The sequence below is a fragment of the Ruegeria sp. AK11 genome (assembly GCF_056541095.1).
Window position 1 is genome coordinate 1 of sequence record NZ_JBQFXU010000007.1, and the last position, 57,324, is coordinate 57,324.

The 57,324-nt window shown below is 57.7% G+C and carries 51 protein-coding genes, 1 tRNA gene and 2 pseudogenes (1 of these 54 only partly in view); 31 read left to right on the plus strand and 23 right to left on the minus strand.

Features of this window, described 5'->3' with window-relative positions; genetic code table 11:
• Positions 1-53 precede the first annotated feature (53 nt).
• The 3 genes from ACR0D9_RS14880 to ACR0D9_RS14890 all read right to left on the minus strand — a co-directional run bounded on the left by ACR0D9_RS14880 (position 54) and on the right by ACR0D9_RS14890 (position 2,861).
• Complete coding sequence (locus ACR0D9_RS14880) at positions 54-908, minus strand: hypothetical protein (protein WP_480539238.1); 855 nt, start codon at positions 906-908, stop codon at positions 54-56.
• On the minus strand, positions 905-2,125 hold the full coding sequence (locus ACR0D9_RS14885; RefSeq protein WP_480539240.1) for a tyrosine-type recombinase/integrase: 1,221 nt from the start codon (positions 2,123-2,125) through the stop codon (positions 905-907). Before ACR0D9_RS14885 ends, ACR0D9_RS14880 begins: the two co-directional genes overlap by 4 nt.
• 178 nt (positions 2,126-2,303) lie before the next feature.
• Positions 2,304-2,861: a ZrgA family zinc uptake protein gene (locus ACR0D9_RS14890; RefSeq protein ID WP_480487689.1), complete on the minus strand. Its 558-nt coding sequence runs from the start codon at positions 2,859-2,861 to the stop codon at positions 2,304-2,306.
• Between the two features lie 248 nt (positions 2,862-3,109).
• Between ACR0D9_RS14890 and ACR0D9_RS14895 the strand changes: the two genes are divergently transcribed.
• The 10 genes from ACR0D9_RS14895 (at position 3,110) to speB (ending at position 14,141) form a co-directional block, all read left to right on the plus strand.
• Positions 3,110-4,381 (plus strand): imelysin family protein, encoded by a 1,272-nt coding sequence (locus ACR0D9_RS14895; protein WP_480539242.1) that lies wholly within the window; start codon positions 3,110-3,112, stop codon positions 4,379-4,381.
• 93 nt (positions 4,382-4,474) lie between these two features.
• Positions 4,475-4,768, plus strand: coding sequence for a (2Fe-2S)-binding protein (locus tag ACR0D9_RS14900; RefSeq protein WP_480539369.1), 294 nt, complete (start codon positions 4,475-4,477; stop codon positions 4,766-4,768).
• Positions 4,716-5,201: a bacterioferritin gene (gene bfr / locus ACR0D9_RS14905; protein ID WP_267365109.1), complete on the plus strand. Its 486-nt coding sequence runs from the start codon at positions 4,716-4,718 to the stop codon at positions 5,199-5,201. Before ACR0D9_RS14900 ends, bfr begins: the two co-directional genes overlap by 53 nt.
• Positions 5,161-6,708 carry a di-heme oxidoreductase family protein gene (locus ACR0D9_RS14910; RefSeq protein WP_480487685.1) on the plus strand — a complete coding sequence of 516 codons (1,548 nt, stop codon included), beginning with the start codon at positions 5,161-5,163 and terminating at the stop codon, positions 6,706-6,708. The genes bfr and ACR0D9_RS14910 overlap by 41 nt, the downstream gene beginning before the upstream one ends.
• Positions 6,709-6,711: 3 nt before the next feature.
• Positions 6,712-7,722 (plus strand): imelysin family protein, encoded by a 1,011-nt coding sequence (locus ACR0D9_RS14915; RefSeq protein WP_480487683.1) that lies wholly within the window; start codon positions 6,712-6,714, stop codon positions 7,720-7,722.
• 3 nt (positions 7,723-7,725) lie between these two features.
• Positions 7,726-8,811 carry a DUF1513 domain-containing protein gene (locus tag ACR0D9_RS14920; protein ID WP_480487681.1) on the plus strand — a complete coding sequence of 362 codons (1,086 nt, stop codon included), beginning with the start codon at positions 7,726-7,728 and terminating at the stop codon, positions 8,809-8,811.
• A gap of 100 nt (positions 8,812-8,911) precedes the next feature.
• Entirely contained in the window at positions 8,912-10,801 is a 1,890-nt protein-coding gene (gene speA, locus ACR0D9_RS14925; RefSeq protein ID WP_480539244.1) for a biosynthetic arginine decarboxylase, read from the plus strand.
• A 22-nt stretch (positions 10,802-10,823) separates the two neighbouring features.
• Positions 10,824-12,047 (plus strand): saccharopine dehydrogenase family protein, encoded by a 1,224-nt coding sequence (locus tag ACR0D9_RS14930; protein WP_480482112.1) that lies wholly within the window; start codon positions 10,824-10,826, stop codon positions 12,045-12,047.
• An 85-nt stretch (positions 12,048-12,132) separates the two neighbouring features.
• On the plus strand, positions 12,133-13,302 hold the full coding sequence (gene nspC, locus ACR0D9_RS14935; RefSeq protein WP_480539246.1) for a carboxynorspermidine decarboxylase: 1,170 nt from the start codon (positions 12,133-12,135) through the stop codon (positions 13,300-13,302).
• The gene (speB, locus tag ACR0D9_RS14940; RefSeq protein ID WP_480482116.1) at positions 13,299-14,141 is read left to right on the plus strand and encodes an agmatinase; all 843 of its coding nucleotides are present in this window, start codon (positions 13,299-13,301) and stop codon (positions 14,139-14,141) included. The genes nspC and speB overlap by 4 nt, the downstream gene beginning before the upstream one ends.
• On the opposite strand, the gene ACR0D9_RS14945 is transcribed toward speB, so the two are convergent.
• The gene (locus ACR0D9_RS14945) at positions 14,138-14,728 is read right to left on the minus strand and encodes an HD domain-containing protein (protein ID WP_267365093.1); all 591 of its coding nucleotides are present in this window, start codon (positions 14,726-14,728) and stop codon (positions 14,138-14,140) included. The genes speB and ACR0D9_RS14945 overlap by 4 nt on opposite strands.
• Before the next feature lie 101 nt (positions 14,729-14,829).
• Here ACR0D9_RS14945 and ACR0D9_RS14950 point away from each other — a divergent pair, with 101 nt between their 5' ends.
• A complete protein-coding gene (locus ACR0D9_RS14950; protein ID WP_480482118.1) occupies positions 14,830-15,663 on the plus strand; it encodes a LysR family transcriptional regulator in 834 nt (277 codons plus the stop codon).
• A 2-nt stretch (positions 15,664-15,665) separates the two neighbouring features.
• Here ACR0D9_RS14950 and lptF read toward each other — a convergent pair whose 3' ends face one another.
• Complete coding sequence (lptF, locus tag ACR0D9_RS14955; RefSeq protein ID WP_480487677.1) at positions 15,666-16,805, minus strand: LPS export ABC transporter permease LptF; 1,140 nt, start codon at positions 16,803-16,805, stop codon at positions 15,666-15,668.
• A 442-nt stretch (positions 16,806-17,247) separates the two neighbouring features.
• Here lptF and ACR0D9_RS14960 point away from each other — a divergent pair, with 442 nt between their 5' ends.
• Positions 17,248-17,460, plus strand: a complete 213-nt coding sequence (locus ACR0D9_RS14960) for a hypothetical protein (RefSeq protein WP_480482122.1) — start codon at positions 17,248-17,250, stop codon at positions 17,458-17,460.
• Positions 17,461-17,624: 164 nt separating this feature from the next.
• Here the strand turns inward: ACR0D9_RS14960 and ACR0D9_RS14965 are convergent.
• Positions 17,625-17,700 (minus strand) — tRNA-Trp (locus ACR0D9_RS14965).
• 141 nt (positions 17,701-17,841) lie between these two features.
• Here ACR0D9_RS14965 and ACR0D9_RS14970 point away from each other — a divergent pair.
• Positions 17,842-18,546, plus strand: a complete 705-nt coding sequence (locus ACR0D9_RS14970; protein WP_480539248.1) for a lysophospholipid acyltransferase family protein — start codon at positions 17,842-17,844, stop codon at positions 18,544-18,546.
• Here the strand turns inward: ACR0D9_RS14970 and ACR0D9_RS14975 are convergent.
• The 5 genes from ACR0D9_RS14975 to ACR0D9_RS14995 all read right to left on the minus strand — a co-directional run bounded on the left by ACR0D9_RS14975 (position 18,543) and on the right by ACR0D9_RS14995 (position 25,716).
• Positions 18,543-18,788: a MoaD/ThiS family protein gene (locus ACR0D9_RS14975; RefSeq protein ID WP_170346142.1), complete on the minus strand. Its 246-nt coding sequence runs from the start codon at positions 18,786-18,788 to the stop codon at positions 18,543-18,545. The two genes, ACR0D9_RS14970 and ACR0D9_RS14975, sit on opposite strands and share 4 nt — an antisense overlap.
• Positions 18,781-21,036 (minus strand): xanthine dehydrogenase family protein molybdopterin-binding subunit, encoded by a 2,256-nt coding sequence (locus ACR0D9_RS14980; protein WP_480539250.1) that lies wholly within the window; start codon positions 21,034-21,036, stop codon positions 18,781-18,783. The genes ACR0D9_RS14975 and ACR0D9_RS14980 overlap by 8 nt, the downstream gene beginning before the upstream one ends.
• On the minus strand, positions 21,036-21,515 hold the full coding sequence (locus ACR0D9_RS14985; RefSeq protein WP_209597982.1) for a (2Fe-2S)-binding protein: 480 nt from the start codon (positions 21,513-21,515) through the stop codon (positions 21,036-21,038). The genes ACR0D9_RS14980 and ACR0D9_RS14985 overlap by 1 nt, the downstream gene beginning before the upstream one ends.
• Entirely contained in the window at positions 21,512-22,378 is an 867-nt protein-coding gene (locus ACR0D9_RS14990; RefSeq protein ID WP_480539252.1) for an FAD binding domain-containing protein, read from the minus strand. Before ACR0D9_RS14990 ends, ACR0D9_RS14985 begins: the two co-directional genes overlap by 4 nt.
• 125 nt (positions 22,379-22,503) lie before the next feature.
• Positions 22,504-25,716, minus strand: a complete 3,213-nt coding sequence (locus ACR0D9_RS14995; protein ID WP_480539254.1) for a reductive dehalogenase — start codon at positions 25,714-25,716, stop codon at positions 22,504-22,506.
• A 75-nt stretch (positions 25,717-25,791) separates the two neighbouring features.
• Between ACR0D9_RS14995 and ACR0D9_RS15000 the strand changes: the two genes are divergently transcribed.
• Positions 25,792-26,694 (plus strand): LysR family transcriptional regulator, encoded by a 903-nt coding sequence (locus ACR0D9_RS15000; RefSeq protein ID WP_480482132.1) that lies wholly within the window; start codon positions 25,792-25,794, stop codon positions 26,692-26,694.
• 131 nt (positions 26,695-26,825) lie between these two features.
• On the plus strand, positions 26,826-27,527 hold the full coding sequence (locus ACR0D9_RS15005; RefSeq protein ID WP_480539256.1) for an SDR family oxidoreductase: 702 nt from the start codon (positions 26,826-26,828) through the stop codon (positions 27,525-27,527).
• Between the two features lie 2 nt (positions 27,528-27,529).
• Here the strand turns inward: ACR0D9_RS15005 and ACR0D9_RS15010 are convergent, their stop codons facing one another.
• The 3 genes from ACR0D9_RS15010 to ACR0D9_RS15020 all read right to left on the minus strand — a co-directional run bounded on the left by ACR0D9_RS15010 (position 27,530) and on the right by ACR0D9_RS15020 (position 30,841).
• Positions 27,530-28,801, minus strand: a complete 1,272-nt coding sequence (locus tag ACR0D9_RS15010) for an NAD(P)/FAD-dependent oxidoreductase (protein ID WP_480539258.1) — start codon at positions 28,799-28,801, stop codon at positions 27,530-27,532.
• A 176-nt stretch (positions 28,802-28,977) separates the two neighbouring features.
• Complete coding sequence (locus ACR0D9_RS15015; protein ID WP_480487661.1) at positions 28,978-30,135, minus strand: acyl-CoA dehydrogenase family protein; 1,158 nt, start codon at positions 30,133-30,135, stop codon at positions 28,978-28,980.
• Positions 30,136-30,277: 142 nt separating this feature from the next.
• Positions 30,278-30,841 carry a TetR/AcrR family transcriptional regulator gene (locus ACR0D9_RS15020; protein WP_267366610.1) on the minus strand — a complete coding sequence of 188 codons (564 nt, stop codon included), beginning with the start codon at positions 30,839-30,841 and terminating at the stop codon, positions 30,278-30,280.
• Between the two features lie 303 nt (positions 30,842-31,144).
• Between ACR0D9_RS15020 and ACR0D9_RS15025 the strand changes: the two genes are divergently transcribed.
• Together ACR0D9_RS15025 and ACR0D9_RS15030 are read left to right on the plus strand one after the other, a co-directional pair.
• A complete protein-coding gene (locus ACR0D9_RS15025; RefSeq protein WP_209504702.1) occupies positions 31,145-31,609 on the plus strand; it encodes a nuclear transport factor 2 family protein in 465 nt (154 codons plus the stop codon).
• 11 nt (positions 31,610-31,620) lie between these two features.
• Positions 31,621-32,241, plus strand: a complete 621-nt coding sequence (locus ACR0D9_RS15030; RefSeq protein ID WP_480487659.1) for a pyridoxamine 5'-phosphate oxidase family protein — start codon at positions 31,621-31,623, stop codon at positions 32,239-32,241.
• Positions 32,242-32,461: 220 nt separating this feature from the next.
• Here ACR0D9_RS15030 and ACR0D9_RS15035 read toward each other — a convergent pair whose 3' ends face one another.
• Positions 32,462-33,124: a TetR/AcrR family transcriptional regulator gene (locus ACR0D9_RS15035; RefSeq protein ID WP_480539260.1), complete on the minus strand. Its 663-nt coding sequence runs from the start codon at positions 33,122-33,124 to the stop codon at positions 32,462-32,464.
• Positions 33,125-33,189: 65 nt separating this feature from the next.
• Here ACR0D9_RS15035 and ACR0D9_RS15040 point away from each other — a divergent pair, with 65 nt between their 5' ends.
• The 8 genes from ACR0D9_RS15040 to ACR0D9_RS15075 all read left to right on the plus strand — a co-directional run bounded on the left by ACR0D9_RS15040 (position 33,190) and on the right by ACR0D9_RS15075 (position 44,176).
• Entirely contained in the window at positions 33,190-34,506 is a 1,317-nt protein-coding gene (locus ACR0D9_RS15040; RefSeq protein ID WP_480539262.1) for a flavin-containing monooxygenase, read from the plus strand.
• On the plus strand, positions 34,503-35,405 hold the full coding sequence (locus ACR0D9_RS15045) for a bile acid:sodium symporter family protein (protein WP_480482148.1): 903 nt from the start codon (positions 34,503-34,505) through the stop codon (positions 35,403-35,405). The genes ACR0D9_RS15040 and ACR0D9_RS15045 overlap by 4 nt, the downstream gene beginning before the upstream one ends.
• On the plus strand, positions 35,402-36,334 hold the full coding sequence (locus ACR0D9_RS15050) for an SDR family oxidoreductase (RefSeq protein WP_480539264.1): 933 nt from the start codon (positions 35,402-35,404) through the stop codon (positions 36,332-36,334). Before ACR0D9_RS15045 ends, ACR0D9_RS15050 begins: the two co-directional genes overlap by 4 nt.
• Complete coding sequence (locus ACR0D9_RS15055; protein ID WP_480482152.1) at positions 36,331-37,095, plus strand: SDR family NAD(P)-dependent oxidoreductase; 765 nt, start codon at positions 36,331-36,333, stop codon at positions 37,093-37,095. The genes ACR0D9_RS15050 and ACR0D9_RS15055 overlap by 4 nt, the downstream gene beginning before the upstream one ends.
• Positions 37,096-37,174: 79 nt before the next feature.
• Positions 37,175-39,643, plus strand: a complete 2,469-nt coding sequence (locus ACR0D9_RS15060; protein ID WP_480487645.1) for a heavy metal translocating P-type ATPase — start codon at positions 37,175-37,177, stop codon at positions 39,641-39,643.
• The gene (gene cueR, locus ACR0D9_RS15065; protein ID WP_209504709.1) at positions 39,640-40,029 is read left to right on the plus strand and encodes a Cu(I)-responsive transcriptional regulator; all 390 of its coding nucleotides are present in this window, start codon (positions 39,640-39,642) and stop codon (positions 40,027-40,029) included. The genes ACR0D9_RS15060 and cueR overlap by 4 nt, the downstream gene beginning before the upstream one ends.
• Before the next feature lie 59 nt (positions 40,030-40,088).
• Positions 40,089-41,003 (plus strand): NAD(P)-dependent oxidoreductase, encoded by a 915-nt coding sequence (locus tag ACR0D9_RS15070; protein ID WP_480482356.1) that lies wholly within the window; start codon positions 40,089-40,091, stop codon positions 41,001-41,003.
• A 107-nt stretch (positions 41,004-41,110) separates the two neighbouring features.
• Entirely contained in the window at positions 41,111-44,176 is a 3,066-nt protein-coding gene (locus ACR0D9_RS15075; protein ID WP_480539266.1) for an aminotransferase class III-fold pyridoxal phosphate-dependent enzyme, read from the plus strand.
• 49 nt (positions 44,177-44,225) lie between these two features.
• On the opposite strand, the gene ACR0D9_RS15080 is transcribed toward ACR0D9_RS15075, so the two are convergent.
• Positions 44,226-44,702 carry a hypothetical protein gene (locus ACR0D9_RS15080; RefSeq protein ID WP_480505988.1) on the minus strand — a complete coding sequence of 159 codons (477 nt, stop codon included), beginning with the start codon at positions 44,700-44,702 and terminating at the stop codon, positions 44,226-44,228.
• Positions 44,699-44,866 (minus strand): hemin uptake protein HemP, encoded by a 168-nt coding sequence (gene hemP / locus ACR0D9_RS15085; protein WP_209504713.1) that lies wholly within the window; start codon positions 44,864-44,866, stop codon positions 44,699-44,701. The genes ACR0D9_RS15080 and hemP overlap by 4 nt, the downstream gene beginning before the upstream one ends.
• A 199-nt stretch (positions 44,867-45,065) precedes the next feature.
• On the opposite strand from hemP, the gene gph reads away from it, so the two are divergent.
• A complete protein-coding gene (gene gph, locus ACR0D9_RS15090) occupies positions 45,066-45,743 on the plus strand; it encodes a phosphoglycolate phosphatase (RefSeq protein WP_480539268.1) in 678 nt (225 codons plus the stop codon).
• Between the two features lie 327 nt (positions 45,744-46,070).
• Entirely contained in the window at positions 46,071-47,774 is a 1,704-nt protein-coding gene (locus ACR0D9_RS15095) for a SulP family inorganic anion transporter (protein ID WP_480539270.1), read from the plus strand.
• A 17-nt stretch (positions 47,775-47,791) separates the two neighbouring features.
• Here ACR0D9_RS15095 and ACR0D9_RS15100 read toward each other — a convergent pair.
• The 4 genes and pseudogenes from ACR0D9_RS15100 to ACR0D9_RS15115 form a co-directional block, all read right to left on the minus strand.
• Positions 47,792-47,965: pseudogene (locus tag ACR0D9_RS15100) on the minus strand (D-lactate dehydrogenase); the annotation flags it as partial.
• Between the two features lie 22 nt (positions 47,966-47,987).
• A pseudogene (locus tag ACR0D9_RS15105) lies at positions 47,988-48,440 on the minus strand (integrase core domain-containing protein); the annotation flags it as partial.
• A gap of 113 nt (positions 48,441-48,553) precedes the next feature.
• The gene (locus ACR0D9_RS15110; RefSeq protein WP_480482164.1) at positions 48,554-49,120 is read right to left on the minus strand and encodes a tetratricopeptide repeat protein; all 567 of its coding nucleotides are present in this window, start codon (positions 49,118-49,120) and stop codon (positions 48,554-48,556) included.
• A 30-nt stretch (positions 49,121-49,150) separates the two neighbouring features.
• Complete coding sequence (locus ACR0D9_RS15115) at positions 49,151-49,633, minus strand: Lrp/AsnC family transcriptional regulator (RefSeq protein ID WP_480482166.1); 483 nt, start codon at positions 49,631-49,633, stop codon at positions 49,151-49,153.
• 108 nt (positions 49,634-49,741) lie between these two features.
• Between ACR0D9_RS15115 and putA the strand changes: the two genes are divergently transcribed.
• Complete coding sequence (gene putA, locus ACR0D9_RS15120) at positions 49,742-53,140, plus strand: bifunctional proline dehydrogenase/L-glutamate gamma-semialdehyde dehydrogenase PutA (protein WP_480487639.1); 3,399 nt, start codon at positions 49,742-49,744, stop codon at positions 53,138-53,140.
• A gap of 42 nt (positions 53,141-53,182) precedes the next feature.
• A complete protein-coding gene (locus tag ACR0D9_RS15125; RefSeq protein ID WP_480482170.1) occupies positions 53,183-53,926 on the plus strand; it encodes a rhomboid family intramembrane serine protease in 744 nt (247 codons plus the stop codon).
• 18 nt (positions 53,927-53,944) lie between these two features.
• On the opposite strand, the gene ACR0D9_RS15130 is transcribed toward ACR0D9_RS15125, so the two are convergent.
• Both ACR0D9_RS15130 and ACR0D9_RS15135 read right to left on the minus strand, forming a co-directional pair.
• Positions 53,945-54,730: an inositol monophosphatase family protein gene (locus tag ACR0D9_RS15130; RefSeq protein ID WP_480539272.1), complete on the minus strand. Its 786-nt coding sequence runs from the start codon at positions 54,728-54,730 to the stop codon at positions 53,945-53,947.
• A gap of 97 nt (positions 54,731-54,827) precedes the next feature.
• Entirely contained in the window at positions 54,828-55,733 is a 906-nt protein-coding gene (locus ACR0D9_RS15135) for a LysR family transcriptional regulator (RefSeq protein ID WP_480482174.1), read from the minus strand.
• A gap of 94 nt (positions 55,734-55,827) precedes the next feature.
• Between ACR0D9_RS15135 and metF the strand changes: the two genes are divergently transcribed.
• Both metF and ACR0D9_RS15145 read left to right on the plus strand, forming a co-directional pair.
• Positions 55,828-56,694 carry a methylenetetrahydrofolate reductase [NAD(P)H] gene (metF, locus tag ACR0D9_RS15140; protein ID WP_480487637.1) on the plus strand — a complete coding sequence of 289 codons (867 nt, stop codon included), beginning with the start codon at positions 55,828-55,830 and terminating at the stop codon, positions 56,692-56,694.
• A 229-nt stretch (positions 56,695-56,923) separates the two neighbouring features.
• Positions 56,924-57,324, plus strand: partial view of a DnaJ domain-containing protein gene (locus ACR0D9_RS15145; protein ID WP_480487636.1) — the 5' portion only. It continues 265 nt past the right edge of the window; 401 of the gene's 666 nt are visible here — the first part of the coding sequence; its start codon is at positions 56,924-56,926; the stop codon falls past the right edge of the window.

Consider the following 57,324-nt stretch of genomic DNA (forward strand, 5'->3'; position numbering starts at 1 on the left):
ATCAGAACGCGGCGTAGATTGAAACTGCGGCGAGCCTGATCCTCCTAAGCCAATCAAACGCTCGTGTTCCAAATCATTCGATGACGGACAATATCTGGTCGACCATTAGGATGCAGCCTTCGAAGCGCCTCAATGGCCGGAGACAACTTATTCCTACGACCACCTTTTGTTTGTTGCGGTTCGCTGTCGCCCGGCAAGTTGTTCACAGCGGCTCCATTGTCGGCATCTGGATCATTGTACGGGGGGAAATGTTCGCTAAGCTCATTGCTATCGAAAATCATCTCAAGCGCACCGAGACTTGTTCGAAACTTTTGTGGGCTGTGGCTTAGTTGTCCAGTTCCCAGTGCCTTTGCAGCAATGCTGTCATCAAGCCATACATTCCGGTCCCCTATCGGCAAAATACCATCACGACTTTTGTAGTGTGCAGTTAGTCGTCCTTTGTATAGATGGTCCCTTACGACTGTCATGTATTGGTACACGCGATCCAGTAAAAACCCTACCGCAATATCAGGGCTGTCAGGCCCAACGAGCAAGGCAAATGACACGGTAACTTTTGGCAACAGAAGTTTTGGCGCATCGAACGAATGGAGTGCTATGGCATTCAAAGTGTTGCGTCCCCAGTTTGCCCTCAGGGTTCCGCGTTGTAACAGCCTGTTTGCACTTACGCTCCGCTGTACGATACTAGGCGGTGGTGTGATGTGATGCCCGTGAATAGAGGGGGCAGAGTCAAAATGCCCAGGATGGAGGTCTTTGGAGGTTTTTATGTCGGCCTCACCTTCTCCAATAGCTACGTCGCACAGATGAAGCAATTCTAGGTCGTCTTTAGGCGCTGGAAACAAATGTTCGTATGCCAATCGACGCATTTCAGAAAAACCGCAATACGGTGCTGGAATGTAGTGTTGAGTCATGTCCGCTCTGCCATTTCGATAACCTCGCCATCCTTCAGTGCTAGATACGAGGCCCAAGCTTCCATTAGCATTCTGCGCTTTTCGAACAGGTCAGAACGCGCATATGCGGCTTCAGTGTCGTCTCCCACTTTGTGCGCAAGAGCCATTTCGCAGACTTCACGTGAAAAGTTGGTTTGCTCCTGCGCCCATGTTCGGAAGCTTGCTCGGAATCCATGAATGTCGCAGTCATAACCCAGCTCGCGAACAAGCTTTAACAGCGTGGCATCACTTAAAGGCTTTTCGTGTTTTCGTCCGGGGAATACTAGGTCGCCCTGATGCAACTTGCGGGCCGATTCCAGCAGTTCAATTCCTCGCTCTGTAAGCGGAACACTGTGTGCAGCCTTCATTTTCATACGGGTTGCCGGAACCACCCAAACACACTTTTGAGTGTCCATCTCAGACCACTTTGCCTCCCGAATCTCTTTCGACCGGCAAGCAGTCAATATCAGGAACTCTACAGCCAGCTTCGTTGATCTATCAGCTTCCGATGCCTGAACAGATTGAATGCAACTAGCCACATTCGAATAAGGCAGCGCTTTTCTATTCGCCCGCTTGGATTTGTCCTGCTTGGGCAATACAGCCTTAACGGCCTCCGCTGGGTTGTCTGTGCGCCAACCTTTCGCGATTGCCCATTTGAGAACTGACCCGATACGCTGACGCACTCTACGCGCAGTGTCGTCTTTGGTTGTCCATATGGGCAGCAGCGCGGCAAGCACTTGGCCACCGTCGACCTCAGCCACACTGACCTTGCCAAAGTGCGGGAATGCGTATGCCTCCAATGAACTGATGTACTTCTGGGCGTGCTGAGGGTTGCTCCAAGACGACAAGTTTGCCTTGTGCACCTCTCTCGCCGCCTCTTCGAATGTCGGGATAGCTTGGGCTTTCTTCTTGTTCGCGAGAGGGTCGCCCCCCGCCCGAGCAACGCGCCTATTCTCGATTGCTGCATCTCTGGCACTCGACAAGGAAACGAGAGCAACAGAGCCAATTGCGAGTTCTCTCCGCTTGCCGCGTATCATCAGGCGTTGAATCCAGCGGCGTGCCCCGCTTTCGTCAACCTTGAGATACAGGCCATTTCCGTCAGCATACAAGGCAGGCCCCTTTGCCGACTTAACGAAAGCCGGTGCAAGTGCATTGTGGGGATGTTTGCCTTTGCGTTTGCCTGCCATTTTACCCAACATTTTTTTGTCAATGTATGGCCACGGACGGCAACGCGCAACAAGAACCTTTCATTTTATTAAAGTGTTACTTCAAGGTGTGGCAACGCATGACAATCAATACATGTAGCCTCCTCCGCTACCAATTCCCCAGAGCATCAAACCGAAACACCACTTGTGGTTTTTCTTTTGATTTCAGCGCTCATCGATCCGGCTGAAGATCGAGATATGGTGCCGCGCGTGTGATTTCGACAGCGTCCTGTACCCCGTTCGTATTCAAGTGGATGTTCAGCTGGCCAGTCCCACTGAACCGCGCGAAATAGGCGAACTCGATCATGTTCAGCGCATTCATATCCTGACACTGAATGACATAGTCCGCCTGAAACTCCGAGTGACTCTCCGCCGTTGTGGAGCCTGAAACTGCGTTCGCCTCGCCACTCTGCCGTGTGATACCATATGTCAGAACCACATGGGCGGTCACCGTAGAGCACCCAGCTTCCGGCGGGGTTACGAACAGGTCCAGCGGGTCGGAAAGCTCTGACATTGCTATGGCCACACGCGTGCGGCTGTCATCGTTTTCAACCGGGGTTTCAAACCCGACGATGTCCATGCTTGGCACCCTCAGCGCCAAGGCGAACCCGGTGTCAGAAAACACGATGTCGATCTGGGCCGAACCATGGTGATGAGGCGTGGAAACCTGCGTTGCTTGCGCCGCAAGTGCCGCAGGAAACAGGAACAAGGCCAGAACCACGCGCTTCATGAACAACAAACCACCTACAAAGAATCACTTGGCTGATTTTAGCCCGAAACATGTATCGCACAATGTGATCCGCCGGACCGAACCCCCGCCAGATATGGGGATAGTGGCAACTGAGTCAGCGGTTTCATTATCCGACAAAAAAACTCAGATTGACAATGTTGACTTTTTAACTCAGTTATTTCAATGAAAGCCGCCGCGGGAACAAACCCGCCTGATCTGACAGTTCTGAAAAGAGAGTATCGACCTCCATGACCAAGTTGTTTGCAACAGCCAGCGCTTTGACATTTGCGACAGCCACTTTTGCTTTTGCCGGTGATGTGCCGACAAAAGCGGATATTCTGGAAACCTATGCCGATATTGCCGAAGCCAAGTATGACGACAGCCTGACTGCGGCAAAGGTTTTGCGGGACGCAGTCGGTGCGCTGATTGCCGAACCCTCGGACGCGACCCTGACTGCGGCACGGGCAGCATGGGTTGCAGCGCGTGTGCCTTATCAACAGACCGAAGTTTATCGTTTTGGCAACGCAATCGTTGATGACTGGGAAGGCAAAGTAAACGGTTGGCCACTGGATGAAGGTCTGATTGATTATGTCGACGCGGCCTATGGTGGCGCGACGGATGAGAACGAATTTGCGGTTCTGAATGTCATCGCCAACCCCAGCTTCGAACTGTCGGGCGAAACCATTGACGCCAGCGAGATTACTCCGGAACTACTGAGCGAATCCCTGCACGAAGCTGATGGTATCGAAGCCAATGTCGCGACCGGCTACCACGCTATCGAGTTCCTGCTGTGGGGTCAGGACATGAACGGCCACGGGGCCGGTGCAGGCAACCGTCCAGCCACTGATTATGCGAACGGCGATACCTGCACTGGTGGCAATTGCGACCGTCGTGCACAGTATCTGAGCGCCGCAACCGACCTGCTGGTCAGCGATCTGACCTGGATGGCCGATCAGTGGAAACAAGGCGGCGCGGCGCGCACGGCGCTGATGGAAAATGAAACGGCGGGTGTCAGTGCGATCCTGACCGGTATGGGTTCACTGTCTTACGGTGAACAAGCGGGTGAGCGGATGCGTCTGGGCCTGATGCTGAACGACCCGGAAGAAGAACATGATTGCTTTTCGGACAACACCCACAACAGCCATTACTACGATGGACTAGGCGTTCTGAACGTCTATCTGGGCAGCTATACCCGCATCGATGGCACACCTGTATCAGGCGCATCGCTGGCCGATCTGGTAATCGCAACTGATCCGGCACTGGACGCCGAGATGATGGCGAAACTGGCCGTCACGATGCAAGCCCTTGGCAGGATCAAATCGACCGCGGAAGCAGGGTTTGCCTATGACCAAATGCTGGAACGCGGCAACGAAGGCGGTGAAACCCTGATCATGGCCGGCGTCAACGGCCTGATCGACCAGACCAAAACAATAGAGCGCATCGTGACCGCACTGGAACTGGACCAGATTGAATTTGAAGGATCAGACAGTCTGGATAACCCCGACGCGGTATTCCACTAAACAAGAACGCGTGCCGGGGGCTTGCCTGCCCCCGGTACACTCAGCACGCTAACCCTCCAGCCCTTTGAACCACACAAACCCAAGCCAACATTCATGATTGTCTGCCACTGCACCAACATCTCGGACCACGACATCCGCGCCGCCATCGACTGGATGCGGACAGCCGACCCCCAAACCATCATCACCCCCGGCAAGGTTTACCGTGCTCTTGGAAAATCGGCGGATTGCGGCGGATGCATGCGTCTGTTTCTGGACACGATGCAGTCAAGCGATAATCTCGAAGTACCCATGCAACTCCGCGCCCTGCGCGCGGTGGTATCACAGGAGAGTGCAGATGAAGGGCGATCCAAAAGTCATCGAATATCTCAACAAATCTCTGCGGCATGAACTGACTGCAGTCAGCCAATACTGGCTGCACTACCGGTTGCAGGAAGACTGGGGGCTTGGCCACATGGCCAAGAAAAGCCGCGAGGAAAGCATCGAAGAGATGGGCCACGCGGACAAGCTGATCGAACGGATCATCTTTCTGGAAGGCCACCCCAACCTTCAGAAGCTGGACCCGCTTCGGATCGGTCAAACACCAAAGGAAACGCTGGAATGTGACCTTGCGGCCGAGATCGATGCAAGGGCCTTATACAAGGAAGCGCGCGAATATTGTCGGGACGCCGGCGACTATGTCTCGATGTCGCTGTTCGAGCAGTTGATGTCCGATGAAGAGGGCCATATCGACTTTCTCGAAACGCAGCTCGACCTCTATGAAAGGATCGGCGAAGCCAATTATGCGCAACTCAACGCATCGAAAATGGACGAAGGCGAATAGCCTTGTTGCCCTGTCGGTGGTCGCCTTTGCGGCCACCCCTTCCCTGTCAGCCGAGCTACAGGACCTGCATCTGAACTTCACCCCCCGCACTGACGATGAACGCGCCCGAATTGCCGTTGTCACAGCACCGCCCCAGGATTTCAGCGCACCGCAGCAGTTTGAAGAACTGCCCGCCGGGGCTGCGACTGTTCGGGTCCGTACTGACGCGGATGCGTTCTCGCAACCGTCAGACAACCTGAGCTTTGAACAGGAGCTGAATTTCAAAGTCGGAAACGGGCTGTTCAAGAAGGTCTGGGTTTCGTCGCCCTCATCGACGCTCGCCTCTGACGGGTTGGGGCCGCTCTATAACGCGCGGTCGTGCCAGCGCTGCCACATCAAGGATGGGCGCGGACACACGCCAAACGGGCCCGATGACAACGCGGTTTCGATGTTTCTGCGGGTCTCGATCCCCGGCACGTCGGAAGATGGCTATGCAGCGATAGAAGATTACATCGCCACTCTGCCCGAGCCTACCTATGGTGGGCAGATGCAGGATTTCGCACTGGCAGGTCATCCAGCGGAATACCGGCTGGACATCTCGTACGAAGAAATCCCGGTGGAGCTTTCTGACGGTGAAACCGCCTCATTACGCCGCCCGACTTATCAGGCAGCCGATCTGGGTTATGGCCCGCTGCACCCCGACGCGATGCTAAGCCCCCGGGTCGCGCCGCAGATGATCGGGCTTGGCCTGTTGGAAGCGATCCCGGTCGAAGACCTGCTTGCCAAGGCCGACCCTAACGATTTGGATGGGGACGGCATATCAGGTCGCCCGAATATCGTCTGGTCGGTCGAGTTTGACACGCCGATGATGGGCCGGTTCGGTCACAAGGCGGGGACGCCGTCAGTTATGGAACAATCGGCAGCTGCTTTTGCCGGGGATATCGGCATTTCGAACCCACTCTACCCTGCTCCGCACGGGGATTGCACCAATGTGCAGGTGAACTGCATCAAAGCCCCGCACGGCGACAATGATGAGCGCGGCTTTGAGATCGATCATCAGGGTATGGACCTGGTCGCTTTCTACAGCCGCAATCTGGGCGTGCCGGGTCGCCGCGACATGGACAACCCCAGGGTCCTTCGCGGGAAAGAGGTGTTCCATGCAACCGGCTGCGCGTCATGCCACACACCGTCACATGTCACTCATCGGATGGAAGACCGGCCCGAGCACAGTTTTCAGCTGATATGGCCCTACACCGACCTGTTGCTTCATGACTTGGGCGAAGGTCTGGCCGACAATCGCCCCGAGGCCCGCGCAACGGGCCGGGAATGGCGCACGCCGCCTTTGTGGGGCGTTGGCCTGACCGAACGCGTCTCTGGCCACACAGAATTTCTGCATGACGGGCGGGCGCGCACATTGCTAGAGGCGATCCTGTGGCATGGCGGTGAAGCGCAAGCTGCCCGCGACGCTGTTGTCTCGATACCCAAAGTCGACCGTGATGCCCTGATCCAATTTCTGGAGAGCCTCTGACCCATGCGAGTTCTTACCCTTGTTGCAGCGTTGATCATGCCACTTGCCGCGCAGGCACAGGATCGCGCGCCGATCCTGATGGATGTGACTGAAACCCATATCCTGCCCCGGTTCGACACGCTGCCGGAAACGACGGGCGCGCTAGTCAGCGCGTCACTGGTTGAGTGCGATCCGACCTCACCGGCGCTGCGCGCGGCCTACGATGCGGCTTTCGATAGCTGGATATCCGCCAGCCACCTGCGGTTTGGTCCGACCGAGGTCGATGACCGCGCTTTCGCCATGGCGTTCTGGCCGGACACGAAAGGGTTCACCACCAAAGCCCTGTCCCAGCATATCGCAACCGAGGATGACACCGTGCAAAGCCCGGAGGCCTATGCCGAAACGTCCATAGCAGGGCGCGGGTTCTTCGCGCTCGAACGGATGTTGTTCGATCCCAATTACGCGGAACAGGGCAATGCCGAATATCGCTGCGCGCTGATCAGGGCGATCACGGCGGATATCGATGCCAATGCCCGCGCGATGGCGCAGGACTGGCACAGCTATGCCTCTAGCCTTACCCAACCCCAAGAGAACAGACGCTACCGGACGCAGGACGAAGCGATGCAGGAGCTGTTCAAGGCCCTATCTACCGGTCTTGAGTTCACGGCGGACACTCGGCTGGGTCGCCCCATGGGGACATTCGACCGCCCCCGTCCGAACCGGGCCGAGGCGCGGCGGTCCGGGCGGTCTTTGCGCCATGTAGAACTGTCGCTGATATCCTTGCGGGATTTAGCCGCACGGCTGTCTTTTGATCACCCCGAAATCGCGTCGGAACTGGACGCTGCGTTTGCACGTGCCATCCAGAACGCTCAATCCATTGACGATCCCTCGCTGGCCGGGGTTTCAGATCCCCAAGCCCGGTTCCGGATCGAGGCGCTTCAACAGTCGATCCACGATATCCGCACCATCGCCGTGACCGAGCTGGGTCCGACATTGGGGATCAGCGCAGGATTCAACTCGCTGGACGGAGACTAACCCGTGACGTCACGCCGCCATTTTCTTGCCGGTCTTGCCGCAGCCGCGATTTCCCCGGTCCGCGGGTGGGCCTCGGCCGGTTCGCCTGATTTTCTGGCCGCAGGGCTGTTTCCCGACGGGTCCTTTCGACTTGCCGGGTTGAGCACATTGGGGAAAATCGTGTTCTCCGTGCCTCTACCCGGACGCGGACATGCGGCCGCAGCCCATCCGCACAAGGCCTTTGCGGTCGCGTTTGCCAGACGTCCGGGCACCTTTGCCATCGTCATCGATTGCGCAACCGGCGCGCAGATTGCACAGCTCAATGCCCCTGAAAGCCGCCACTTCTACGGCCACGGCACATTCTCGGCGGATGGCGCGTATTTTTTTGCCACCGAGAACGACTACGAAGCCGGGACAGGTATTATCGGTGTCTGGGACGCTGAAAGCTTTTCGCGTCTGGATGAGTTTTCATCTGGTGGAATAGGCCCGCATGACATGCGCCTGATGCCCGATGGGGAAACGCTGGTGATTGCCAATGGCGGGATCGAAACCCACCCCGAAACCGGGCGCACAAAGCTGAACCTGCCGACGATGGCACCCAACCTGAGCTATCTCACCCTGTCGGGCAGGATCCACGAGCAGGTGTCGTTACCTCACCAGCTTCACAAAAACTCGATCCGCCATCTGGCGGTGCGGAGCGACGGTCTGGTTGGCTTTGCCATGCAATGGCAGGGCAGCAAGTCCGAACACCTGCCCCTGTTGGGCTTGCATCGTCAGGGTGAAGCCCCACGCCTGCTGGCGGCACCGGATCACGAACAAAGCATGTTGCAGGGATACGCTGGCAGCGTCGCGTTTTCAGCCGACGCCGATATGATCGCAATAACCTGTCCGCGCGGCAATGCGCTGCACCAGTTCGACATAACCAGCGGCACACTCACCGGCGCCTTCGCGCTTGAGGATGTCTGCGGGCTTGGGGCCGGGGCGGGCGGGTTGGTCTTTACCACGGGAACAGGCGCTTTCGGGACATTGATGGGCGCGCGCCCAGCTGTTCGAACCCGCGCCGAATGCCAATGGGACAATCATCTGATCCCGATCCACCCGTCCGCGTAAAATTCGGAATCCCCAATCAGATAGTTTACACTTGGAAGAATCAAACTGCTGCCGTATTGGCGGGCGCGAAACTGGCACCCTACGTTAAGGACCGACTTGATTGAAACAGACGCCCGACGCACCGCATTCCATCTACGGAGTTGAGAAATGGGGCAAAGGCCTCATCGAGGTGACCGAACAGGGTGAGATCGGTCTGCGCAATCCCATGGCCCCCGAGACAGCGGCGATTAGCCTGCCCGGTATCCTCAGCGATCTGGACGACCGCGGCATCAAGGCACCGATGGTCCTGCGAGTCGCGTCTTATCTGGAACACGAAATCGCCCATCTGAACGAAAGTTTCCAAGATGCGATTGCGCGCGTGGGCTACTCAGGCAGCTATCGCGGCGTATTCCCGATCAAGGTGAACCAGCAGGCGCAGGTTGTTGACCGGATCGTCGAGTTTGGAAAGAAATACAATTATGGGCTCGAGGCCGGCTCCAAACCCGAACTGGTGATTGCGCTGGCGCATCGCCTGGCCCCCGAAGCGCTGATCGTGTGTAACGGTGTCAAAGATGCCGAATTCATCCAACTGGCTATTCTAAGCCGCAAGATTGGGTTCAACACGGTCATCGTTCTGGAAAGCCCGAAAGAGGCCGACACGGTAATCGAAGTTTACAACGAACTGGGCATCGAGCCCCTGATCGGTGTTCGGGTGAAGCTGACCAACCAGATCAGCGGCAAATGGGAAGAAAGTTCGGGCGACCGCTCGGCCTTTGGGATGAACACCGATCAGCTTATCGCCACGGTAGACAAGCTGAAAGACGCAGGCTTGCTGCATTGCCTCAAGCTGCAGCATTCACATCTGGGCAGCCAGGTTCAGGATGTCAACGATGTGCGCCGCGCTGTGGGCGAAGCCTGTCGCTATTACACCGAGCTCACTCGCGAAGGCGTTCCATTGACTCACCTGGATCTGGGTGGCGGCATGGGGGTCGATTACACCGGCGAAAAGAAAGCCGCCGAAAACTCGATCAACTACACGGTCGAAGAATATTGTGCCAATGTCGTCGAAACCGTGGCTTACGCCATGGACGAGGCAGAGGTGGGCCATCCGACACTGGTCACGGAAAGTGGGCGCGCGGTGGTGGCGACGTCCTCGATGCTGGTCTTCAACGTGCTCGAAAGCACGCTTTACGATGCGCCCAATGGCCCCGAGGTTGATCCGGATGACCACCACTTGGTCTCGGACCTCGCCGCGGTGCACGGATACCTCTCCCGCGGCCGTCTGCAGGAATGCTGGAACGACGCCACCTTCTATCGTAACGAGCTGCGCGCCCTGTTTCGTCGCGGCTATGTCGACCTGCGTCAGATGGCGCGGGCCGAACGGATATACCTGTCGCTGATGGCCCGGCTCAAGGCATTGGCCGCGTCAGAGGATCTGGAAACGGACCTGAATGACCAGCTTGAAAAGGTTGCTGATATCTATCACTGCAACTTCTCGCTGTTCCAGTCGTTGCCAGATGTCTGGGCCATCGACCAGCTGCACCCGATCGTGCCGCTGCAATATCTGAACCAGATCCCCGACCGTCGCGCCGTGCTGTCCGATATCACCTGCGACAGTGACGGCAAGATCGACCGGTTCATTCTGGCCGACGGTGTTTCCCCCAGCCTGCCGGTGCATTTCCTGCCAGAAGAGGACGAATACTTCATGGGTGTCTTCTTCGTCGGTGCCTATCAAGAGACCTTGGGCGATCTGCACAATCTCTTTGGTGACACCAACGTCGTCACCATCGACCTGCGTCGGGACGGTGGCTTTGACCTGCTGCACGAACAAGAGGGCGACACGATCAGCCAGGTTCTGTCATATGTCGAATTCGACCCGCAGGATTGCGTCGCCGCCTTCCGCAAAATGGTGGATGAGGCGATTTCGACCGGCACCCTGAAAGCCAAGGACCGCAAAACCCTGATGAGCGCTTACCGCGACTCGATCAACGGTTACACCTATTACGAATAACCCCTGAGAGGAGATCACCCCCATGGGCACTTTGAGTGGCAAAACACTGGTTGTCGGCGCGGGCGGCGTATCCCACGCTGCCGTGCACAAGATGGCAATGAATTCGGATATCTTCACCGAAATCACACTGGCCAGCCGCACGAAATCGAAATGCGACGCGATCGCCACGTCGGTGAAAGACCGTGTGGGAGTTGATATCGCGACCGCCGAACTGGACGCCTACAAGGTCGAAGACACCGTAAAGCTGATCAAGGAAACTGGTGCTGAAATCCTCGTGAACCTCGCCCTGCCCTATCAGGATCTGGTGCTGATGGACGCATGCCTTGAGGCGGGCATTCATTATGTGGATACGGCAAACTATGAGCCCGAGGATGAGGCCAAGTTCGAATACCACTGGCAATGGGCCTATCAGGAACGGTTCAAAGCGGCCGGTTTGACCGCCATCCTTGGTTCGGGCTTCGATCCCGGCGTTACATCGGTCTTTGCCAAATGGTTGAAAAAGCACAAGCTGGACACCATCCGCCAGATCGACGTGCTGGACGCCAATGGCGGTTCGAACGATCAGGAATTTGCCACCAACTTCAACCCCGAAATCAACCTGCGCGAAGTGCTGGCCGAAGTGCGCCACTGGGAAGGTGGCGAATGGAAACACTCTCCCGCCATGACCCACAAGGTCGAGTTCGATTTCCCCGCCATCGGCCCTAAGAACATGTACCTGATGTATCACGAGGAACTGGAATCGCTCTCGACCCACTTCCCCGAGATCGAGCGCGCCCGCTTCTGGATGACCTTCGGCGACGCCTATATCATGCATGCCAAGGTCTTGGAAAATGTCGGCATGACCCGCATCGACCCAGTGATGCATGACGGCAAGGAAATCATCCCGATCCAGTTCCTGAAAACCCTTTTGCCCGATCCCGGTGATCTGGGCGCGGAAACCAAGGGCAAGGCCTGCATCGGCGACATCGCCACAGGTCAGGCCAAGGATGGCTCGGGCGAGAAGACTTATTACATCTACAACATCTGCGATCATCAGGAATGCTACGCGGAAGTCGGCAGCCAGGCTGTCAGCTACACCACCGGTGTCCCCGCCATGATCGGCGCGGCGCAGGTGCTGAAAGGCAACTGGACCGAGCCCGGCGTTTGGAACATGGAACAACTCGACCCGGACGACTTCATGGCCATGCTGAACGAACATGGCCTGCCGTGGCAGGTCCATGAACTCGACGGCCCGGTCACCTTCTGATCCGCTTCAGCTTCATCTGGCCCTAAATATCCCGGGGGTCCGGGGGCAGCGCCCCCGGCCTCTCCACCAAACGGAGACGCCGGTTATGTCCGACATGATGACCACACAGGCCGGAGACGCCGGCGCCTTCCGCAATTTCAACCTCTCCCGTGTACCCAGCCCTTGCTTTGTCGTCGACGAAAAGGCGGTTGAACGGAACCTGAAAATCCTCGCTGATGTCGGAACCCGCTCCGGCGCGCATGTTCTCAGCGCGCTCAAGGCGTTTTCAATGTTCTCACTGGCCCCACTGGTGCGCCAACACCTCGGCGGCACCTGCGCCTCAGGTATCTATGAAGCGCGGCTGGGACGCGAGGAATATGGAGGTGAAGTCGCAACCTTCTGCGCCGGGTACAAAGACGCCGACATCGACGAAATCCTGTCGCAGTCCGATCACGTCATCTTCAACTCCGCTGCCCAAAAGGACCGGTTTCTCGCCAAAGCCCAAACCGCCAAAGTGCAGGTTGGCCTGCGCATCAATCCGGAACATTCCGAAGGCGAGGTTCCGAAATACGATCCCTGCGCCCCGTGCTCGCGCCTTGGCACACCAGTCAGCCAACTGACCGCCGACACGTTGCGCGGCGTTGACGGCTTGCACATGCATACGCTTTGCGAACAGGGGTTTGCGCCTTTGCAGCGCACCTGGGACGCTGTCGAACCGAAGCTCAAACCCTACCATGATCAACTCAAGTGGGTGAACTTTGGCGGTGGCCACCACATCACCCGCGACGATTATGACCGCGACGGGCTGGTGGCCTTCCTCAAGGACATTCGCGAAACCTATGGCATTGATGTTTACCTTGAACCCGGTGAGGCTGTGGCGCTGGACGCAGGTATTCTGATCGGTGAAATCCTCGACCTGCCGACCAACGGCATGAACCTCGCGATCACTGATATCTCGGCCACATGTCACATGCCCGACGTGATCGAGGCCCCCTATCGCCCTGCCCTTATGGATGAAGCCAAAACAGGCCATACCTATCGCCTTGGCGGCCCGTCCTGTCTGGCGGGTGACGTGATTGGCGACTACACCTGGGGCAAGCCGCTGGAGATCGGACAGCGTTTTGCCTTCCTCGATCAGGCACATTACTCGATGGTCAAGACAAACACTTTCAATGGCGTCCCCCTGCCCACAATCGCCCTGTGGAACAGCGAAACGGACGAGCTGAAGATCATCCGGCAGTTCGGATATGACGACTTCAAGGACAGACTCTCATGAGCATTTTTCTCGACAGCGAATTGACCGCATCCGAACGCACCGAAGATGCCCGCTTTCGCGTGATCCCGGTGCCTTTGGAGCGCACGGTCTCTTACGGGGCCGGCACGGCCAAAGGCCCCGAGGCAATTATCGAGGCCAGTAATGAACTGGAACGCATCACCGGTCACGCGGAGCCCTGTGTCGAAGGGATTTTCACCGAAGAACCGCTAAATTGTGACGGCCCGTTGCCCGAGGTAATGGAACGCCTTGCGCACCGCACCGAAGCTGCAATTCGGGCTGGAAAGGTACCGGTCACTTTGGGCGGCGAGCATTCCCTCAGCTATGGCGCAGTGATAGGTGTGGCCCGTGCGCTAAACCAACCCATCGGCATCGTCCAGATCGACGCCCATGCCGACCTGCGCAACGCATATCAGGGCGAAAAACACTCTCACGCCTCAGTGATGCACCTGCTTGCCGAAGAGGGCGTTCGGCTCGCCCAGTTCGGTGTCCGCGCTTTTTCAACTGAAGAGGCCCAAAGCCGACTGAGAAACCACGTCTTTCACGTGGATGCCGAGGAACTGGTGACAGGTAACATCCATTCGGTCGACCTGCCTGCAGACTTCCCCGAGCTGGTCTATGTCAGTTTCGACGTCGACGGGCTGGATCCATCGCTGATGCCCGCCACTGGAACACCGGTGCCTGGCGGGTTGGGCTATTACCAGGCACTGCGGCTAGTCGAGCACGCGCTCAAGGGGCGCAGATGCGTGGGCTTCGATGTGGTTGAGCTGGCCCCGGACGGCAATGCCGCCTGGGACTTCACCACAGCTCAGATTGTCTATCGCCTGATGGCTGCCTGTTAATCTTCGGCAGTTTCGTTCAGTTCCATATGGCCTTCGCCCTTGCTCAGGATGCGGCGCAGCATGGGTTCAAAAAACTCCAGCGGTTTCGTCGGATAGTCTGGGTCAAACGCCTTCTGATCGTATTCATGGCAGAAATAGCGGCAGTCCTCCCAATGGGGGCTGTCGCGATACTTGTCGCGCGCGTTTCGGTCTCCTCCAAGGTGGTGGTTGTAGTAGTAACCCTGAAACACGCAATGGTGCTTGAGTATCCAATAGGTTTTCTCGCTGACATAGGGCTTCATCATCGCCGCTGACAGCTCTCCATGGTTGTAGGGTGACAGAATATCACCGGTATCGTGGATTAGGGCAGCGACCACCAACTCCTCTTCCGCGCCATCCTCATAAGCCCGGGTCGCGGCCTGAAGGCTGTGCTGATACCGGTTGATGGGATAGGGTGTCCATTCCTCGTCCAGTGACCGAATGGCGTCCAGAATGCGATCCGGCAAGGCGGCATTATACGCCTCTTCATAATCCATAACGGCGTCCCAGTCGGCCTTGGTGGCATTCTCAAAACTAGTCCAGGTCGGTTTGTGGCTTTTGTCCAGCATGGCTGATCCTTTGGCGTGTTTCCCGAAGCCGACAATATTACGAGTCGCAACTTCAAAAAAATGAATTGATTTTATCACAACGATCAAAAAATACTCTCGGTATGCGAACCAAAGCTTTGGAAACCTTTCTATGTGTGGCGGAGACAGGTGGTTTTCATGCCGCTGCCCGTAAGCTGAATGTAACTCAAACGGCCGTCAGCGCGCGCATTCATCTGATCGAAGAAGAAACCGGCAGACCACTATTCACCCGCGGAGCCGGTGGCACTTCGCTGACCGAGTTTGGCCAACAATTCAAACCGTATGCAGAACAAATACTATCCCTTTGGGCCTTCGCGTCGCGGGATTTACCGTTGCAGACACAGAACCGTCCAGCGCTTCGGTTGGGTAGTCAGCTTAGCATCTGGGACCCTTTGCTTGTGGATCTGGCTGTTCGGTTTGAACAGCGCTTTGACAAACTGCTGCTGACACTGAATTACGACCACGATCTGAACATGGTTGAAGCTGTTGCGACCCATGTGCTGGACGTGGCGATCACGCATGAAACGCCATCAGACCGACGCGTCACCTATCACGAGCTGGAACCGGAGCTTCTAACCCTGGTCAGAACCCCGCAAGCAGCAACAGCAGAAAACGATTTGGTCTTCGTCAACCTTGAACTTGGAGAGATTTACCAAGATCACATCAGATCGGCTGTGCGACGCGCCTCGGGGCAGACCTTGTTTCTGGGTAATTGCATGATGGCACTACGTTATGTCCTGCAAAGAGGCGGATGCGGCTACTTCCCCGATTACGTTACTTCGCAACATCTGGCTTCGGGTGCACTCGAACCGGTCGAGGACAGTGTGAGCCTGCGGCTGCCAATGTATCTGGTCGCCCGTGGTGATCGCGAAGAATTCGACGACATTCGTTGTTGTCTGGAAGAACTTCGAACCTGAAATCAAGCGGGTGTTGGGATGACCTCGGACCCGCGCGCACGTTTCCGCAAAAGCGGACGACCTGCGACAAGCAGAAAACAGCACGAAATCAGCACACCCATTATGGCGGGAAGGTAAAGCAGCGCCCAAAGCCTCGGGTCATCAATCACAACCGGGGACACAAACCCGCGAACGCCTTCAAGCAGTACAAGTATGGTAAATGCACCCAAAATCTGAGGCCACAATCCAAACCGTGAAAAGCTGCCCAGCATCAGGGTCGAATACCCCGCCAGCGACACCGCAATGCAAATAACTATCCAGGAAAAACGCTGGTGCAATTCTTCGATCAACTTACCCTGGCTGAACCCTTCGGTTTTTGAGATCGCATCACGGTCGAAGATCAGATCAGATGTCGGAATGGCTTCGAGGCTGCGATGCGCCATTGGGCTTGTGTTCGTCAGCTCAGAGATGTCGTATGATGCGTCCTGAAACAGGGTCGAGGACAGAACCCTGCCCACCTTGTTCAGGCGCAGCGCTACCCCGTCGACCATCACCAGATGAATTCCTGCGTCGTTGTTGACCAGATAGGCGGTCACGCTGGAATAGCTGACCGCGTTTTCCGGGTCGCGGCGATCCGATACGAACACCTCGTGCAACGTACCGTCCAAATCGATGCCACCGATGTAAACCGTAACATCTTCGGCGGGGTGCAGAAATTCGCCTTCATTCAACAACTGCGCTGTCACATCTCCTGCTACTTCGGCTTGCCGGTATTCCAATTGTTGGACCGATGCAGGGCGCAGGAACACACTGATGGCAGCCATCATCAGACCAGTGATCACACCGAACAAAACAACGGCCCGCGCTAGTCGCCACGGGCTTGACCCGGTTGCCAGCATCACTGTCATCTCGCTTTCGCGACTCAATCTGTTGGTCGCATAGACGGCAGCCGCAAATACCGCCATCGGCATAACCGTACGAACAAGCGTTGGCAGGGTAAGCGCGGTGAATTCAAGAAACACCATAGCGGACTGGCCACCGCTGATGACTTTGTCAAACAGGCTGACAGAACGGGTGATCCAGAAGACACCCACCAGGACGAGGGTGAAGAAGCCGAATAAAACCAGCAATTGCCGCAGAAAATATCCATCAAAACGCGACATATATCCTCATCCGGCTGATTGCGTCGTGGCCGGACAATAAGTCAATCGCCCACCCAAGGAAACCTCGATTACCGCCTCAGAACCGGCATCGACGGCAACCTAGTTATTCGGACATAGGAAGGGCGCGCTCAACCACAAGCGCGCCCCGGCCACAGGAGGGAAAAACAAAACAGCGTCATGTACCGAACGTGAGCGCCAACTCGTAACAGTTGTAAGTAAAGCGGGATTCTAGTGATTGGTCTGTGATTTAGTTCACCTTTGAACCGGTCACATGAACACTCTTATGGACAAGAACCCCAGCAAAAAGTTAACGATACGTTAACGCCTTGTTTCCAGCCCATTCACTGTACTACCCACATAGTGATACCTGTCGGTTTTGGGAATGTCCGTGACAGGACGATTGCAAATAACAGTACCAGTTGGCACAAGGGGTCCGATGGCAATGCATAAACCTTCGACATCAGAAGCCGCTGCACTGAATGCGCAATTACTGAAAAAGACCGACTCGGATTACGATGTCGCAATGTGGGCCGCGTGTGCATTGATGGCGCTCCACTCAAACAAGCCGGCGGTGTTTCAAGAATATCAGCATATGTGGGCTGAAAAGCTGGATGCCGTAGGTCCGCACGAAAACACAGGTGCCAACAAAAGATAACAACATGGCACGATGGCCTCGCGCCATTGTAGCAGTGTTGCCGAAGCCAATACTGCGACCAGTAATGAGCCAAGCGCGTAATGGCTGAAGACAGGCAAAGCGAACTCAAAGGCTGAAACCCGTTCACCCTTGGATATCACAACTTAGTATTCGGACGATTTCAATGGCAGGGGCAGCAGGGTTCGAACCCGCGACCTACGGTTTTGGAGACCGTCGCTCTACCAACTGAGCTATACCCCTGTAGTGAGCCCCAGATATGCCAGCCGCGCGGCGGACTCAAGAGGCTTTTTCAGATTCCGAGCCACGAAATGCCCGGACAAACAAGTTGCGCAAACCGCGTGGTGCGCTAAGACAAGGACCGGTTAGCAGAAGGAACCCGGTGTGAACCTCCGTAAGAAGATTGCAAACAGCGAAGCTGTGCTAAACTGGGTGGCGCGTCGGATTGCAAACTATATTCGGCTGGTACACCGCAACACACGCTGGCAGCGCATCGGCTATGAAAAGCTGGACCAGTTGGCCGAACAGGGTGAGCCGGTCATCATTGTTCTCTGGCATCAACGGCTGGCGCAGTCGCCCTATTTCTTCCCACTCGACAAGGGGCGCATCTGTTCGATTACATCGTCTGCGCGGGCTGGCAGCATGGTGGGTCGCGTGCAAAAGCTGTTCGGAATGGACACGATTGCCATGTCCAGTCATCAGCGCCACGTGGCGTTATCACGCGAAGTGCTTGGAAAGATGAAACAGGGAATATCCATTGGCATAGCGGCGGACGGACCCCGTGGGCCAGAGCGGGTATTGTCAACGGTTCCGCTGGTTTGGGCGCGCACATCAGGCAAACGCGTGTTTGGAATTACCTTTTCAGCGAAACATGGGCGCGAAGCGGGAACATGGGATCATCTATTGATGCCTCGCCCATGGGGTAACGAGGGGGTGTTTCTGTGCCGGGAATGGACAGAAACAGTTCCGCGCAAAGCAAGTGAAGACGAAATCGAAACCCTGCGCCAGAGCCTTGAGCAGCATATGAACGATATCACGGCCGAGGCAGACCGAATGGTCGGGCGCGAGCCTTGGTCGCCTGACGCTTAACCGCCCCTCAGCCTTTGCATCAGATAGACTTCACTGCCTTCGGGAATCGGTTCGGTCAGTCCGGTCGCGATCACGCGCCCGTCGACAGCGATAGACACGCCAGCGTCGATGGGCGCCTGAAGCTGCGGATGCGCACGCACGAGCGCGCGCAGCAACTCGCCAGTGGTTTTAGCCTCGACCTCAACCACCTGCTGGCCCCCGGTCAGTGACCGGAGGCCGGACCAGAGGTGAACCTCAACCATTGTCCTTGAGAGCGGCCAGAATGCGTGGCGGCGACATCGGCAACCGCTTCATCCGCACGCCAGCCGCGTTAGACACAGCGTTGGCAATGGCGGCCAGTGGCGGCACGATACCCGTTTCGCCCACACCGCGAACGCCAAACGGGTGGCCCGGATTCGGAACCTCGACGATCACGGTGTCGATCATCGGCAGGTCACTGGCAACCGGGATGCGGTAGTCGAGAAAGATCGAATTCTGCAAGCGACCGTCTTCGCCGTAGATATATTCCTCGTTCAGGGCCCAGCCGATACCTTGCGCGGCACCGCCCTGATACTGGCCTTCGACATAGGTCGGATGGATCGCCTTGCCTGCGTCCTGAATGACCGTGTAGCGGGTCACACTGGTCTTACCGGTTTCCGGGTCAACCTCGGCATCGACGATATGGGTGCCAAAAGACACGCCGGCACCTTCGGGGGTTGCCTCGAAATGGCCCGAGATCGGACCACCGGTGCGGCCCATATCAGCGGTGATATCGGCCAGCGGCATCGGATCGAAATCACCTGCATTCGGGCCTGAGGGCACCGCACAGCCGTTTTCCCATTTCACCGCATCAACCGGGATGCCCCATTTGGCCGCGGCCCGTTCGCACAGTTTCTCAACCGCATGTCTCGCAGCTTTGATCGTCGCCAGCCCTGACGCGTAGGTCACGCGAGAGCCATGGCTTACGTCATTGTAGCCCAGCGTGGCCGTATCGGCGATGGTCACCCGGATGTTTTCATACGGGATGCCCAGAACCTCGGCCGCCATCAGGGCCATCGACGCGCGCGAGCCACCGATATCAGGCGTTCCGACCATCACCTGAGCCGAGCCATCCTCGGACAAGGCAAGCGAAACGCTGGTCTCGCCACCATGGTTAAACCAGAAGCCACAGGAAATACCGCGCCCCTGCCCCGGCTTCAGCGGAGCCGAATAATGAGGATGCGCCTTGGCTGCTTCCAACGTTTCGACAAGACCGATGCGCTCGTAGGTAGGTCCATAGCTGGCTTTCGTGCCCTCATGCGCGGCGTTCTTCAGACGTACCTCAACGGGGTCGAGTCCCAGCTTGTTGCACAACTCATCGATCACCGACTCGACCGCAAAGGCACCCATTGGTGCACCCGGCGCGCGATACGCTGCCTGCTTTGGGCGGTTGGACATAACGTCATAGCCGATCTGCTTGACGTTGGTCAGGTTGTACGGCGCAAAGGCACACATGGCTGTCATGTCGCCCGGCGCACCGGGAAAGGCCCCGCCCTGCAAGCGGAAAACACCCTGGGCCGCCGAGATCGTGCCGTCTTTCTTCATGCCGATCTTGACGTCCATCGAGGCAGACGAAGTCGGACCAGTGGCCCGGAACACTTCGGACCGGGTCATCACAAGCTTGACCGGGCGATTGGCCTTACGGCTGAGCGCTAGTGCGACGGGTTCGATGAAAACGGTTGTCTTACCGCCAAACCCTCCGCCGATCTCAGACGCAGTGACGCGCAGCTGCGAGGTTTCGATGCCCAGAAGAGCGGCACAGGTTTTCTGCGCAATCCAATGCCCTTGTGTCGTGCACCACAACTCACCCTTGCCGTCATTACCCAATATGGCCAGACAGGCGTGCGGTTCAATATAACCCTGATGCGTCGCTTCAGTGACGAAACTGTCTTCAATGACCAGATCCGCTTCGGCAAATCCGGCCTCGACATCGCCGTGACCACTTTCATGATAGCGGACAACGTTCGGGTGCATTCCTTCCGGCACGGAATAATCCGCTGCCCCTTCGCGGATCACAGGCGCGTCCGGTGCCATCGCCTTATCCACATCGGTGACGTGGGGCAGAACTTCGTATTCGACCTCGATCAGCTTGAGCGCGTCACGCGCCGCCAATGCCGAAGTCGCAGCGACCGCTGCAACCGCGTGCCCGTCATATAGCGCTTTCTCACCGGCCATAACGTTTTCCAGAACGTTGTAGAATTCACCTTCCAGACCGGGCTTGAACGGCACTTCAGCAAAGTCGGCACGCGTCACAACAGCTTTGACATCCTTGTGCGCCTCGGCTTTCGACGTGTCGATTTTCACGATCCGCGCATGAGCATGAGGTGAGCGCAGGATCGCGCCATGCAGCATTCCCGGGGCGTAGGCATCCGCTCCGAATTTGGCGCGGCCGGTCACCTTGTCCAGACCGTCGGGACGGTTGGGGCGGGTGCCGACAAAAGTGAAGTCTGATTTACGATCGTCCAGAGCCATTACGACGCCTCCCGCATCTCAGCCGCCGTATCCATCACGGCGCGAATGATCTTGTCATACCCAGTACAGCGGCAGAGGTTGCCTGCCAGCCAATACCGCGTCTCTTCCTCGGTCGGGTTCGGGTTTTTCTCCAGCAACGACTTGGCCGCCACCAGAATGCCCGGCGTGCAGATGCCGCATTGCAGGGCGGCGTATTCGATCATCTTCTTTTGCAGCGGGTGCAGAATATCACCGTCGGCAATGCCTTCGACCGTTTCGATCTGCTTACCTTCGGCCTCGACACCCAGCATCAGACATGAACAGACCAGACGGCCATCAACGGTGACCGAGCACGCGCCGCAATCGCCGGTGCCACAGCCCTCTTTCGCGCCTGTCAGGTTCAGCTTGTCGCGCAGACAATCCAGCAGGGTTTCACGCGGATCACACAGGTATTCGACCGCATCGCCATTCACGGTGGTGGTTACGTGGAGCTTTTTCATGCGTTTTCTCCCTTCGCGCGGGCATAGGCAATTTTCGCGGCGCGCTTGGCCAGAACGCCTGCGACCTCGGTACGGAACGCGATCGTGCCGCGCTTGTCGTCAATCGGGTTACAGGCGACAGAGGCGGCGGCGGCCAGCGCATCCAGGGCCGCATCATCCAGCGCGCTGCCGATAATGGCCTTGGCACAGTCTTCGACCAGCAGAACGGTCGGGGCCACAGCGCCCAGTGATACGCGGGCCTCGGTGATGGTGTCGCCGTCAAGACGCAGGTTCACACCAACGCCAACCACCGCGATGTCCATTTCGGTGCGGGGGATAAACCGCAGATAGGCATCGCCGCCGTTTTCACCACGCGCAGGGATATTGACCGCCGAGATCAGTTCGCCTTTGGCCAGTGAGGTTTTGCCGGGGCCGGTCGGAATATCCTCGACCGCGACTTCGCGAGTGCCGTCCCGGCCGGTCACGGTGACGGTCACACCAGCTGCGACCATGGCGGGCACGGAATCAGCCGCAGGTGAGCCGTTACACAGGTTACCAGTCGGTGTTGCACGCCCCTGCACCTGTGTTGATCCGATCAGGTCCATCGCCTCGACCACACCGGGCCAGTCACGACCCAACTCGGGATGCTCGCTCATTTCGGCACCGGTTGCGGCAATTCCCAACGTCCAGCTGCGATCCGCATTGCGGGTGATGTCGTGTACACCGTTGATTTTCTTGATGTCGATCAGCGTATCAGGCGTCACCAACTCCGAGCGCAGCTGCACCAATACGTCGGTGCCGCCCGCCAGAAAGCGCGTGATGCCCGTCGCATTTGCGGCCAGAGCCGAAGCCTCGGCAAAGCTGGCGGGGCTGTGATAATCCATAATGCTACCTCGCACCTGTTGGTCAGGGATATCTGGGTTCGGGGCGACGTTAATTCACCACCCACCTGACGTCCATGGGCCGAGCGACCAAATTTAACCGTCCAAAGGTCGCTTTCTGACCATGCTTACAGATCGAGCTCGATCACACCATCCGGCTCCGCAGCGCGGCTTTGGCACAGAATCATCGCCCCTTGGCGCTGCTTTTTGGACAGCACGAAATCCCGATGCTCGACCTCGCCCGAAAGGACACCGCATTTGCACACACCACAGATACCATCGGCGCATTTCACATCCACGCGAAAACCCGCCTCGTTCAGAACCTGAGCGGCATCCTTGTCTGCGGGCACAGGCAACGTTTTACCTGAACGCGCGAGTTTCAGGATAAATGGGTGGTTTTCGTAGTCCGGGGTTTCCGGGACCGAGAAATACTCAAGATGTCGGGCCTCTTCGGGGAAACCCTGATGTTCCGCGGCCTGCATGACCCCTTCCATGTACCGATCAGGCCCGCATGTATAGAGGTGCCATCCCTGCTGATACCCCGACAGGATCGCATCCAGATCAGCGCGCGAGCCTTCATCCGAGAAATGGTAGTGGACGCGGTTCGCCCAGGGCATCCCCGCCAGATCATCCAGATACCCCGCCCCACCCCGCGTGCTGGCCGAGTAGTGCAACTCGAAATCCATGCCCAATGAATGCAGGCGATGAGCAAATGCGATCATCGGGGTTATACCGATACCACCCCCCATCAAAAAGGTTTTGGACGCCCCTTCGTTCAGTTCGAAATGGTTGATCGGTTTCGAGATGAAAACCTTGCGCCCTTCGTTGAAAATTCGGTGCAGCAAGGCCGAGCCACCCCGCCCTTCATCCTCGCGCAGAACACCGATCTGATAAGACCCCCGTTCCGACGGGTCGCCAGACATGGAGTATTGGCGCAGGAACTCTGGCGCGACAAGCACATCCAGATGCGCACCTGCGGACCATTCAGGAAGCGGCGCACCGTCAAGGGAGGAAAACTCATACTTGGTGACATCCGAGGTCATCTTGTCGACCTTGGTCACAGCGACCCGCATCACCGGCGCGTCACCTGCGACCTGATAACGATGAATGATCGACATATCCCCCGCAGCTTTACGCGCCTTGTACTCTTCGGCTGTCACCAAGGCCTCATAGGCGGCAATTCCTGCCTCGCGATCCATTGCAAACGGATAGGGCCAGGGGTGCGGGGCCAGATAGGCCGGGTAGACCGCCAATGTCTGATCTTCGTATCTAAGGTACAGATCCTTTTGCAGATCGCGCCGGTTCAAAGGGTGTGTTGTTGGCCGATACGCCCCGTCGGGCTGCAACTCGATATCCCACCACCATTTCTTGGTGTCGTTCAAACCGCCATTGCCAACCGCATCATCCAGCTTGGCCAATGCAGGCGCCGCCGAGGGGATGTTCATCGCGGCCCAACGGAACGGGCGCTCCTTGAAGATACCCTCAAGGTTCCAAGGGCAGGTCTTCATGCACCGCCCGCACATTGCGCCTCCCGGAGTGGTCACGCGGTAGGTCGCGCATTTCTGGCTGTCGGATTTCCAGATTTCATAGCCGTTGAACATCAGCTTTGGCCCAGCCGTGATCGCGCCCGATGGGCATTCGCGCGCGCATTTGTTGCAAGACTCGCAAAAGCTTTGCAGACCGAAATCGATGGGCCTGTCATGCACGATCGGCATATCCGTGGTCACCACGCCTGATTTCAGTCGCGGCCCAAGATAGGGGTTCAGGATCACTTCGCCGATCCGGCTGACTTCGCCCAGACCGGACAGCAACAAAAGCGGAGGTTGCAGAACTTCGCCATCCATCACCGTATGCGCCTTGGCCTTGTAGCCAAGATTGCGGATCTGCTGTGCAATCACGCCACCCAGCAGCGAAAATCGCAGATAGGCGCGCATCGATTGGGCGACGCTGATCCAGTCGTCGCCGCTGGCACCCTCCATCGTTTCATAACCCTGATCGATGATCATGCTGACGGCCTGATCATGGGGCGGCACGATTTCTTCGCCCGTCGCGTCATGGGAATACCAGGCCCATTCCGGGCAGCGGCTGAGACCCACCGCATCGACCCCCAGAAAATAGGTCGCAGCCTTGATGTTTGCTGCGTTGCGTTGTGCGTCAGATGGCTTGGGCGCGTCAGCGCTTTCACCGTCCTGCAACAGTACAAACGCACCCAAAGCACGGCGTTGGGCAAAACTCGGCGCTGCCTTGCGGACGTAATACCCGCCTTTGGCCGCATCCTGTAGCGACTTGCCCATATCTCCGAACTGCGCCCGAGCAAACATATCTGCACGCTTGGGCACACGAGCGACATTCTCTTCGTCAATAAAGGTCGTTGGTGTCTCGACCCGTTTGAGTTTCTCAAACGGATGCGCCCCGTCCACATAGCGCCGTTTGGCATATGGGTCACGGTTGAGGGCGTTCTTGGCAAAGCCCGTGCCCAACCACCATGCCGGCCCCTGCGTCCGGAACCAGGGCTGATCGGCCATAGGCTTCAGCGGTTTGTCATGGGCGATCGGCATGTCAGTCGTCACGGCGGCCAAACCAAAGCGCTTGCCCAGCCAGGGCACGACAACCTCTCCATCCTCGACCGAAGCCAACCCGGCGGTGACCGCCAGCTTGCCCAAATCAACGTCGGTTGACATCATGCTGTGCGCCCGTGCGTCAAAGCCCAAAAGGCGGATGTAATTGGCGATGACCACCGCATTCTCGGTCGCCAGCAGACAGGCGCGATGGTCCTGCGCGTCGACTATCCAATCAGCGCCGGGTTCGGACGGGTCGGGATCGCGGTTGTGTTCATAAAGAAAGACAATGCTGTGCCGATGGCTGTCGATCGGCTTGGGCGCAGCCTCCATACTGTCTTTCAGATCAGCCATGATGACGTCGATCCCGGATGCCAGCGTTTTGGTCTGACGGGTGCGCAACGCGTGGGCAAGCCGGTCAATATCGGGATTGCGGCGGGCCTCAAGCAACAGGGCGTCAGATGGCAATGGACCGCACCCCATCATCGACGCATCGTTGAAGTAGCCGAACGCTTTTATGTGGTTGGCCCGTTCCTGCGGGTCCGATGGAATCTCGGACGCAACCGGGTTCACCATTCCGTCGCGGATGGCGTCCATCATCGCCTGAAACTCACCCATCGCATTGACGATGCTGTCAGGGTGTTCCGGTCGGTGGAAACTCAGCTCGGCCAAAGCGGGCACAAGCGACAGATCCGGCATGTCATCTTGCCGGGCCAAACGCTCCAGCGGGTAGCCGCCCATATGAACGGGCCGGTTTCTGTCCGAGAATAAACGGATCCCCATCGAATATCTCCTGTTGATGCCCGTCCCGTACCCCGCCATGGACAGCAAAACCATTCATGATTAATCATAAATGGTATGAGCAAATTCGATTTCATTGACCTCGACGGCAAGGTTCTACGCACTTTTTTGACGATACTCGAGGAAAACTCGGTCTCGAAAGCCGCAGATCGGCTGGGGGTTACGCAATCTGCGATCAGTCATACTCTGGCCAAACTGCGGCAGGTCCTGGGCGACCCGCTGTTTGTTCGCTCAGGTCAGGGTCTGACGCCAACCGAACGCGCCCTGTCCCTGAAAGAGCCTGCGCAAAAGGTACTGGACGGGATGCGCGCGCTGACCGACGGCCGGCCGTTCGATCCTTTGTCGGAACAGATCAACATCCGCATCGCCACCAATGACATGCCACGAGAGCTGATCTTTCCATGGTTGCTGCGTGACACACGCGCCGAAGGCGCGCGCCTGCGGTTGGAATTCATCCCATCGGGTGTGCCCGACCCCGAATTGTTGCGCAGCGACCGGTGCCAGTTGATGCTAACCCCGCTGCCGCCCGACGGACCGGATATTTTCCAGAAAAGACTGATCGAAAGCCCGCTGATGGTGTTCTACGACGCCACGCAACGCACGCCCCCGGACAGCTGGCAGGACTATTGCCACAGCGACCATGTCGAAGTGCGCTTTGCCGATGGCCGAAACGCCCGTGCCGTTATGCGCGGCGTTGATCAAAGCCAGATCAATCCTGCGGTTGTAACCCTGCCGCATTTCAACGCGATCCCGGCCTTTGTGCAGGGCAGCGACCTGATCTCGACAGATACGGCACTGATGAAACAGGGCCCACTTGCCGCGCTGGATTGCGCACCTTTACCCTTCGCCTGTCCCCCTGTGTCCATCTACATGGTCTGGCATCAAAGATCGGCCAATGACCCCGCCCACCGCTGGTTACGCGACCGGATAGAAGCCATCGCAGCGTCCCTTCAGACCTGAGACAGCCGTCAGCTGCGCATAACAAAGGCCAGGTTCGGCTGCGGGACACGGTTACGAGTACTCAACAAAACGGATTGGTCAAACCGCAATTCATTCGCCATCCTGAAACCAAATCAAAACGGAGACGTCAGATGGAGAAAGTAGCACTGATCACAGCAGGCGGCAGCGGCATGGGCGCGGATTCCGCGAGGCGGCTGGCCGCGGACGGTTTCAAGGTCGGGATTCTGTCATCCTCGGGCAAGGGCGAAGCGCTGGCGCATGAGTTGGGAGGCGTCGGTGTAACCGGCTCGAACCAGTCCACGGAGGATCTGCAAAAGCTTGTTGATGCGGCCATGGCCCATTGGGGGCGTATTGACGTTCTGGTCAATTCCGCTGGTCACGGCCCCCGTGCCCCGATCCTTGAGTTGACGGACGAAGATTGGCACACCGGTATGGATGTCTATTTCATGAATGCCGTCCGCCCCTCGCGGCTTGTGACGCCGATCATGCAAGCGCAGGGCGGTGGATCGATCATCAATATCTCAACCTTCGCTGCATTCGAACCTGACCCGGTTTTCCCGACCTCAGGCGTGTTTCGCGCCGGGCTGGCCGCGTTCACCAAACTGTTCTCGGACAAATACGCTGCCGAAAACATCCGCATGAACAACATCCTGCCCGGTTTCATTGACAGCCTGTCCGAAAAAGAAGAATTCCGCGCGCGCATTCCCATGGGGCGCTATGGGCGCAGTTATGACGAGGTCGCCTCGGTCGTTGCCCTGCTGGCATCCGAAGGCGGTGGCTACATCACCGGGCAGAATATCCGGGTTGATGGTGGCATCACCCGCTCGGTCTGAATTCAGATCCGCGCCTTTATCAGATGCGTCAGCGCCGCGCCGGATTCAAAAAAGGCGCGGCGCACGCGCGTCCAGCTTTCGCGATGCTCATGCACCGCAGGAACGGGCAAAAGCGAAAGCTCACCTGCAAGAAGACTTTTGGCCATCATTCGACCGAACACCGTGCCGGGGCCAATACCACGGCCGGAATATCCGTGCGCGGCCAGAGCGTTGGGGCCAATCTGCGTGATTTTCGGGATATGGTCCGAGGTCATGGCAATCCGCCCGTGCCAACCCTGTTCAAACGGCTGATCGGCAAGCTGAGGATAAAGCTCAGCCAGTTTGCGTCGGACCCATCCGGTATGCACACTGCGTCCTGCATTCCCCAGATCGCCCATGCCGCCAATGATCATCCGCCCCGCCTGATCCAGCCGGAAGGACGTCATGATCAGCCCGGTATCCCAGCACCCTTCTGCCTGCGGCAGGATGCTGGCGCGCAGATTATGCGACAACGGGGTCGTTGCGTATTGAAAGTAATAAACGGGAACATAGGCAGGCGCAGTATCTGGCAAGCCAAGGTGATAGGCGTTGGTTGCCTGAATGACGGACCTCGCCCGTACGTTCCCGCCCGGTGTCGTCAATACCCATTGCCCACCTTCGTGCCGAAGGGTCTGTACCGGGCTTTGTTCATGGATCTGCGCCCCGGCCTGAGACGCGGCACGCGCCAATCCCATGACATAAGCCAAGGGTTGTATGGTTCCTGCGCGAGGATCGAACAACGCCCCATGGAAGGCATCGCTACCGGTCCGGTCACGGGCCTGATCCACCGATAGCAGTGCTACCGGCGCGCCGGACCCGCTTAGCTGCGCGTGGCGCGTTTGCAGGTTCTTCAGCCCCGAGGCGGAATGCGCGCAATGCAGGGTTCCGTTGCGAATGGGTTCGCATGTGATGCCGTGTTCTTCGATCAGGGAAAAAACGTCCGACGGTGCCTTGCCCAGCAGATCGATCAGGCGATCGCCAGCCTCTGCACCGATATGCGCGCGAATGTCATCCGGTGGCAGCCACAGCCCGGCATTGACCAGACCGACATTGCGCCCCGACCCGCCAAACCCGATCTTCTGCGCTTCAAGCAAACAGACCGAAGCGCCGGTACGGGCCGCCGTCAAAGCGGCTGAACAGCCGGTAAATCCGCCACCTATGATGGCCAGATCAACGGTTGTGTCACTGCTCAGCGGCAGAGCTGTGACTGCTTCGGTACATGTAGTCCGCCACAGGGCTTGTTCGGGATCGTTCACGTCAGACCTCTGAGTCTTGTCGGCGGATCATCATACCGCTGCACGTCCTTTGCAAGTGGGCAACTGCGGTCGGGTCAGCAACAAAAAAACCCCGCAAGCACGGGCCTGCGAGGTCCAACAGAAGCGAATAGTCCGTTAGGAATGGTGACATCAGGCAAGAGGCCGCCCAGATACCTTCAAACGTCGAGCGACCGTGCAATCACCTCTTTCATGACCTCGTTCGTGCCGCCGTAAATCATCTGCACGCGCGCGTCTGCATAGAGGCGGGCAATTGGATATTCCATCATAAAACCGTAGCCACCGAACAGTTGCAGACATTCGTGCATGATTTCGTTCTGCACCTCTGACCCCCAGTACTTGGCCATCGAGGCGGTTGCCGCGTCCAGTTCGCCTGCCTCCAGCTTGCCGATACAGTCATTGACGAAACTGCGCAGCACCTCGGCCTTGGTCTTGCATTCCGCAAGCTTGAAACGTGTGTTCTGAAAATCCATCACCCGCTGACCGAACGCTTTGCGCTCCTGCACGTACTTTACCGTTTCGGCAATGGCAAAATCGATCGAACCCAGCGCCATGATCGCGATATTCAGCCGTTCCCACGGCAGTTGCTTCATCAGCTGGTAAAACCCCTGCCCTTCCTCGGGGCCCAACAGGTTTGTCATCGGCACTTTGACATCTTCGAAAAACAGCTCGGCCGTGTCGTTGCCCTTCATCCCCAGTTTCTTGAGGTTGCGCCCCCTGCGAAACCCCTCGGCCCCTTCGGTTTCGACCACGATCAATGACACACCCCGCGCGCCCTCGGACTTGTCAGTCTTGGCGGCCACGATGATCAGATCCGCCGTCTGGCCATTCGTGATGAAGATTTTCGAGCCATTCAGCCGGTAGGAGTTTCCGTCCTTCTCGGCCGTTGTGCGCACAGCCTGAACATCCGAGCCGGTGCTAGGTTCCGTCATGGCAAGTGCGCCGACCATCTCACCCGAAGCCAGTTTGGGCAGCCATTTCCGTTTCTGATCTTCGCTGCCATAGGCGGTAAGATAGTGGGTCACGATCGACTGAATACCATAGCCCCAGCCAGCGTCGCCCCGTGCACCCTGTTCGTACGCGGTGATGGCGTCAAAGCCCATACCGCCGCCGACGCCGCCATATTCTTCGGGGATTGCACCAGCCATCAGGCCGGTTTCACCAGCCTTGCGCCAGAAGTCGCGATCAACGGCCCCGTTTTCAACCCAGGCTTCGATATTCGGTGACAGTTCATCATCCATGAATCGGCCAGCCATATCCGCAAACATGCGGTGTTCGTCAGTGATCCATGCCGCGGTCGAAGTGAAAAGTGACATCAAAGGCTCTCCAATCTGTCTTTCGCGAAAGCCTAGCGTTCAGCCCGATTCCCGCCAATCCACGTGACGTGGCGTTCCGACTTCGAACAACGCAACGTTTCTTTGCTAGGTAACTTTAAGAACCTGCTTGTTTTAAAGGAAATTAACTCAGCGCCAATGCCAGCAAATGCTGTGCCGCATCTCTGGCGTCTTCCGCAGGATCACAATTCTTGAGCAAAACCGCAGACACAATTGCCCCTTCCTGCAACAATACGATCTGGCTCGCGAGTTTCTGAGGATCACGCGCACCAGCCTGTTCGGCGACGGACGTGAAATGCTCCAGCAACAGCTGTTTATGTTCGGCTGCCTGCACATGGATCGGATGGTCTGTTTCCTGATATTCTGCCCCGGCCTTGATGAACATGCAGCCCCGGAATCCATCTTCCTCGAACCATTCTTTCAAGGCATCAAAACTGACGATGAGTTGCTCGGCCGGTGTTTCTGCCATCTCTTCGATGCGCCGATAGAACCACTCGCGAAAATTCTCATCCCGCAGACGCAGAGCGGCTACAATCAGGTCTTCTTTAGTGCGGAAATGTTTGTACATCGACGTTTTCGAAACGCCCGTTTCCGCCACCAGCTTATCCATGCCGGTCGCGTGAAACCCGTCGCGATAAAAAACCTTCAGGGCTTTGCTGACAAGTTCATCCCGTTTGTTTGGACGCATGATTCGGCTCCATGGTGTACCGTTCTGTACATATTACCCCGAAACATGAAGTACAACCGGCCTAACTCAAATCATTGTTTTCATTAGAATTCATGGCTCGCCCTGAACCGCGCGAAATATTTTCTGCTTTTCCTCTTGCAAAAGTTAACAGATCGGTACACCTTATTGGAAAGTTAACCGATCAGTACACCAGAGGATTTGACCGATGAAACGTCGCGCCAGCATATTCCCCCCTCAGTACGTTCCATTTCTTCTGACACTGGCCATTCTTGCCGCTTCTCTAACCTGAAAGCCCCCTGCACCATGTCTCGACCCCCTCTTCCCCCGTTCACGTTGGAAACTGCCACGCAAAAAGTGCGCATGGCAGAGAATGCCTGGAACAGCCGCGATCCCGACCGCGTCACCCCCGCATACACAGATGACAGTCAGTGGCGAAACCGGGCGGAATTTCTGTCAGGGCATGACGAAATTCACGCCTTCCTAAGCCGTAAGTGGCACAAGGAACTGGACTATCGGCTGATCAAGGAACTCTGGGCCTTTACCGGTAATCGCATCGCAGTGCGTTACGCTTACGAGTGGCACGACGATAGCGGTCAGTGGTTCCGGTCATATGGCAACGAGAATTGGGAATTTGCCGAAGACGGACGCATGTCGCATCGGCATGCCTCGCTGAATGATCACCCCATAGCCGAAAGCGACCGCTTGTTTCATTGGCCATTGGGTGAACGCCCCGATGACCATCCCGAGTTGTCTGATCTGGGTCTTTGAAAGGACATACTGTGCCGCGTGCGTTTTCAGAACTGACCTTCACCCCAACCGTCCGCGCCCATCAGGAGCGGATGGGATCGGCAAAAACCTATGCCAAATTCATTGAAGGTGGCCCGCAACAGGGCCATCTGATCGGGGAACCCGAAAAACAGTTCATTCAGGCGCGCGACGGGTTTTATCAATCCTCGGTGTCTGAAACAGGCTGGCCTTATGTGCAGTATCGGGGCGGGCCGGTCGGGTTTCTTAAGGTGCTGGGGCCGCAAACCATCGGATATGCCGATTTTTCAGGCAACAGACAGTATATCTCGCGCGGAAATCTGGATGGCAACGATCGGGTCGCGATGATCCTGATGGATTATGCCAATCAACACCGTTTGAAGATCCTGGGGCGTGTCGAATTCACGGAAGGTCAAGCAGCGGCAGCCAGCTTGTATCCGGAGGGTGCCGAAGCCCCCGCAGAGCGGGCCGCGATCATTCGAGTTGAGGCGCTTGACTGGAACTGCCCACGCCACATCACGCCGCGTTTCACCGAAGCCGAACTGCGCCCGCATCTAAACAGTTTAGGCCAGCAACTGGCCCAGTTGCAGGCCGAAAATGAAAGGCTGAGACAAGAACTGTCAAAGCTCTCGTGATGCGCAAGACACCGCAAACTTTGTTGAGTATTTACAGGGAATAATCCAATGGTTCGTTCGGTCTTTCAGCTTTCTGCGGCGTGCCTTGCCGGAGCAGCCCTGATCCTTATGATCATGATGTTTGGTTTTTTTGTCTCACCCAGCGCCGTCCGGACGTCACCACCTTCTGTGTTCAGCACCATCCTGTTCAACCATTTGCAGCAATAGCAATGCTGCGCGTTCAACCGCGACTGGTCTGAACCATCGCTTCGATACCGGCTGCACAAAAATCGATCAGGCGTTCCACCTCTGACACTCCGCCGCCTTGCGACAAAGCCCCGACCCGCCAGCCACTGTTGAGATGCGCCAGCATTGCCGACACGGAATAAACCTGGCCGCTGGCCAGCAGCGCAGGGTCAACATCCGGATAAAGCGCAGCGATTTCGTCGATAAAAAGCCGGGCGGTCGGGTCGAAACACTCAGCCGCGATATCGCGCCAGCGGGGATCGACCGAGACATGCGCCACAAGGCGCCCATACGCCATCCATCCCGAACCACCTGTTTCTGCCAGTTCCACATAGGGCCGGATAAAACTGTCCAGAATGCTGCGCAATGTTAGTGGACCTGCTTTTCTTGCCTTGGCCAGCGCATCGGTTCTGATTTGTGCCAGCTTGCCCGCACGGCGTTCGATCGCTCGAAAAAACAGCTCCTCCTTGCCGCCGCCATGGTGATGAACAAGGCCAACCTGAACCCCTGCAAGCGCAGCGATATCGCGGATCGACGCGCCTTCGAATCCGCGTTCGGCAAAGACTGTTTCGGCCGCGTCCATGATCCGCGCTTTGGTTTCCAAAGATCGCTTGGACGGTGCCCTTTGTCTTGGCTTTTCTACGTTTTTCAGCGTCATAAAATTCACCTTGCCTTATTTTGGTCGTTCGTTCAATTTAAACCTCGCGAACTTTGGGAGGGTTCATGACAGAAACGCGCGACACATTCGCCCTGATTGGGGCGGGGCCAATGGGTTTGGCCGCGGCCAAGGTGCTGAAAGAACAGGGGATCGCATTTCAGGGGTTTGAGTTGCATTCGGATGTGGGCGGTCTGTGGGATATCGATGCCCCACGATCAACCATGTACGAGTCGGCGCACCTGATCTCATCCAAGCGTATGACCGAATTTGCGGATTTCCCCATGGATGACGCGGTTGCCGAGTACCCCTCGCACCGGGCGATGTGCGACTATTTCCGCGCATTTGCGGACCGTTTCAGGTTGCGAGAGGGTTACAGATTCAATGCAGAAGTCACTCAGGTCGCTCCGCTGGGCAATCCGGGTGACGGTTGGCGCGTGTGCTGGCGGGATCAGGATGGCACCCATCAGGCCGAATTCGCCGGCGTACTCATTGCGAACGGTACCCTGTCGGAACCTAATATACCCAGCTTTCCGGGTACATTTGACGGCGAGTTGATCCATGCCTCGCAATATCGGTACCCAAGCCAATTCGACGGCAAGCGTGTGCTGGTCGTGGGCGCAGGCAACTCCGGCTGTGACATCGCCGTCGACGCCATCCACCACGCGAAACGCTGCGATCTGTCGATGCGGCGCGGGTATTATTTCGTCCCGAAATACGTCTTTGGCAAACCCGCTGACACAATAGGTGGAAAGATCCGTCTGCCGATGTGGCTGAAGCGTAAGGTCGACAGCCTGATCCTTGGCTGGTTTGTCGGCGATCCACAGAAATACGGCTTTCCCAAACCGGATTACAAGCTGTACGAAAGCCACCCCGTGGTGAATTCGCTGGTCCTGTATCACGCAGGCCATGGCGATCTGAGCATCCGCCCGGATATCGACCGGCTGGAGGGCCACACCGTGCATTTCAAGGACGGCTCCTGCGACGACTATGACATGATCCTCGCCGCGACCGGATACAAACTGCATTACCCGTTTATCGACAAGGGCCTGCTGAACTGGCAGGGCGACGCCCCGCATCTGTATCTGAACACGATACATCCCGAACGGGACGATCTGTTCGTGCTGGGCATGGTCGAGGCCACGGGCCTGGGCTGGCAGGGCAGGCACGAGCAGGCCGAGATGGTGGCGCGCTACATCAAGGGGCTTCGACACGGCTGCCCCGTGGCAGCCGATCTGCACGCAGAAAAGCAAAAAGGTTATACGCGCGCCACCGGAGGCATGAACTATATCGACCTGCCCCGCATGGCCTATTACGTGGACAAGAATACCTACAGAAAGGCTGTCACCGGCTGGATCGACCGGCTGGGGAAGGCCGCCGCATGAGTGGTATTGACCAGATCACACTGAATTTCAGTCCGGCGTCTCTGACGCTGTTGAATGCTATTCTGGCAATCGTGATGTTCTCGATTGCCATCGACCTTACGCCTCGGGATTTTGACCGTTTAAGGCGCGCACCCAAACCAGTGGTTGTCGGATTGTTTTCACAACTCGTCGTCCTGCCTGCGCTGACCTTTGTGATGGTGTGGATTGCAGCACCGCAACCGTCAATTGCGCTTGGCCTGATCCTTGTCGCGGCCTGCCCAGGGGGCAATATCTCGAACTTCATCACCCACCGCGCGGGCGGGAATGCAGCGCTTTCGGTGTCGATGACAGCCTTCGCCACCATCTGTGCGATCTTCATGACACCTTTCAATATTGCGCTTTGGGGTGGGCTTTACCCACCGACCCGCGCAATCCTGCAACAGACCCAGATCGACCCAATGCAGATCGCAATCCTGGTCGGTCTGATGCTGATCCTGCCGCTGGTTCTGGGAATTACGCTGAATCAACGCCTCCCCGCCTTGACGGCACGGTTGCGCGCACCGCTGCAACTTCTGTCGATGGGTATCTTTGCTGGGTTTATCGTACTTGCTCTGGCTGCCAACTGGGGGTTTTTCCTTGGGTTTGCCGGGGCTGTTGCCGGGCTTGTAATCCTTCACAATGCCCTGGCGCTGGGGGGCGGTTGGGTTGTGGCCACTCTGACCGGGCTGTCCCCCTTCGATCGCCGCGCCATCACCATTGAGACCGGCATTCAGAACTCCGGGCTTGGGCTCGTCCTGATCTTTGCATTCTTCAACGGTCTTGGCGGCATGGCCGTGGTCGCTGCATTCTGGGGAGTATGGCACGCTATCTCGGGCCTGGCTTTGGCTTCGGTCATGGCACGAACCGAGGCCGCGCGATGACCCGCATCCTGATTACCGGCGCTGCCGGGATGGTCGGGCAAGCGCTGTTGCCCGAACTTGTTGGGCACGAGGTCTTTGCAACCGATCTGAAACGCCCGGTTAACCTGCCGGAAGACGCCTCATATTTGTCCATGGATGTTACAACCGACGCTCCTGCACGTGTGATTGCCAAGGTGAATCCGGATGTGATTGTGCATTTGGCTTCAGTCGTGACGCCGCCGCCGAAGATGGGGCGCGCGACAGCCTATGCTGTCGATGTCGAAGGCACGCGAAATGTGGTGAATGCCGCCATCGCAAACGGGGTGCGCAGACTGGTTGTTACGTCTTCCGGTGCCGCTTATGGCTATCATGCAGACAATCCTGTGCCGTTGCGCGAAGGCGATCCATTGCGCGGCAACCCCGAGTTTCCTTATTCAGATCACAAGCGTCAGGTCGAAGAGATTTTGGCCGAAGCCCGCAGAACCGCCCCCGATCTTGAGCAGGTTGTTCTGCGTGTGGGTACGGTTCTGGGAGCCGGAACCGAGAACCAGATCACCGCCCTGTTTCGAAAGCCCCGGTTGCTGGCGGTGTCCGGCAGCGAAAGCCCGTTTGTCTTTATCTGGACCCGGGACCTGGCACGCATCCTTCAGCGCGCAGCAACCGACGGGCCAGCCGGGATTTACAACGTCGCCGGTGACGGCACGATGGGCGTGAACGACTTGGCGCGCGCCATGGGAAAGCCGGTTCTGCGCCTACCCCCCTGGGTGCTGAAAGCGGCCCTAGCCTTGGCGCGCCCACTGGGTTTATCTCGCTATGGGCCGGAACAGGTAAGGTTCCTTCAATATCGGCCAGTTCTGGATAATTCTGCCCTGAAATCTGAATTCGGCTATACGCCTGAAAAATCCAGCGCCGAGGTTTTTGCGCTCTGGCAACGGCAGGCCGGGTTATGAAAACCGCGGTCATCTCTGGCGGTGCGGGCGGTTTGGGACAGGCTTTAAGCCGTGCATTGCAAGCCCGTAGGTGGCGGGTGGTGCTGTTAGACCTTGATGTGTCCGGTCTGCAAACAGAACCGAACCAACTGCCAATTGCCTGTGATCTGACTGACCCCGAACAGCTTGCCAACGCAGCTCAAAGGGCGATCACGTCAAGCGACAGCATTGATCTGGTCATCTACAACGCCGGGGTTACGCAAATTCGGGGGTTTGACCAGTCCGACACGGCCAGTCACCGTGCACTGTTTGATATCAACTATTTTGCAGCCGTTGAGATGGCTCGCGTATTTTTGCAGCCTCTCCGCGCGTCAAAGGGAACACATCTGGCGATCTCGTCGGTGGCTGGTTTCGCTCCGCTCTGCCATCGCACGGCTTATGCAGCCTCAAAACACGCGCTTGAGGGTTTTTTCAAATCGCTTCGATCCGAAGAAAAGCCACATGGCGTTCAGGTTCAGATTGCAGCGCCGTCTTTTGTGGCCACCAACCCCGGCAACGCAATGGAGCAACCCGATGGAACCGCGCGCCCCGGATCGGCCAAGGACGGAATGGACGAAATGAGCCCCGAGAGCGCCGCCGTGGCGATCCTGCGCGGACTGGACAAATCGCAGCCCATGATCCCGGTCGGACGCGTTGCACACATATCGTGGTGGCTCAACCGTCTGTCACCACGCCTGTATCAGCGCTTAATGGAGCGTAACATGCGCGGGCCGGGATCGTAGAATTTTGCCGCGACCCCCTTGACCTTCCCGTCACTGGAACCCCCATCTGGAGGGCAGAAAACCACGTGGGATGAGTCGCATGGCGCAAAAAGCACTGACAGAACTGAAAGTCACCGGCATGGGATGCGCGTCCTGTGTGGGCCGTGTCGAGGCTGCGCTGCGTAATGTATCTGGTGTTGATGCGGCCTCGGTCAATTTCGCGACCAAGACGGCGCAGGTGGAATTTGACGGGCCGGTTTCGGCCCTGACATCGGCGCTGGATGCAGCCGGCTATCCGGCTGAAACAAGTCAAGCGGATCTGAGCATCGAGGGCATGAGCTGCGCATCCTGCGTTGGTAAGATCGAGCGTGCGTTGGCATCCACCGCTGGCGTAATTGAAGCACAGGTCAATCTGGCAACTCGGACGGCCACGGTGACTTACGCGACAGCGGCAACTACACCCGAGGCGCTGGCACAGGTTATTACCGGAATTGGATACCCCGCGCGTATCCAAAGTGTTGCCGAACCAGAAAGCCGGGAAGACGACGAAATTCAGCGGCTAGCCCGTTCCACAATACTGGCAGCGGCACTGGCCCTCCCCGTATTCACTCTTGAGATGGGCGGGCACGTGATCCCCGCCTTCCACCATTGGATACAGGCGACCATAGGAACGCAGACGAGCCATTTGATTCAATTTGCCCTGACCTCGGCTCTGCTGATCGGACCGGGCCGTGTGTTTTACCGCAAAGGTATCCCGTCGCTGATGCAGGGCACGCCGGACATGAACGCGTTGGTAGCACTTGGGACCGGCGCGGCTTATCTGTATTCGGTCACGGCCACTTTCGCGCCCGACCTGCTGCCGCAGGGTACGGCCAATGTCTATTTCGAAGCGGCCGCGGTGATCGTGGTTCTGATCCTTCTCGGCCGGTTGATGGAGGCACGCGCCAAAGGCAAAACAGGGGCTGCGATCCGAAAACTGGTGGGTTTGCAACCAAAAACCGCACGGGTCGAACTGGACGGACAGATACAGGACCGGCCAATCGCCGAAATCGTTGTCGGAGATATCCTGCACATCCGCCCCGGCGAGCGTGTACCGGTGGATGCCGAAGTGCTTGAAGGCACCTCTTACGTTGATGAGAGCATGATCACGGGCGAGCCTGTGCCTGTTGGCAAGTCGGTGGGAGCGCCTGTTGTCGGCGGCACCGTGAATGGCACCGGCGCTCTACGGGTAAGCGCCACCCGGGTCGGTGGCGACACGGCTCTGGCACAGATCATTCGTATGGTGCAGCAGGCGCAGGGCGCGAAACTGCCTATTCAGGGGTTGGTGGATCGGATTACCTATCGCTTTGTTCCTGCGGTCATCGCTGTTGCGGTGATCACCGTCGCGCTCTGGCTGATCTTCGGCCCCAGCCCGGCCCTTCCCCTTGCGCTTGTCGCAGGTGTTTCAGTTCTGATCATCGCCTGCCCCTGCGCAATGGGGTTGGCGACCCCAACCTCGATCATGGTGGGCACCGGGCGTGCGGCAGAAATGGGCGTTTTGTTCCGCAAGGGGGATGCGTTGCAACAGCTTCAGCAGGCGCGCGTCGTCGCGTTGGACAAGACCGGAACCCTGACGCTGGGGCGCCCCGAACTGGACAGCGTGACAACGGCTAAGGGGTTTGACCGGGAGGAGGTTCTACGGCTGACCGCAGCCCTTGAGGCAAGGTCGGAACACCCGATCGCTTCCGCCATCACCCGAGCGGGGCCCGCGACACTGCCAGAGGCATCGGATGTCCGTTCGCTTACCGGGCTTGGCCTGCAAGGGTTGGTCGAAGGCCGCGACGTGTTAATCGGGTCGCACCGGTTGATGCAGCAGAGTGGGATCACCCTTGGAGCTCTGACGGATGAGGCCGAAACCCGTGCCGCTCAAGGGGCAACTCCTCTGTTCGTGGCTCTGGATGGGCAGGCGGCGGCCACTTTGTCCGTTTCTGACCCGATCAAGCCCGGCACAGTGGAGGCGCTGGACCGGTTGCACCAAATGGGGCTAACCGTGGCCATGATCACCGGTGACAACGCGCGCACGGCGCAGGCTCTGGCCGACCGGCTGGGGATTGATCATGTCACTGCCGAGGTACTGCCTGATGGCAAGGTAGATGCAATAACGGCTTTGCGGGACCGGTTCGGAGTGCTGGCCTTTGTCGGTGACGGGATCAACGATGCCCCCGCTCTTGCGGCGGCTGATATCGGCATCGCCATCGGTACCGGCACGGATGTGGCCATCGAAACAGCCGACGTTGTCCTCATGTCCGGTGATTTGCGGGGCGTCGCGAATGCGACCGAGATCAGCCGCCGGACAATGAAGAATATTCGCCAGAATTTAGGCTGGGCCTTCGGATACAATGTCCTACTGATACCGGTGGCTGCCGGTGCGCTGTACCCGTTTGGCGGCTATCTGCTGTCCCCTGCACTGGCAGCTGGCGCAATGGCACTGTCGAGCGTTTTTGTGGTCTCAAACGCGCTGCGCCTGCGCCGTATTCGCGCCAGCGTGCCGGAAACATCAGGTACGGCCACCAAAGAGGTGCACGCATGAACATCGGAGATGTTTCCGCCCGCACCGGCCTGCCCGCCAAGACGATCCGGTACTATGAGGACATCAACCTGATCAAACCGATGCGCGACGACAATGGCTATCGCCGGTTTCGCGACCAGGACGTGCATAAGCTGAATTTTCTGGGCCGCGCCCGGGCTCTTGGGTTCACCATCGAGGATTGCCGGACCTTGCTGGCGCTCTACGAAGATGAAACCCGTGCCAGTGCCGACGTGAAACAAGTTGCACGCGACCATCTTGTTCAGATCGAAACCAAGATCGCAGACCTGAACGCCATGCGCGATACGCTAAGCCACCTGATCGACGCCTGCGCCGGGGACGACCGGCCCGATTGCCCAATCCTGCGGGATCTGGGTGGGAAAGGCTGACTTGGGGTTGCCCTTTGGGCGCAGCTTTGCTTTGTCTTCGCCAGAGATTTTGGTCAGGCCTGTTTCGCGGAAGCCGACCGAACAGCGGAGAGGATCACAAAATGGCAAAAGTCGCGTTCCTTGGCCTTGGTGTCATGGGCTATCCCATGGCCGGACATCTGCAAACCGCAGGCCATGACGTCACCGTTTACAACCGTACGACCACCAAGGCCGAGGCCTGGGTCGCGCAGCATGGCGGCGCGATGGCAGCCACTCCGAAAGACGCCGTCAAGGATGCTGAGTTTGTCATGGCCTGCGTCGGCAATGACGACGACTTGCGCATGGTTTGCACCGGTGAGGATGGCGCGTTTCAGGGAATGTCCAACGGGGCCATTTTTGTTGACCACACGACGGTTTCAGCAAAGGTCACGCGCGAGCTTTACGCTGCTGGCCTATCTCAGGGTATCGCTTTTGTGGACGCCCCGGTTTCGGGCGGTCAGGCCGGCGCTGAAAACGGCGTTCTCTCAATTATGTGTGGCGGCGATCAGACAGCTTATGATGCGGCTGAGCCGGTAATGAACGTCTATTCCAAAATCTGCCGTCGACTCGGAGCCAGCGGCGCGGGCCAGATGACCAAGATGTGCAACCAGATCGCGATTGCCGGTCTGGTTCAGGGTCTCAGCGAAGCCTTGCACTTTGCCGAAAAAGCGGGCCTGGACGGGAAGGCCGTTGTTGAGGTGATCAGCCAGGGTGCGGCTGGCAGCTGGCAGATGTCAAACCGGTATGAAACCATGCTGAATGATCAGTTCGAACATGGCTTTGCTGTGGACTGGATGCGCAAGGATCTGGGGATTTGTCTGAATACGGCCAATGAAACCGGCGCGTCTCTGCCGGTGACCGCTCTGGTCGATCAGTTCTACAAGGACGTGCAGAAACTGGGCGGCGGACGATGGGACACGTCATCGCTGTTCAAACGTTTGCGTGCCTTGGATTAAGGGGTCGGGGGGCTGTCTGCCCCCTCTTGTCCCTTTGGGCCAATTCACCCCCGAGGATATTTTCGGCCAGATGAAGAGGATCCCGGATGAGCGGGACGGAGAAAGACATGAACGATTTGGTGAACTTCTGGGCGGACGCGCTGCGCCAAAACTGGGGACTGGACGCACGGTTGACCCGGCTGGATGGCGAATATGATCTGAACTTTCTGGCGCAAGCCACAAATGGCCAAGACTATGTGCTGAAAGTCATGCGCGCAGGGTGCGATGCGGGTCTGGTAGATCTTCAGATCGAAGCACTTGCGCATATCGCCTCGGAAGCTCCCGGGTTGCCGTTTCCAAAGGTGTTCCCGGCGTTGAACGGCGCAATGTTGCCGGAAATTTCCGATTCCGAAGGGAAATCGCGGCTGGTGTGGTTGCAGGAACGCCTGCCCGGGCGCTGCTATGCACAAGCGAACCCGAAATCCGAAGAGCTGATCCTGAAATTGGGTCGTGTTGTGGGCGCAACAGATCGCGCGCTGGAGGGGTTTCAGCATGAAGCTTTGCACCGCCCAGATTTCAAATGGGACCTGACGCAAGCGAGTTGGATCAATGACAAGCTGGGCGCCATCAGCGATCCCGCGCGTCGGGCGTTGCTTCGGGATATCTGCAACGAATTCACGGCGATCACGGATAGGCTTGAGGGCCTGCCGAAACAGGCCATTCACAACGACGCCAATGATTATAACGTTCTGGTTGAAGGCGAATTGGGCGAGCGGAGGCGGGTTTCCGGCCTGATTGATCTGGGTGACATGTGTGCAGCACCGCGCGTCTGTGACCTTGCAATCGCCGGGGCCTATGTGGTGCTAGATCATGTCAGACCCGAGCGGGCATTAACTGCTCTCATACGGGGGTACCATGCCGCAAACCGACTGCAAGCCGAGGAGATCGACCTGATCTGGCCTCTGCTGCGGATGCGACTGGCAGTATCTGTCCTCAACTCGACCCTGATGGCGGTCGAAAACCCGGACGATCCATATGTGACAATCTCGCAGGCACCTGCGTGGCGGTTTCTTGAGAATGCATCCGTCAACGGCGGACTGATGTCTGCGCGTCTTCGGGCAGCGTGCGGGCTGCCGGTCGTGGACGGCGCAGAACGCATCCATGCGTATCTGCAAGAACATCGCGGCCGGTTTTCCCAACTGTTCGGTCAGGACCTAAGCGATGTTCCTATGGGGTCGTTGTCGGTTGAAAATTGTGTGTGGCCCCAGAACCCTTTCCACATGCCATTGGCCGAGGCCGCACATGTTGGTGAAGAATACGGCGAAGGGCTGTGGCTGGGCTATTACAACGAACCCCGCCTGATTTATGCCGAGCCAGGATTTCGCAAAGGGCCATGGAAAGCCTCGGACCGGCGAACAGTGCATCTGGCGGTGGATGTGTTTGCACCCGCAGGGACGGTGCTGCACGCACCAATGAGCGGGCGGGTCGAAGTGGTCGAGAACCGAGATCATCACCTCGATTACGGTGCGGTGATAATCCTGCACCATGGAACGCCGGATGGCGATCCGTTCTACACGCTCTATGGTCATCTGGACCCGGAATGCTGTGACCGGTTGAAACCCGGCGATCCGGTGGCACAGGGGGCGGCGTTCGCCCGGTTGGGCGACGCCAGCCAGAATGGCGGATGGGCACCGCATGTGCATTTCCAGCTGGCGCTGACAACCAATGGCATGGAGGCGGATTGGCCCGGTGTCGGCGATCCGGATGAGATGGAGTTGTGGCACGCAGTCTGCCCGAACCCGGCGGCCTTACTGAACCTGCCGGATGACAAGGTTTTCTACCAACCCACAGACAAACAGGCGATCCTGCAGGGTCGCCGCGATCACTTTGGCGGCAACCTGTCGCTGACTTATGATGACCCTGTCATGCTCGTACGCGGGTGGAAACATCACCTGTTTGACGAATGGGGCCGCCCCTATCTGGACGCCTATAACAACGTCCCTCATGTGGGTCATGCGCATCCCCGCATTCAAGCTGTAGCGGCGGATCAGTTGAAGCGGATGAACTCGAATACCCGCTACCTGCATCCGGCACAGACAACTTTTGCTGACAAGATCCTGTCCAAACTGCCCGATCACTTCGAGGTCTGCTTCTTCGTCAATTCCGGAACTGAAGCGAACGAACTGGCCCTGCGGCTTGCCCGTGCCCATACCGGCGCCAAGGGGATCGTGACGCCAGACCATGGCTATCACGGCAATACGAATGCGGCTGTGGCGATATCGGCCTACAAGTTCAACAAACCGGGTGGCATCGGGAAAGCCGATTGGGTCGAACTGGTCGAGGTTGCGGACGACTATCGCGGCTCGTTCAAGCGTGACGATGCGGATCGGGCGCAGAAATTTGCTGATCTTGTGGACCCGGCCATTGCTGCCTTGCAGGACCGGGGTCAAGGTCTAGCCGGGTTCATCGCCGAAACTTTCCCATCTGTCGGTGGACAGATTATTCCGCCCAAGGGCTACCTGCCTGCGGTTTATGAAAAAATCCGCGCCGCCGGGGGTGTCTGCATTGCAGATGAGGTACAGACCGGTCTGGGTCGCCTGGGTGAGTATTACTTTGGATTTGAACATCAGGGCGCGCTTCCTGATATCGTGGTGATGGGTAAACCCATTGGTAACGGGCACCCTCTTGGCGTATTGGTAACGACGCGGGCGATTGCCAACAGCTTTAACAACGGGATCGAATTCTTCTCGACCTTTGGCGGATCAACGCTGTCTTGCCGGATCGGCAAGGAAGTATTGGACATCGTCGATGACGAAGGCCTGCAGGACAATGCGCGTCAGATGGGTGAGCGCCTGATGGCGGGGCTGCGCCAGATCGAAGCCGACTTTGGTTGCGTTGGCGATGTACGGGGCATGGGACTGTTTCTGGGTGTTGAGCTGATCAATCCCGACGGAACCGAAGGAACCGAGATTTGCAGCTATGTCAAAAATCGGATGCGTGATCACCGAATTCTGATCGGCAGTGAGGGACCAAAGGACGACATCCTGAAAATCCGCCCACCGCTGACGATTGAGGCCGAGGATGTGGACATGATCCTGTGGGCGCTAAGGGACGTGCTGTCCGAGGTCGGTGACTTCTCTCCTGCTCCGGTTTGCGGTCACGACCATCACCACGCGGGATGCGGGTGCTGCTGAAGGATTGACCCCGGCGCTTTGCCGGGGTTTGACCGTCCTGCAAGCACAGTCAATGCAAAACGGCAGTGCGGGTATCGTGGCCTGTCGTCGGAATCGCATTTCCCGTCGTCATACGCCGGAGCGTCAGGCCCAGTTCCTCCGACAGGGATGCCAGAGCAGGCGCAAAATCCGGGCGCACGATCAGTGACGCCATCATCATCGCGTCTTCGCGTGCCCCTTCGGATGCGGCGGCAACCATTTGGGCAAAACAATTCTCATCCGCGCCCAGACATGCACACCCCAGACCGTGCCTGACTAACGGACGTCGACAATGCGTTGCGCAAAGCGAACACAGACGATCCAGCGTCAGCATGGCGGCACGCCCATAATCTGATCCGAGCGCTATGCAAAAATCGCTCGCGACATCGGCGCGACCACTTTCACCCTGGCTCCACATCCGCAGATACATCACCGCACCTGCTTCGACAGGATCAAGGTCCGCCAGACGGCCGACCGCGGCACCGCCGCGCAATGAATGCGCGCTCATTTCGTCAGGATCAGTTTACCTGCACGGGTGATGCGCAGGGTATACAATTGGTCGCCCAACTCGATATGGGCCAGGTGGCCACCTTTGGTCAAATCCTCGGCCTTGTGCGCAGGCAGCATCGAGACAGCATAACCTTGGGTTGGGGTCGGGTTCTGTACGTTCATCGGGGCATCTCCAGAGCGAGTCGGCATGGTGCCATACCTGTTGCGTTTCGTTTTATCTGGCTGACCCGAGAGGGTTGGCTTTCCGTTCCTGTTATTAAATCTGATTATTTTAGTAAGGAATGTCAAGCACTGTTTCAAATCAAGCATCATTGAGCCGATTGCGCCCCTGAAAACGACGGGTTAAGACTTGGGGCGGGTATTGAAAGGCAAGAAAAACGTGACCGCAGCAGTTGTTTTTGATCTGGATGGAACGTTGGTCGACAGCGTCGGGGACCTGGCAGCAGCGGCCAATAAAACGCTGAATGGCGTCGGTCACGATCCTGTGCCCGTTGATGTGATCAGAGGGTTTGTTGGCAATGGCCTTCCCAAACTGGTCGAGCGTTTGATGCGACACTGTGATTTGCCCATGGACCGCCACACGGAACTGACGCAACAGACACTGAAACACTACAATGCGGCGGTCAGTGCAACGACAGTGCCTTATCCCGGGGTTCCCGAAGCCCTGGAAACACTGAAACAGATGGGTTGCGTTCTTGGTATCTGCACCAACAAACCCGAAGCACCCGCACGTCACGTGCTGGAGGCGCTCAACCTATCCCGGTTCTTCGACGTTGTTTTCGGCGGTGATACATTGCCAATTCGCAAACCGGATCCGGGCCACCTGCTGGAAAGCTTCAAAGCACTTGGGACCTCGGACACACGCTTGTATGTCGGCGACAGCGAGGTCGACGCAGAAACAGCTGTAAACGCCAGGATACCGTTTCTGCTGTTCACGGAAGGGTACCGCAAAACCCCGGTGGCCAATATACCGCACACCGTTGCTTACAGTGCGTCTGAAACACTGCCGACACTCGTGGCCAAATTGATCCAAAACTAAGTACGTTCACACGATGTCAGTTTTCAAACGAGTGATTTGGGCCTTCGCGACCCCCTAAAAGTTAAGAGGGGCCGGCCGAGGGGGTGTGACCAGCCCCTCATCGGGGAAAGTATATACCGTGTTTGTGTGTGGTAAGTACGGTAGGTCATGTTTACCCCTGATCGGCAGTTTGCGAAATTGGGGGATTCCCGTAGTTCGGCGAAAATAACTTAAAAACTGGGAAAAACAGCAAATCAGGCCACCCAATTTACCTGTGATAATTTGCTTATAAGATAGCCTGACGGTTCGAACATTCGGTTCGCTGGTTGAATGGGTATAGGGTAACCCATGGAAAAACAGGACAGAAATCAGAGAGCGGCGCGTCTGCAAATCCTGCAGGGCATTCTGCCTGTTGACCGCGCGCGCCTTCCTGCAGAAATGCTGGCTGGTCTGAGTTTTGCCTGCCTCGCGATCCCCGAAGTCATGGGTTACACCAAAATCGCCGGCACTCCGGTCATGTCCGGGCTGTATACGATCCTGATTCCCATGGCTCTGTTTGCGCTGTTCGGATCGTCCCGACACCTTGTTGTCGGCGCCGATTCGGCAACAGCAGCCATCACCGCCTCGGGACTGGCGGGCTTGGCGATGTCCGGAACGTCTGAGTATCTGGCACTGGCGTCCTTGCTGGCGCTTGTGGCTGGCATGCTTTTGATTGCCGCGCGTGTCATCGGGCTGGGGTTTCTGGCCGATTTTCTGTCCAGAACGGTATTGGTCGGCTTTCTGACCGGCGTGGGCATTCAGGTTGCAACGGGTCAAATGCCCGGATTGTTGGGCATCGAATCCGCTGGGCACGGAACACTTGCAAGGTTGAAGGACGTTTACTTCAACATATCCAACGTCAACTGGCCAACCGTGATCGTCTCATCAGCCGTGTTGGGCATTGTCCTGGGATGCACAAGACTGTCGCGCAAAATCCCGGGCCCATTGGTTGCCATTGTCGGGGTGATCCTGTGCAGTTGGGCCTTTTCATTCAACATTTCCGGAATCTCGGTGTTGGGAGAGGTTGCCGGCGGTTTGCCCTCGTTCTCGATCCCGGACGTGCAGTGGAGCTGGACCTTGTTCAAACAACTGCTCCCCACGGCCTTGTCCATCTTCGTTGTTATTCTGGCACAAAGCGCCGCAACATCACGGGCATACGCCTCGAGATATGATGAGACTTTCAACGAAAACACGGACCTGATCGGACTGGGTCTTGCGAATTTCGGAGCCGCATTCACGGGGACATTCGTGGTCAATGGCAGCCCCACAAAGACCGAGATGGTCGCCAGCGCCGGAGGGCGCAGCCAGGTGGCGCAACTGACAACAGTGGTAATAGTCCTGTTGGTTATCCTGTTTCTGACCAAGCCTTTAGCCTATCTTCCCACAGCAGCACTTTCGGCCATCGTTTTTCTGATCGGTCTCAAGCTGATCGACCTGCACGGAATGGCAACAATTTACAGGCAGGCCCGGTCCGAGTTCTGGGTTGCAACGGCAACTGCCACCGTGGTTGTTCTGGTTGGTGTCGAGCAAGGTGTCATTTTTGCCATGGTCCTGTCTTTGGTCGACCACACACGCCGGGGATACCACCCAAAGAATTCGGTAGTATTGCGTACCGAGTCCGGTGGCTGGCGTTCAAAGGGATTGGAAGCACCAAACCAATTCGAGCCCGGTCTGGTAATCTACCGGTTTTCCCACGGCATGTACTACGCGAACATGCAGATATTCACCGAGGAAGTCACAACAATCGTTCAGAACGCAGACGGAAAACTGACATGGTTCTGCATCGACGCCTCGGCAATTGACGTTGTCGATTTCACAGCCGGGTTCACGTTGCGCAGTATCGCCAATTTCCTGCAATCCAAGGGGATACGGCTGGTTTTCACGCTGGTCGAGCCAGACGTGAAAGCCGAGTTGGATCGCTACGGTGTAACAGAACTGGTTGGCGAAACTGCGTTCTATGAAAACGGCAAAGCTCTGCTGGATGCCTATCACATGCGCCCAAGTCCCATCTGACATTGTCACCGGTAGGTTCACGCCTTGGACATCTTCCCGACCCCCGGATTGAAAGAGTTGGTCGGATCACAGGATTTGTAATGCGCCGCCAAATCGGGTTTGGCTTTGTACAAGTGGCCCACATTGTGTTCGGCAGGATATTCAAAAAGGGTCAGCATAGCCGCCTTCAGCGCCTTCGGCGGCGTGCCCCTATCGGGTGGTCCGGTTTGTTTGTTACTGCACCGTGGGCCTCTGGTCTATTGGGACGATTATTTCGGGCGCAGGCCGGCGGTAGCCCAACGCGCTGTGCGGCCTGACGGAGTGATAGTGGACACGACATTGCTCAATCAGGATTTGCGCCTTCCTTAGGCTGTAGAAGATTTCACCGTTGAGCAGCTCATCCCGGAACCGGGCGTTGAAGCTTATGCAATGGCCGTTCTCCTAGGGTGATCCCGGCTCGATTTAAGCCGTCTTCGCCCCGACAGCTGTGATCCACCCTCGCAGCTTCTGGGCGACAAATCCCGGCCCATTGTCGGATCTTATGTATTCCGGCGGGCCGCGGAGGATGAACAGGTCAGCCAATGCATTCAGCGCATCGGTTGAGTTGAACTTGCGATCGACACGGATCATCAGCCCCTCGTTGGTGTATTCGCCAATGATGCTCAGCGTTCGATAGACGCGCCCATCAGCCAGAAGTCATGCCATTGGATAGCCAGTGAACAACTCGGGTGGGTCCAACACGACCAGTTTGCTTGCAAATAGGTTCGGTTTCCCATTGCGGTTCTTTCGAAAACCCGGCGTCAGATATCTTGACCGGGCGGTTCCAAAAGACCGCCGGGTTCCAACAATGCCCGCTCTGACAGCCATGGGTTAAGTTCTAGCGCTTCGGCAAGTGCCGCGCGCGCGTCGTCAAGGCGCTTCAGACCCAACAGTGACAAGGCGCGCCCGCTCAGCGCACCTATATGGTTCGGCGACAACTCGATCGTGACATTCAGATCCTGCAAGGCAGCAGCGAAGTCTTGTCGAAGATAGTTCACAAACGCACGCTGATTGTAGCCTTCGGCGTAGTTCGGGCAGTATTCGACAAGCTGGTCAAGCTCGTCCAACGCGCCCGGTAAATCCCAGGCCTCCCGCCGCGCCATTCCTCGGTCCAGCAAGCCTTGTGCACGCGCATCTGGCGCATCGGTCCAAAGCTCCCACATCTGGTTGGAAATAGCGCGCGCATCACTTTGCGATTCTGCCTTCTGAACCTGATTGATTAGCGCATCCACACCTTCTGAATGATCCGGAGAATCAGGGCAGGACTGGGCGTGCGCCGCGCAGGACAAGGCAACAACAGCAAGAGCGGCGAGGAAAGCGTGTATCATGTACCAAGGATGGCTCGTAATCCCGATCCGTCAAGCCTGATGCTCGAACCCACCCAAACTGCCGGTTTCCTTAACCGCCTCCATCGCCACAAAGGTCGAGGTGCTGGCGACATGCGGCAAGGATGAAATCTTTTCGGCCAGAACACGACGATACTCTGACATGGTGGCTGTGCGGACCTTCAACAAATAGTCGAAATTCGAAGCGATCATATGGGCTTGCTCGACCTCGGCAGTTTTTCGGACAGCCGCGTTGAACTCGGCCAGTGCCTTTTCGCGGGTATCGGTCAGACGCACCTCGACAAAGGCAACGTGGTCCAGCCCCAGTCTGATCGGATCCAGCATCGCCCGGTATCCCTTGATCACCCCGCTTGCTTCAAGCCGTTTCAGGCGCGCCTGTGTCGGTGATTTCGACAGACCGATTTCGCGTGCAAGATCGGCGACCGAAATGCGCCCATCCTCGGCCAGAATTCTCAGAATCGACCGGTCAAACCGGTCCAGGTCGGGAAAGTTCATTTGCGCTGCCTTCTGGCGAAATTTCAGGTATTCCGCCTTCAATTACCGTAAACTCAGGCGATTGTCCTGAGTTTTCGCAGTTATATTGGCACAAAGACCGGAGGACCCATGTCTCATACCCTGCGTACATTAATCGACACCTCAACCTATGCTGACCAGTCGGCGATCCTTGAAACCCTGATCTCTCAGGCCAGCCTGAGCGCCACGGACCGCGGCGCCATCAGCGCCGCTGCCGCGCAGCTTGTGCGCGACATCCGATCCAGCACGTCTCCGGGGTTGATGGAGGTGTTTTTGGCCGAATACGGCCTGTCCACCGACGAAGGCGTCGCCCTGATGTGCCTGGCCGAGGCGCTGTTGCGCGTGCCGGATGCCGACACGATTGACGCGTTGATTGAAGACAAAATCGCCCCTTCGGATTGGGGTAAGCATCTTGGGCACTCGTCTTCATCCTTGGTGAACGCCTCAACCTGGGCACTGATGCTGACGGGCAAGGTTCTGGACGAAGGCAAGACCTCGCCTGTTGGCGCCCTGCGCGGGGCCATCAAGCGATTGGGGGAACCCGTGATCCGTACCGCCGTGTCGCGGGCGATGAAGGAAATGGGGCGGCAATTCGTGTTGGGTGAATCCATTCACGCTGCGATGGAACGCGCGCGCGGGATGGAAAGCAAGGGATATACCTACTCTTACGACATGCTGGGAGAGGCCGCGCGAACCGAGGCGGACGCCGCGCGTTATCACCTGTCGTATTCACGCGCCATCTCGGCCATCGCCGAAGCCTGCACCCATGATGATATCCGCGCCAACCCCGGCATTTCGGTCAAGTTGTCGGCCCTGCACCCCCGCTATGAACTGGCACAAGAAAAGCGGGTGATGGATGAACTGGTTCCACGCCTGCGGGCGCTGGCCCTTTTGGCTAAGGCCGCTGGCATGGGGCTAAACGTCGACGCCGAAGAGGCGGATCGCCTGTCTTTGTCATTGCAGGTGATTGAGGCGGTGATGTCCGATCCGGCTCTGGCCGGCTGGGAGGGGTTTGGCATCGTGGTTCAGGCCTATGGGCCACGCGCTTCGCTGGTTCTGGACACGCTCTATGACATGGCTGAACGCCACGATCGCAAGCTGATGGTGCGTCTGGTCAAAGGCGCCTATTGGGACACCGAGATCAAACGCGCGCAGGTCGAAGGCGTGGATGGCTTTCCCGTCTTCACGCACAAGGCGGTCACGGACGTGTCCTATATCGCCAATGCGCGCAAATTGCTGGGCATGACAAACCGGATCTATCCGCAATTCGCCACCCACAACGCCCATACAGTCAGCGCCATCCTGCACATGGCCGAAGGTCAGCCTTTTGAGTTCCAGCGCCTGCATGGCATGGGCGAGACATTGCATCAGCTTGTGATGAACAGGCAGAAAACGCGCTGTCGCATCTACGCACCGGTTGGTGCGCATCGTGACTTGCTGGCCTACCTTGTGCGGCGTCTGCTGGAAAACGGGGCAAACTCATCCTTCGTCAACCAGATTGTCGACGAAAACGTCCCGCCGGAAGTGGTTGCCGCAGATCCGTTTGTTACTGTTCAAACGCCCCCACCCCCTTTGCCCACCGGCCCCGAACTGTTCCAGCCGGATCGCCCCAATTCCATGGGATTCGATCTTCACCACACTCCGACGCTGGACAAGGTTGATGCAGCGCGGGACCAGTTCCGTGCATATCACTGGTATGCACAGCCCTTGCTGGCTGACGCTGCAAAACCCCGGGCGGATGAGCCGGTAGTCAACCCGGCAAATCCTGCCGACAAACCAGGTGAGGTCGCCTCGGCAAGTGACGCGGATGTTGAACTGGCGCTGGCTTCGGCAAAGCCGTGGCAGGCCCCGGCAGCCGAACGTGCCCGCATCCTGAACTCTGCTGCCGATCTTTATGAATCGCATTACGGCGAGTTGTTCGCCCTGCTGGCGCGCGAGGCTGGCAAATCGCTGCCTGACGCCGTGGCGGAACTGCGTGAGGCGGTGGATTTCCTGCGCTACTACGCCGCCAACATACCTGATGCCGAGCCCGCTGGCGTATTCACCTGCATCAGCCCTTGGAACTTCCCGCTGGCGATTTTCTCAGGGCAGATATCGGCAGCTTTGGCGACCGGGAACGCCGTTTTGGCCAAGCCTGCGCCGCAAACACCCCTGATCGCACACCGCGCCGTTCAATTGCTGCATGAGGCCGGTGTGCCGCGCGACGCGCTGCAATTGCTGCCGGGTGGTCCGACCGTGGGCGCGGCGCTGACATCGGATGCGCGCGTTTCTGGCGTGGCCTTCACCGGCTCGACAACAACCGCTCTCAGAATCCGGTCGGCAATGGCTGGGTCCATGCGCCCCGGCACGCCGCTGATTGCGGAAACTGGTGGCCTGAACGCCATGATCGTTGACAGCACCGCACTTCCCGAACAGGCCGTGCAATCGATCATTGAAAGTGCCTTTCAATCCGCAGGCCAGCGGTGTTCCGCACTGCGATGCCTGTACCTTCAAGAGGATATCGCAAATGACGTCCTGACCATGCTCAAAGGGGCAATGGATGCCCTGCGCATCGGTGATCCGTGGCTGATCTCTACCGATTGCGGCCCGGTGATCGACGCGCAGGCCCGGCAGGTCATCGCTGATCACGTCGCCACGGCACGGGCCGAAGGGCGTGTTCTGAAAGAGCTGCCGCTGCCACCCGAAGGTATCTTTGTTGCCCCCACGTTGATCGAAATCTCGGGCATTGCCGCGCTGGAGCGCGAAATATTTGGCCCCGTATTGCACGTGGCAAGGTTCAAAGCGCAGGAGATCGACAAGGTCATCGCGGATATCAACGCAACCGGATACGGGCTGACCTTTGGCCTGCAAACCCGGATCGACGACCGGGTGCAGCATGTGACCGAAGCTATCCATGCCGGAAACATCTATGTAAACCGCAATCAGATTGGTGCCATCGTTGGCTCCCAGCCTTTTGGCGGTGAAGGGCTGTCAGGCACTGGCCCGAAGGCGGGCGGCCCGAATTACATGGCCAGGTTCTGTGCACCGGATCGACAAACCACAGATGAGAATTGGAAAAACTTAGCAGACTTGCCTGCCCCTCAAGGCCAGCCTGCCCCAATCCAAACCCGTTCTCTGCCCGGCCCAACCGGAGAATCGAACCGGCTGAGCGAATATCCCCGCCCACCACTTCTGTGCATGGGGCCGGGGGAAACGGCGGCGCGCGCACAGGCTGAAGCCGTACAGGCGCTGGGTGGCACGGCCATTCAGGCAACCGGAATGCTTGACCTTCACCGGTTGGAGAACCTGACCGGTATCTCTGGTGTTCTTTGGTGGGGCGATGCTGAAACCGCGCAGCAGATCGAACAGCATCTGGCCCGTCGGGACGGCCCCATTCTTCCCCTGATTCCGGGCAGACCCGACCGCGCGCGCGTGCTGGGTGAGCGCCATGTGTGTGTCGATACGACCGCAGCTGGCGGAAACGCTGCGTTGTTGGGAGGTGCGGCATAAGCTTGCCTTGACGCTGGGCGCGCAAAAGCCCAGCGTCACCTCATGTTTCCGATACGTGACCATAACCCCTCGGGGCGCACGCCTTATGTTGTCTACGTCTTATTGGCGGCCAACATCCTGATCTTCCTCAGCTATGTGGGGATCATGAATGATGCGCCACTTATCAACCGGCTGTTCTTCGATTACGCCATCATCCCGGCGCGGGTCAGCGACGGGGTTGGTCTGGAAACCCTTGTAACATCCATGTTCCTGCATGGGGGATGGATGCATCTGGCCGGGAACATGCTGTTCTTATGGATATTCGGCGACAATCTGGAAGACGAAATGGGCCATCTGCCCTTTTTGCTGTTCTACCTGGTCGCAGGTATCGGCGCAGGTCTGATCCATGTGGTTACAGGGCCGGACTCTCAGGTGCCTACCGTCGGCGCCTCGGGCGCGATTGCGGGTGTCATGGGGGGATACCTGCTGCTGTTTCCCAAGGCGCGTGTGGATATTCTGCTGATCCTGGTTGTCTATTTCAGGGTCTTTACCATCCCCGCCTTCATCATGCTGGGCTTATGGCTGGCGATTCAGTTCTTTGGCAGCGTCACCAGCAACCCGGACGAAGGCGGTATCGCCTACTGGGCCCATACCGGCGGGTTTGCCGTGGGGTTGATCTTATGCGTACCATTGTGGCTGCGGCGCGGCGGCGTGCAATTCTGGAACCGCACGCACGGGCATCCGCCCCACCCAGAGACAAAGTACAAGCTGTCGCAGTCTCGTATACCGCGCGTTCCGCGTCGATAAAGCTGGGCTAAGGGGCGATCAGCCCCGGATGACTTTGGAGAATTGATCAAAGATCGGTTCATTCGAACAGATCACTTCACCATCTTCCAGCGCGTTGCCTTCAGGGTTCAGGGCCTGCACGAAGCCGCCCGCCTCTTTCACGATGATGATACCGGCGGCGATATCCCAGGCGTTCAGGCGGCGTTCCCAGAAACCTTCGTACCTGCCCGCAGCCACATATGCCATGTCAAGCGCCGCAGCACCCCAACGGCGCACACCGGCGCAGGCGGGCATCAGACGCGCCAGATCCTGCAGGGTTGCAGGCAGGTCAGATCGACCGCCAAAAGGCAGGCCGGTTGCAAAGATCGATTCAATCATGCGGTGACGCCCCGACACACGAATTCGGGTGTCGTTCATCCACGCACCTTCGCCTTTTTCAGCAAAGAACATCTCATCCTTGGCAGCATCATAGATCACGCCGGCAACGATCTTGCCCTTATGTTCCAGTGCAATCGAAGTTGCCCAATGGGGCAGGCCATGCAGAAAATTGGTGGTGCCGTCCAGCGGATCTACGATCCAGCGGCGGGTCGGGTCTTCTCCGTCGATGGAACCGCCCTCTTCGGCCAGCCAGCCATAGGTTGGGCGTGCGCCCAGCAATTCGTCCTTCAGGATGGCTTCGGCCGCGATATCGGCCTTGGAGACAAAATCGCCCGCGCCCTTCATCGACACCTGCAGATTCTCGACTTCACGAAAGTCCTTGACCAAAGAACGCCCCGCCTTGCGCGCGGCCTTGATCATGATGTTGAGATTTGCACTGCCAACCATTGTAAAAGGGCTCCTGTCCGGTCAAGCCGCGCGTATACTGCCGCAAGGCTTCCTTGCCAAGAGGAATGATCGCATAACAGACCCGCAGAAAACGCCTCTACCGGGATTGCAGCTTGCGCGCCTCTTCGCGGGCCAGTTTCACCAGTTCCTGAACATAGGGCTTGTCCAGATCTTCTGATCGGACCGCTGCATAAAGGCGACGCGTAATCCCCTCTTTGGTCAGGGGCCGGGTCACATAGTCCGAATTGTATTTGACCTCGCGCACGACCCAATCCGGCAAAACCGAGATGCCCCGGTTTGATGCCACCAGAAGCAGGATGACAGCTGTCAATTCCACCTGCCTGATCGAGGCGGGTTCGACGCGTGCAGGGATCAACAATTGGCTGAACACATCCAGACGTGTGCGTTCCACCGGGTAGGTGATCAGGGTCTGGCCTCGGAAATCCTCAGCCTCGACATAGGCTTTTTCCGCCAGTGGATGGGCTGATGCAGCGACAAAGACGGGGTTGTAGTCAAACAGCTCCACAAACTCGACACCCGGCAGGTCTTCGGGATCGGATGAGACCACCAGATCAACCTCTTCCTTCTGCAAGGCTGGCAGGGCGTCGAAGGCCAGACCGGGTCGGATATCGACATCCACGTCGCCCCAGGATTTCCTGAAGGATTCAAGAACCGGAAACAGCCATTCGAAACACGCGTGGCATTCGATGGCGATATGCATCCGCCCGGTACGCCCGTCCCGCAGCGATGAAAACTCATTCTGTGCCGCCTCGACCTGCGGCAGGATCTGCTCGGCCAACCGCAGCAGACGCAAACCGGCGGCTGACAGCTTCATCGGCTTTGAACGTCGCAGAAACAGCTCGACCCCGGCCTGATCCTCCAACCCTTTGATCTGATGACTCAATGCGGATTGAGTGATGTTCAACTGGTCGGCAGCGCGCGCCAACCCACCGCATTCATGGATCGCCTTGATGGTACGCAGGTGGCGGAATTCAATGTGCATCTCAAGTATCGTTCATGTTGTTGTTGAATAATATGAGTTTGTCTCACAATGCCCGTCATGGCACAAGATAGTCAGTTGATCCAGTGAGGCAGCCATGTCCAAACCCGAAATTTCATTCGAGTTCTTTCCGCCCAAAACTCTGGAGGCTTCTTTCCGCCTTTGGGATACGGTCCAGACATTGGCACCGCTGGAGCCCCGTTTTGTATCCGTCACCTACGGTGCAGGCGGTACGACCCGGGAACTGACGCGCGACGCGGTCGCAACCCTGCATAAATCCTCTGGTTTGAACGTCGCTGCGCATCTGACCTGTGTTGACGCTTCGCGGCAGGAAACGCTGGAAATCGCCGACACATTCGCACGTGCGGGCGTGCAGGACATCGTGGCCCTGCGGGGCGACCCGCCAAAAGGGCATAATCGGTTCGTACCGCACCCCGACGGCTTTAACAGTTCGATTGAGTTGATTGAGGCGCTGGCTGAAACCGAAATGTTCAGCATCCGTGTCGGGGCTTATCCTGACAAGCACCCTGAAGCTGCCGACATGTCAGCAGACGTGGACTGGCTGAAGGCCAAACTTGACGCGGGCGCTGACGAAGCGCTGACGCAATTCTTTTTCGAGGCCGAAACCTTCTTCCGTTTCCGTGATGCCTGCGCAAAGGCGGGTATCGACAAACCGATCGTTCCGGGCATTCTGCCGATAGAAAACTGGGCAGGTGCGCGCAAGTTCGCCAGAAGTTGCGGCACGCATATTCCCGATTGGGTCGAACAAGCCTTTGAAAAGGCCGTGCGCGACGGGCGTGAGGATCTGCTGGCAACTGCGATCTGCACCGAGTTGTGCTCGGACCTGATCGAAGGTGGCGTGGACAAGCTGCATTTCTATACCCTCAACCGCCCGGAATTGACGCGCGATGTGTGCTTTGCCCTTGGAATTACGCCACAAGTCGATCTTCAAAACGTCGCCTGACAACTGAAAAATTCAATGATTCGCCCGGGTTACGAATTTTCCCTGGCGTTTTCCTTTTCTTATGCGTGACCTGTTTCACAGTTTCATCCGCGAATTCACGCCTTTGCGGAACAATGGAATCCTCGCATCGCGATTGTTGTCAGCTTCCCTCTCAATCAACCATGAAATTTGACAAAACCATGCCCTCGGCAACACTAGGGCTGTGTAGTTTTTAATGAGTGTTTTGAGTATGGAACCTGTCGATAAGGTTAGGGCACGCACGGATGCCCTGGCAGATCTGGGCCTGAACCCGTCTGCCAATTCCAGTGAAATACGAGAGGCCTGGCGTCACATCGCCTTTCACACGCATCCTGATCACAAGGAAGGCGACAGTTCCGGGTTTTCGCGCGCCAAGGCAGCCTATGATTTTCTACGCAAAGAAGGGCTGGCGACAAAGGGCGGTGCCGCTGCTGGCCCGCCACAACCACGTCGGGCACGGTTGAAGAAACGTATCATCGAGCTTCCGCAGGAAGATATTGCCGCCTGTGAGGCAATGCTGAATCCGGGGCAAGCGCTGTCGCATATGAACAGTCAGCCTGGTATTCAACCCAAATGCGGCAGCGGTGTTGCTGACCATGTTCCCGACGCGGT

What these genes read in the sequence shown, in the direction of transcription:
- ACR0D9_RS14880 (WP_480539238.1), bottom strand. Translation starts at nt 908, where the DNA reads ATGACTCAACACTACATTCCAGCACCGTATTGCGGTTTTTCTGAAATG.
- ACR0D9_RS14885 (WP_480539240.1), bottom strand. Translation starts at nt 2,125, where the DNA reads ATGTTGGGTAAAATGGCAGGCAAACGCAAAGGCAAACATCCCCACAAT.
- ACR0D9_RS14890 (WP_480487689.1), bottom strand. Translation starts at nt 2,861, where the DNA reads ATGAAGCGCGTGGTTCTGGCCTTGTTCCTGTTTCCTGCGGCACTTGCG.
- ACR0D9_RS14895 (WP_480539242.1), top strand. Translation starts at nt 3,110, where the DNA reads ATGACCAAGTTGTTTGCAACAGCCAGCGCTTTGACATTTGCGACAGCC.
- ACR0D9_RS14900 (WP_480539369.1), top strand. Translation starts at nt 4,475, where the DNA reads ATGATTGTCTGCCACTGCACCAACATCTCGGACCACGACATCCGCGCC.
- bfr (WP_267365109.1), top strand. Translation starts at nt 4,716, where the DNA reads ATGAAGGGCGATCCAAAAGTCATCGAATATCTCAACAAATCTCTGCGG.
- ACR0D9_RS14910 (WP_480487685.1), top strand. Translation starts at nt 5,161, where the DNA reads ATGCGCAACTCAACGCATCGAAAATGGACGAAGGCGAATAGCCTTGTT.
- ACR0D9_RS14915 (WP_480487683.1), top strand. Translation starts at nt 6,712, where the DNA reads ATGCGAGTTCTTACCCTTGTTGCAGCGTTGATCATGCCACTTGCCGCG.
- ACR0D9_RS14930 (WP_480482112.1), top strand. Translation starts at nt 10,824, where the DNA reads ATGGGCACTTTGAGTGGCAAAACACTGGTTGTCGGCGCGGGCGGCGTA.
- nspC (WP_480539246.1), top strand. Translation starts at nt 12,133, where the DNA reads ATGTCCGACATGATGACCACACAGGCCGGAGACGCCGGCGCCTTCCGC.
- speB (WP_480482116.1), top strand. Translation starts at nt 13,299, where the DNA reads ATGAGCATTTTTCTCGACAGCGAATTGACCGCATCCGAACGCACCGAA.
- ACR0D9_RS14945 (WP_267365093.1), bottom strand. Translation starts at nt 14,728, where the DNA reads ATGCTGGACAAAAGCCACAAACCGACCTGGACTAGTTTTGAGAATGCC.
- ACR0D9_RS14950 (WP_480482118.1), top strand. Translation starts at nt 14,830, where the DNA reads ATGCGAACCAAAGCTTTGGAAACCTTTCTATGTGTGGCGGAGACAGGT.
- lptF (WP_480487677.1), bottom strand. Translation starts at nt 16,805, where the DNA reads ATGTCGCGTTTTGATGGATATTTTCTGCGGCAATTGCTGGTTTTATTC.
- ACR0D9_RS14960 (WP_480482122.1), top strand. Translation starts at nt 17,248, where the DNA reads ATGCATAAACCTTCGACATCAGAAGCCGCTGCACTGAATGCGCAATTA.
- ACR0D9_RS14975 (WP_170346142.1), bottom strand. Translation starts at nt 18,788, where the DNA reads ATGGTTGAGGTTCACCTCTGGTCCGGCCTCCGGTCACTGACCGGGGGC.
- ACR0D9_RS14980 (WP_480539250.1), bottom strand. Translation starts at nt 21,036, where the DNA reads ATGGCTCTGGACGATCGTAAATCAGACTTCACTTTTGTCGGCACCCGC.
- ACR0D9_RS14985 (WP_209597982.1), bottom strand. Translation starts at nt 21,515, where the DNA reads ATGAAAAAGCTCCACGTAACCACCACCGTGAATGGCGATGCGGTCGAA.
- ACR0D9_RS14990 (WP_480539252.1), bottom strand. Translation starts at nt 22,378, where the DNA reads ATGGATTATCACAGCCCCGCCAGCTTTGCCGAGGCTTCGGCTCTGGCC.
- ACR0D9_RS14995 (WP_480539254.1), bottom strand. Translation starts at nt 25,716, where the DNA reads ATGGGGATCCGTTTATTCTCGGACAGAAACCGGCCCGTTCATATGGGC.
- ACR0D9_RS15000 (WP_480482132.1), top strand. Translation starts at nt 25,792, where the DNA reads ATGAGCAAATTCGATTTCATTGACCTCGACGGCAAGGTTCTACGCACT.
- ACR0D9_RS15005 (WP_480539256.1), top strand. Translation starts at nt 26,826, where the DNA reads ATGGAGAAAGTAGCACTGATCACAGCAGGCGGCAGCGGCATGGGCGCG.
- ACR0D9_RS15015 (WP_480487661.1), bottom strand. Translation starts at nt 30,135, where the DNA reads ATGTCACTTTTCACTTCGACCGCGGCATGGATCACTGACGAACACCGC.
- ACR0D9_RS15020 (WP_267366610.1), bottom strand. Translation starts at nt 30,841, where the DNA reads ATGCGTCCAAACAAACGGGATGAACTTGTCAGCAAAGCCCTGAAGGTT.
- ACR0D9_RS15025 (WP_209504702.1), top strand. Translation starts at nt 31,145, where the DNA reads ATGTCTCGACCCCCTCTTCCCCCGTTCACGTTGGAAACTGCCACGCAA.
- ACR0D9_RS15035 (WP_480539260.1), bottom strand. Translation starts at nt 33,124, where the DNA reads ATGACGCTGAAAAACGTAGAAAAGCCAAGACAAAGGGCACCGTCCAAG.
- ACR0D9_RS15040 (WP_480539262.1), top strand. Translation starts at nt 33,190, where the DNA reads ATGACAGAAACGCGCGACACATTCGCCCTGATTGGGGCGGGGCCAATG.
- ACR0D9_RS15045 (WP_480482148.1), top strand. Translation starts at nt 34,503, where the DNA reads ATGAGTGGTATTGACCAGATCACACTGAATTTCAGTCCGGCGTCTCTG.
- ACR0D9_RS15050 (WP_480539264.1), top strand. Translation starts at nt 35,402, where the DNA reads ATGACCCGCATCCTGATTACCGGCGCTGCCGGGATGGTCGGGCAAGCG.
- ACR0D9_RS15055 (WP_480482152.1), top strand. Translation starts at nt 36,331, where the DNA reads ATGAAAACCGCGGTCATCTCTGGCGGTGCGGGCGGTTTGGGACAGGCT.
- ACR0D9_RS15060 (WP_480487645.1), top strand. Translation starts at nt 37,175, where the DNA reads ATGGCGCAAAAAGCACTGACAGAACTGAAAGTCACCGGCATGGGATGC.
- cueR (WP_209504709.1), top strand. Translation starts at nt 39,640, where the DNA reads ATGAACATCGGAGATGTTTCCGCCCGCACCGGCCTGCCCGCCAAGACG.
- ACR0D9_RS15075 (WP_480539266.1), top strand. Translation starts at nt 41,111, where the DNA reads ATGAACGATTTGGTGAACTTCTGGGCGGACGCGCTGCGCCAAAACTGG.
- ACR0D9_RS15080 (WP_480505988.1), bottom strand. Translation starts at nt 44,702, where the DNA reads ATGAGCGCGCATTCATTGCGCGGCGGTGCCGCGGTCGGCCGTCTGGCG.
- hemP (WP_209504713.1), bottom strand. Translation starts at nt 44,866, where the DNA reads ATGAACGTACAGAACCCGACCCCAACCCAAGGTTATGCTGTCTCGATG.
- ACR0D9_RS15095 (WP_480539270.1), top strand. Translation starts at nt 46,071, where the DNA reads ATGGAAAAACAGGACAGAAATCAGAGAGCGGCGCGTCTGCAAATCCTG.
- ACR0D9_RS15110 (WP_480482164.1), bottom strand. Translation starts at nt 49,120, where the DNA reads ATGATACACGCTTTCCTCGCCGCTCTTGCTGTTGTTGCCTTGTCCTGC.
- ACR0D9_RS15115 (WP_480482166.1), bottom strand. Translation starts at nt 49,633, where the DNA reads ATGAACTTTCCCGACCTGGACCGGTTTGACCGGTCGATTCTGAGAATT.
- putA (WP_480487639.1), top strand. Translation starts at nt 49,742, where the DNA reads ATGTCTCATACCCTGCGTACATTAATCGACACCTCAACCTATGCTGAC.
- ACR0D9_RS15125 (WP_480482170.1), top strand. Translation starts at nt 53,183, where the DNA reads ATGTTTCCGATACGTGACCATAACCCCTCGGGGCGCACGCCTTATGTT.
- ACR0D9_RS15130 (WP_480539272.1), bottom strand. Translation starts at nt 54,730, where the DNA reads ATGGTTGGCAGTGCAAATCTCAACATCATGATCAAGGCCGCGCGCAAG.
- ACR0D9_RS15135 (WP_480482174.1), bottom strand. Translation starts at nt 55,733, where the DNA reads ATGCACATTGAATTCCGCCACCTGCGTACCATCAAGGCGATCCATGAA.
- metF (WP_480487637.1), top strand. Translation starts at nt 55,828, where the DNA reads ATGTCCAAACCCGAAATTTCATTCGAGTTCTTTCCGCCCAAAACTCTG.